The organism is Propionimicrobium sp. PCR01-08-3 (assembly GCF_030286045.1).
GTDB lineage: Bacteria > Actinomycetota > Actinomycetes > Propionibacteriales > Propionibacteriaceae > Brooklawnia.
In genome coordinates this window covers 2,008,778-2,066,448 of the sequence record NZ_CP127390.1, presented here as the reverse complement: position 1 = coordinate 2,066,448, position 57,671 = coordinate 2,008,778, and the positions used below count along the sequence as shown (strand labels likewise).

General features: G+C 60.8%; 51 protein-coding genes and 1 pseudogene (2 of these 52 running past the window's edge). 25 read left to right on the top strand and 27 right to left on the bottom strand.

Annotated features, from left to right (window positions below; genetic code table 11):
- Positions 1-766 carry the 3' portion of a decaprenylphospho-beta-D-erythro-pentofuranosid-2-ulose 2-reductase gene (dprE2, locus tag QQ658_RS09470; RefSeq protein WP_286024616.1) on the top strand. It extends 98 nt beyond the left edge of the window, so the window shows 766 of its 864 coding nt (coding positions 99-864); its start codon lies beyond the left edge, outside the window; the stop codon is at positions 764-766.
- A gap of 3 nt (positions 767-769) precedes the next feature.
- On the opposite strand, the gene QQ658_RS09465 is transcribed toward dprE2, so the two are convergent.
- The 8 genes from QQ658_RS09465 to QQ658_RS09430 all read right to left on the bottom strand — a co-directional run bounded on the left by QQ658_RS09465 (position 770) and on the right by QQ658_RS09430 (position 9,250).
- A complete protein-coding gene (locus QQ658_RS09465; protein WP_286024615.1) occupies positions 770-2,143 on the bottom strand; it encodes a hypothetical protein in 1,374 nt (457 codons plus the stop codon).
- Positions 2,140-3,030: an adenosylcobinamide-GDP ribazoletransferase gene (locus QQ658_RS09460; protein ID WP_286024614.1), complete on the bottom strand. Its 891-nt coding sequence runs from the start codon at positions 3,028-3,030 to the stop codon at positions 2,140-2,142. The genes QQ658_RS09465 and QQ658_RS09460 overlap by 4 nt, the downstream gene beginning before the upstream one ends.
- 215 nt (positions 3,031-3,245) lie before the next feature.
- On the bottom strand, positions 3,246-3,791 hold the full coding sequence (cobU, locus tag QQ658_RS09455) for a bifunctional adenosylcobinamide kinase/adenosylcobinamide-phosphate guanylyltransferase (protein ID WP_286024613.1): 546 nt from the start codon (positions 3,789-3,791) through the stop codon (positions 3,246-3,248).
- Between the two features lie 45 nt (positions 3,792-3,836).
- The gene (locus tag QQ658_RS09450) at positions 3,837-4,913 is read right to left on the bottom strand and encodes a bifunctional glycosyltransferase family 2/GtrA family protein (protein WP_286024612.1); all 1,077 of its coding nucleotides are present in this window, start codon (positions 4,911-4,913) and stop codon (positions 3,837-3,839) included.
- 8 nt (positions 4,914-4,921) lie between these two features.
- On the bottom strand, positions 4,922-5,836 hold the full coding sequence (locus QQ658_RS09445; protein WP_286024611.1) for a phosphodiester glycosidase family protein: 915 nt from the start codon (positions 5,834-5,836) through the stop codon (positions 4,922-4,924).
- Positions 5,833-7,539, bottom strand: a complete 1,707-nt coding sequence (locus QQ658_RS09440; RefSeq protein WP_286024610.1) for a carbohydrate-binding domain-containing protein — start codon at positions 7,537-7,539, stop codon at positions 5,833-5,835. Before QQ658_RS09440 ends, QQ658_RS09445 begins: the two co-directional genes overlap by 4 nt.
- A gap of 191 nt (positions 7,540-7,730) precedes the next feature.
- The gene (locus QQ658_RS09435; RefSeq protein WP_286024609.1) at positions 7,731-8,522 is read right to left on the bottom strand and encodes a VTC domain-containing protein; all 792 of its coding nucleotides are present in this window, start codon (positions 8,520-8,522) and stop codon (positions 7,731-7,733) included.
- Entirely contained in the window at positions 8,522-9,250 is a 729-nt protein-coding gene (locus QQ658_RS09430; RefSeq protein ID WP_286024608.1) for a DUF4956 domain-containing protein, read from the bottom strand. Before QQ658_RS09430 ends, QQ658_RS09435 begins: the two co-directional genes overlap by 1 nt.
- An 88-nt stretch (positions 9,251-9,338) precedes the next feature.
- Between QQ658_RS09430 and QQ658_RS09425 the strand changes: the two genes are divergently transcribed.
- Positions 9,339-9,479 carry a hypothetical protein gene (locus tag QQ658_RS09425; RefSeq protein WP_286024607.1) on the top strand — a complete coding sequence of 47 codons (141 nt, stop codon included), beginning with the start codon at positions 9,339-9,341 and terminating at the stop codon, positions 9,477-9,479.
- Between the two features lie 124 nt (positions 9,480-9,603).
- A pseudogene (locus QQ658_RS09420) lies at positions 9,604-10,005 on the top strand (histidine phosphatase family protein); the annotation flags it as partial.
- A gap of 182 nt (positions 10,006-10,187) precedes the next feature.
- On the opposite strand, the gene QQ658_RS09415 reads toward QQ658_RS09420, so the two are convergent.
- The 3 genes from QQ658_RS09415 to QQ658_RS09405 all read right to left on the bottom strand — a co-directional run bounded on the left by QQ658_RS09415 (position 10,188) and on the right by QQ658_RS09405 (position 14,565).
- Entirely contained in the window at positions 10,188-11,771 is a 1,584-nt protein-coding gene (locus QQ658_RS09415; protein ID WP_286024606.1) for an MFS transporter, read from the bottom strand.
- A 538-nt stretch (positions 11,772-12,309) separates the two neighbouring features.
- Entirely contained in the window at positions 12,310-13,527 is a 1,218-nt protein-coding gene (gene manD / locus QQ658_RS09410) for a D-mannonate dehydratase ManD (protein WP_286024605.1), read from the bottom strand.
- Positions 13,528-13,563: 36 nt separating this feature from the next.
- A complete protein-coding gene (locus tag QQ658_RS09405; RefSeq protein ID WP_286024604.1) occupies positions 13,564-14,565 on the bottom strand; it encodes a 2-hydroxyacid dehydrogenase in 1,002 nt (333 codons plus the stop codon).
- Positions 14,566-14,700: 135 nt separating this feature from the next.
- Between QQ658_RS09405 and QQ658_RS09400 the strand changes: the two genes are divergently transcribed.
- On the top strand, positions 14,701-15,399 hold the full coding sequence (locus tag QQ658_RS09400; protein WP_286024603.1) for a FadR/GntR family transcriptional regulator: 699 nt from the start codon (positions 14,701-14,703) through the stop codon (positions 15,397-15,399).
- Between the two features lie 75 nt (positions 15,400-15,474).
- Here the strand turns inward: QQ658_RS09400 and QQ658_RS09395 are convergent, their stop codons facing one another.
- From QQ658_RS09395 to QQ658_RS09380, 4 genes are all read right to left on the bottom strand, one after another.
- A complete protein-coding gene (locus tag QQ658_RS09395) occupies positions 15,475-16,509 on the bottom strand; it encodes a TRAP transporter substrate-binding protein (protein ID WP_286024602.1) in 1,035 nt (344 codons plus the stop codon).
- A gap of 168 nt (positions 16,510-16,677) precedes the next feature.
- Positions 16,678-17,181 (bottom strand): GNAT family N-acetyltransferase, encoded by a 504-nt coding sequence (locus QQ658_RS09390; RefSeq protein WP_286024601.1) that lies wholly within the window; start codon positions 17,179-17,181, stop codon positions 16,678-16,680.
- The gene (locus tag QQ658_RS09385) at positions 17,182-17,475 is read right to left on the bottom strand and encodes a type II toxin-antitoxin system TacA family antitoxin (protein ID WP_286024600.1); all 294 of its coding nucleotides are present in this window, start codon (positions 17,473-17,475) and stop codon (positions 17,182-17,184) included. It abuts the gene before it with no gap.
- 270 nt (positions 17,476-17,745) lie between these two features.
- Entirely contained in the window at positions 17,746-18,723 is a 978-nt protein-coding gene (locus QQ658_RS09380; protein ID WP_286024599.1) for an aldo/keto reductase, read from the bottom strand.
- Between the two features lie 109 nt (positions 18,724-18,832).
- On the opposite strand from QQ658_RS09380, the gene QQ658_RS09375 reads away from it, so the two are divergent.
- From QQ658_RS09375 to dapA, 7 genes are all read left to right on the top strand, one after another.
- Positions 18,833-19,948, top strand: coding sequence for a four-carbon acid sugar kinase family protein (locus tag QQ658_RS09375; RefSeq protein WP_286024598.1), 1,116 nt, complete (start codon positions 18,833-18,835; stop codon positions 19,946-19,948).
- Positions 19,941-20,945 carry a 4-hydroxythreonine-4-phosphate dehydrogenase PdxA gene (gene pdxA, locus QQ658_RS09370; RefSeq protein ID WP_286024597.1) on the top strand — a complete coding sequence of 335 codons (1,005 nt, stop codon included), beginning with the start codon at positions 19,941-19,943 and terminating at the stop codon, positions 20,943-20,945. Before QQ658_RS09375 ends, pdxA begins: the two co-directional genes overlap by 8 nt.
- A gap of 48 nt (positions 20,946-20,993) precedes the next feature.
- Entirely contained in the window at positions 20,994-21,776 is a 783-nt protein-coding gene (locus QQ658_RS09365; RefSeq protein WP_353057917.1) for a DeoR/GlpR family DNA-binding transcription regulator, read from the top strand.
- Between the two features lie 362 nt (positions 21,777-22,138).
- On the top strand, positions 22,139-23,485 hold the full coding sequence (locus QQ658_RS09360; RefSeq protein WP_286024596.1) for an MFS transporter: 1,347 nt from the start codon (positions 22,139-22,141) through the stop codon (positions 23,483-23,485).
- Positions 23,486-23,513: 28 nt separating this feature from the next.
- A complete protein-coding gene (locus tag QQ658_RS09355; RefSeq protein ID WP_286024595.1) occupies positions 23,514-24,476 on the top strand; it encodes a cyclase family protein in 963 nt (320 codons plus the stop codon).
- Positions 24,477-24,583: 107 nt separating this feature from the next.
- Positions 24,584-25,561 (top strand): phosphoglycerate dehydrogenase, encoded by a 978-nt coding sequence (locus tag QQ658_RS09350; RefSeq protein WP_286024594.1) that lies wholly within the window; start codon positions 24,584-24,586, stop codon positions 25,559-25,561.
- On the top strand, positions 25,561-26,463 hold the full coding sequence (gene dapA / locus QQ658_RS09345) for a 4-hydroxy-tetrahydrodipicolinate synthase (RefSeq protein ID WP_286024593.1): 903 nt from the start codon (positions 25,561-25,563) through the stop codon (positions 26,461-26,463). The genes QQ658_RS09350 and dapA overlap by 1 nt, the downstream gene beginning before the upstream one ends.
- 69 nt (positions 26,464-26,532) lie before the next feature.
- On the opposite strand, the gene glnA is transcribed toward dapA, so the two are convergent.
- Positions 26,533-27,954, bottom strand: a complete 1,422-nt coding sequence (gene glnA, locus QQ658_RS09340; protein ID WP_286024592.1) for a type I glutamate--ammonia ligase — start codon at positions 27,952-27,954, stop codon at positions 26,533-26,535.
- A gap of 119 nt (positions 27,955-28,073) precedes the next feature.
- Positions 28,074-28,829 carry a GntR family transcriptional regulator gene (locus QQ658_RS09335; RefSeq protein WP_286024591.1) on the bottom strand — a complete coding sequence of 252 codons (756 nt, stop codon included), beginning with the start codon at positions 28,827-28,829 and terminating at the stop codon, positions 28,074-28,076.
- A gap of 335 nt (positions 28,830-29,164) precedes the next feature.
- On the opposite strand from QQ658_RS09335, the gene QQ658_RS09330 reads away from it, so the two are divergent.
- Both QQ658_RS09330 and QQ658_RS09325 read left to right on the top strand, forming a co-directional pair.
- Positions 29,165-30,022: a class II fructose-bisphosphate aldolase gene (locus QQ658_RS09330; RefSeq protein ID WP_286024590.1), complete on the top strand. Its 858-nt coding sequence runs from the start codon at positions 29,165-29,167 to the stop codon at positions 30,020-30,022.
- Positions 30,022-30,801, top strand: coding sequence for an HAD-IA family hydrolase (locus QQ658_RS09325; protein ID WP_286024589.1), 780 nt, complete (start codon positions 30,022-30,024; stop codon positions 30,799-30,801). The genes QQ658_RS09330 and QQ658_RS09325 overlap by 1 nt, the downstream gene beginning before the upstream one ends.
- Here the strand turns inward: QQ658_RS09325 and QQ658_RS09320 are convergent.
- Positions 30,798-31,931: a 6-phosphofructokinase gene (locus tag QQ658_RS09320; RefSeq protein WP_286024588.1), complete on the bottom strand. Its 1,134-nt coding sequence runs from the start codon at positions 31,929-31,931 to the stop codon at positions 30,798-30,800. The genes QQ658_RS09325 and QQ658_RS09320 overlap by 4 nt on opposite strands.
- Before the next feature lie 190 nt (positions 31,932-32,121).
- The gene (locus QQ658_RS09315; RefSeq protein WP_286024587.1) at positions 32,122-33,207 is read right to left on the bottom strand and encodes a Gfo/Idh/MocA family protein; all 1,086 of its coding nucleotides are present in this window, start codon (positions 33,205-33,207) and stop codon (positions 32,122-32,124) included.
- A 334-nt stretch (positions 33,208-33,541) separates the two neighbouring features.
- Between QQ658_RS09315 and QQ658_RS09310 the strand changes: the two genes are divergently transcribed.
- On the top strand, positions 33,542-34,216 hold the full coding sequence (locus QQ658_RS09310; protein ID WP_286024586.1) for a GAP family protein: 675 nt from the start codon (positions 33,542-33,544) through the stop codon (positions 34,214-34,216).
- A 158-nt stretch (positions 34,217-34,374) separates the two neighbouring features.
- Here QQ658_RS09310 and QQ658_RS09305 read toward each other — a convergent pair whose 3' ends face one another.
- Entirely contained in the window at positions 34,375-35,628 is a 1,254-nt protein-coding gene (locus QQ658_RS09305; protein ID WP_286024585.1) for an Nramp family divalent metal transporter, read from the bottom strand.
- Between the two features lie 145 nt (positions 35,629-35,773).
- On the opposite strand from QQ658_RS09305, the gene QQ658_RS09300 reads away from it, so the two are divergent.
- Positions 35,774-36,451, top strand: a complete 678-nt coding sequence (locus tag QQ658_RS09300) for a metal-dependent transcriptional regulator (RefSeq protein ID WP_286024584.1) — start codon at positions 35,774-35,776, stop codon at positions 36,449-36,451.
- A gap of 9 nt (positions 36,452-36,460) precedes the next feature.
- Here QQ658_RS09300 and QQ658_RS09295 read toward each other — a convergent pair whose 3' ends face one another.
- Positions 36,461-37,096, bottom strand: coding sequence for a TetR/AcrR family transcriptional regulator (locus tag QQ658_RS09295; protein ID WP_286024583.1), 636 nt, complete (start codon positions 37,094-37,096; stop codon positions 36,461-36,463).
- Between the two features lie 203 nt (positions 37,097-37,299).
- Here QQ658_RS09295 and QQ658_RS09290 point away from each other — a divergent pair, with 203 nt between their 5' ends.
- A complete protein-coding gene (locus QQ658_RS09290; RefSeq protein ID WP_286024582.1) occupies positions 37,300-38,970 on the top strand; it encodes an oleate hydratase in 1,671 nt (556 codons plus the stop codon).
- 94 nt (positions 38,971-39,064) lie between these two features.
- Here the strand turns inward: QQ658_RS09290 and QQ658_RS09285 are convergent, their stop codons facing one another.
- Entirely contained in the window at positions 39,065-40,189 is a 1,125-nt protein-coding gene (locus QQ658_RS09285) for an MFS transporter (RefSeq protein WP_286024581.1), read from the bottom strand.
- A gap of 441 nt (positions 40,190-40,630) precedes the next feature.
- Between QQ658_RS09285 and QQ658_RS09280 the strand changes: the two genes are divergently transcribed.
- The 4 genes from QQ658_RS09280 to QQ658_RS09265 all read left to right on the top strand — a co-directional run bounded on the left by QQ658_RS09280 (position 40,631) and on the right by QQ658_RS09265 (position 49,208).
- Positions 40,631-41,602 (top strand): hypothetical protein, encoded by a 972-nt coding sequence (locus QQ658_RS09280; protein WP_286024580.1) that lies wholly within the window; start codon positions 40,631-40,633, stop codon positions 41,600-41,602.
- Between the two features lie 89 nt (positions 41,603-41,691).
- Positions 41,692-42,585, top strand: coding sequence for an acetylxylan esterase (locus tag QQ658_RS09275; RefSeq protein WP_286024579.1), 894 nt, complete (start codon positions 41,692-41,694; stop codon positions 42,583-42,585).
- Positions 42,586-42,620: 35 nt separating this feature from the next.
- Positions 42,621-45,161, top strand: a complete 2,541-nt coding sequence (locus QQ658_RS09270) for a glycoside hydrolase family 3 protein (protein ID WP_286024578.1) — start codon at positions 42,621-42,623, stop codon at positions 45,159-45,161.
- A gap of 48 nt (positions 45,162-45,209) precedes the next feature.
- Positions 45,210-49,208: a golvesin C-terminal-like domain-containing protein gene (locus tag QQ658_RS09265; protein ID WP_286024577.1), complete on the top strand. Its 3,999-nt coding sequence runs from the start codon at positions 45,210-45,212 to the stop codon at positions 49,206-49,208.
- Between the two features lie 97 nt (positions 49,209-49,305).
- Here the strand turns inward: QQ658_RS09265 and QQ658_RS09260 are convergent, their stop codons facing one another.
- A complete protein-coding gene (locus QQ658_RS09260; protein WP_286024576.1) occupies positions 49,306-50,073 on the bottom strand; it encodes an IclR family transcriptional regulator in 768 nt (255 codons plus the stop codon).
- A gap of 44 nt (positions 50,074-50,117) precedes the next feature.
- A complete protein-coding gene (locus QQ658_RS09255; protein ID WP_286024575.1) occupies positions 50,118-52,412 on the bottom strand; it encodes an FAD-dependent oxidoreductase in 2,295 nt (764 codons plus the stop codon).
- Between the two features lie 135 nt (positions 52,413-52,547).
- Between QQ658_RS09255 and QQ658_RS09250 the strand changes: the two genes are divergently transcribed.
- Genes QQ658_RS09250 through QQ658_RS09235 form a run of 4 tightly spaced genes read left to right on the top strand, consistent with a single transcriptional unit; the run spans position 52,548 to position 56,426 of the window.
- Positions 52,548-53,861 (top strand): ABC transporter substrate-binding protein, encoded by a 1,314-nt coding sequence (locus tag QQ658_RS09250; protein ID WP_286024574.1) that lies wholly within the window; start codon positions 52,548-52,550, stop codon positions 53,859-53,861.
- Positions 53,861-54,811: a carbohydrate ABC transporter permease gene (locus QQ658_RS09245; protein WP_286024573.1), complete on the top strand. Its 951-nt coding sequence runs from the start codon at positions 53,861-53,863 to the stop codon at positions 54,809-54,811. Before QQ658_RS09250 ends, QQ658_RS09245 begins: the two co-directional genes overlap by 1 nt.
- 2 nt (positions 54,812-54,813) lie before the next feature.
- The gene (locus QQ658_RS09240; protein WP_286024572.1) at positions 54,814-55,659 is read left to right on the top strand and encodes a carbohydrate ABC transporter permease; all 846 of its coding nucleotides are present in this window, start codon (positions 54,814-54,816) and stop codon (positions 55,657-55,659) included.
- Positions 55,660-55,703: 44 nt separating this feature from the next.
- Positions 55,704-56,426: a hypothetical protein gene (locus tag QQ658_RS09235; protein ID WP_286024571.1), complete on the top strand. Its 723-nt coding sequence runs from the start codon at positions 55,704-55,706 to the stop codon at positions 56,424-56,426.
- 1 nt (position 56,427) lies between these two features.
- Here QQ658_RS09235 and QQ658_RS09230 read toward each other — a convergent pair whose 3' ends face one another.
- Genes QQ658_RS09230 through QQ658_RS09225 form a run of 3 tightly spaced genes read right to left on the bottom strand, consistent with a single transcriptional unit; the run spans position 56,428 to position 57,068 of the window.
- Complete coding sequence (locus tag QQ658_RS09230; RefSeq protein ID WP_286024570.1) at positions 56,428-56,604, bottom strand: hypothetical protein; 177 nt, start codon at positions 56,602-56,604, stop codon at positions 56,428-56,430.
- Entirely contained in the window at positions 56,534-56,893 is a 360-nt protein-coding gene (locus QQ658_RS15440; protein WP_353057959.1) for a Uma2 family endonuclease, read from the bottom strand. Before QQ658_RS15440 ends, QQ658_RS09230 begins: the two co-directional genes overlap by 71 nt.
- The gene (locus QQ658_RS09225; protein ID WP_286024569.1) at positions 56,868-57,068 is read right to left on the bottom strand and encodes a PDDEXK family nuclease; all 201 of its coding nucleotides are present in this window, start codon (positions 57,066-57,068) and stop codon (positions 56,868-56,870) included. The genes QQ658_RS15440 and QQ658_RS09225 overlap by 26 nt, the downstream gene beginning before the upstream one ends.
- A gap of 341 nt (positions 57,069-57,409) precedes the next feature.
- Here QQ658_RS09225 and QQ658_RS09220 point away from each other — a divergent pair, with 341 nt between their 5' ends.
- Positions 57,410-57,671: the 5' end (the start) of a sodium:solute symporter family protein gene (locus QQ658_RS09220; RefSeq protein ID WP_286024568.1), read on the top strand. It continues 1,259 nt past the right edge of the window; the window shows 262 of its 1,521 coding nt (coding positions 1-262); the start codon lies at positions 57,410-57,412; its stop codon lies beyond the right edge, outside the window.

Genomic DNA, 57,671 nt, shown 5'->3' with positions numbered 1-57,671 from the left:
CTCGAAAGCCCGCCGAGTGCCCCGGCAGGGCAGGGCAGATGCGCATTCGGCCAGGTCTGCGTGCAGGTGTGCTTCTCGTGGCGCACAGGAGGCTCGAACTGGCCATGACACTGTCAACGTTCTGCTCGCGGGGCGCCCGGGTTCGCTTTACCGCAACGACGCGATCACAGCCGTCCGGCGGGCGTGGGCTGATTCGGTGCGGTGGCTGGACTTCGATGCGATGGATCCCGGCGGGCATCCGCGGCTCATGGACGAGGCCTTCGAGCAGCCGGTCGATGTGGCGATCGTCGCCTTCGGCATCTTGGACGACGCACACACTTGGCGTGACCATCAGGCGACGGTGCGGCTCGCGCAGACCAACTATGTCGGGGCGCTGAGTGTCGGTTCGTTATTGGCCGGGCACATGATCGAGCAGGGATTCGGGCAGATCATCGCGCTGAGCTCGGTGGCCGGTGAGCGCACCAGGCGGTCGAACTTCGTCTACGGGTCGTCGAAGGCCGGCATGGATGGCTATTACACCCAACTCGGGGCGGCGCTGAAGCCCACCGGTGTGAAGATGCTGGTGGTGCGTCCGGGCACGGTCAATGGACGCATGACCGCCGGCCGCAAGCCGGTCCCGATGTCGGTGACACCCGAGCAGGTTGCGACCGCGACCGTGCGGGCACTCGAACACGGAAAGCAGTTGATTCGGGTGCCCGCAAGCTTCGGCCCCCTGATGGCGATCTACCGCAATCTTCCGGCAGGAATTGCCAGTCGCTTGTTCTGAATCTCAGCCGGTCGCCGTCGCGTCCCAGGCGTCCACGAAGGAATGGCCCCACTCGGCGTCTTTGTGGTCACCGTGGGTCATCGGCCAGGAAGAGACATCGGCCTTGCCGTCTTGAGTGGAGGTGAACGTCAGCAGACTGGCCTCGGATGCCGCGTTGATCTCAATCCCTGCCAAGCCGGCCCAAGTCTGAGCGCGGATCAGACCAATGATCTGCTGCTGGGCGGTGGCATCGGTGAAGTCATGGTTGCCGACATCGGTCAGGTAGAAGGTCAAATTCGTGTTGTCATTCTCGCGCCCGTCACTGATGCTCATCTCTGGGAAACCGGCCCTCCAGAACTGCTGAAAAATCTGGATCCGAGACGGTAGCTCTTCGAGAGTGCCGCTCGCGCCACCGGTTTTGCTCTGCGATGAGGGGTCGATAGCTAGCTGAGTCTCAGGGCCGATGGGCCAGCCGGACGAATAGCCGGCGAAGCCGTCGAGGGTATCCGCGTCGTCAGCGACTACGGAAAACCAGCTCATATCGGTCGCCGCTTCGCTGACACTCAGCCCGTTTGTTGCCTGGATGGCGTCGGCCAATTCGAGGGCAGCCTGCGGGTCGTCCAGCCCCGTAAGCTGCAGTTCGTTGGGGAAGGTCAGCTCCAATGTGTGGTCGGCGTCTTGCCCGGCCAATTCCTGATTGAGCGCGGCGATGAGGGCCTGCGCCGATTGCTGGTCGGTTACTTGAGCCGAAGCCGTCAGCTCGACGGCAGGGCCGTTCCCACTGAGTCCTATCGACGTAATCGTGCCGTGCGATCGTATTGCGAACGAGATGTCGTTGAGTAGCTTCCGGTGCTCGGAGCTGCCGGCATCAAGAGAGTAGTGAGCGTCCGGAGAGCCGACACTGATTGGGGTGGTCTCTCCGATACCCGCCGATTCGGCGTCCTCGGCCACGCGCAGCGTCCATGCCAAGGCGTCGGTGCTGTCGTTTAGTTCGACATCCAGTCCATTGCGGTCGATGCTGCCGGAATCGATCCCGGAGACCTGAAGTGCGACCGCAGCGAGGCCGCCGCTGAGTCGTCCTGGGTCGACGCCGGGCAAGGGTTTCTGGATCTCCGTGGCAAGTGGCCCCTGCATAATGTGGGCCGCACGAGAAGACAGCATCGGCTGATCGACGATGATCGATTGGATCTGGTCGTAGGCTGCGCCACAGACTTCCGGAGACAGGTCCAGTGCCAATTTCACCTGGTAACCACCCTTGACGAGGGTCACCTGCTGGACGCCCTCGATGCGTTCGAGTTCGCCCTTGGTGCCACCTTGCCAGGGCTTCATGATGACCAGGACGAGGACGATGAGCGCCAATACGACACTGCCGATGACGATCCAGATCCGCTGTTTCACTTGATCAGTACAGCACCGGACAGTGCCAGGGCGCCGGCGACCGACATCACCGCAGTGGTCACCTCAATGATCGCGCCGAACATATCGCCGCTGAGTCCTCTGAAGGTGCCGACGAGCCGCCGCACCCAGATCATGGACGCGCCGAGCGCGATCACAAGGCTCACGATCAGGGCAGCTGCTCCTGCCCAACCGGTCGTCCACCAGCCCAGGGCCGCCGCAATCACAGCAACGAGTAGCACCTGTAGCACGATTTGAAGGACCGGAGTGATCTCGTGGAAGAGAGCGCCGAAGCCGCCCTTCCGCGCCGGTGGCACACCCGGGCGGGAGGCGACCAGGATCGCTGTGCGCCCGGCCACCGGGGCAAGGATCGCCAATGTCAGTAGCTCGTCGGGTGAGGAGGCGGCAGATAGTGCACCGACCTGGGTGAGCAGGACCAAGACGATCGTGGCGACACCCATCGCCCCGGTGTCCGGAGTATGCATGATCTCCATGGCGCGGGCAGCATCGCGTCCGTCTTTACGGCTGCCGAGAGCCGCCAGACCGTCGAAGCAATCCGCCAAGCCATCGAGATGCATGGCGCCGGTGAGCACCTGCCAGATCAGGACGACCAACACGGCGCCGAAAACGTGCGAGCCGGTCAGCCACAACGCGCCCGCGCCGACCAATCCGGCAATCAGGCCGAACAGGGCGCCGAGGCTGGGGAACCAGCGCAGCGCCCGCCGGGTCTCGTCCGTACCGATCTCGGTGAGGGCGGGCATCGGGATGATGCTGAAGAATCCGGCGGCCAGTGCCAGCCCGAATGGTTTCCGGGCGCGGGAATCCACCGGGGGAATGGTCTGAGTCGGAGCACCCGGTATGCCGCTCGCCTCGGACGAGTCCAACGGCATCTCCGATGCCTGTCGTGCGGTCGGTACGCGCTCTACTAGCGACCGGTCGGAAGACGGGGTGATAGTGATTGAGGAGGTCTCATCGGGCATTGGGTCGATCGATGCAGCGGACGACTCGGGCGAAGGAATGGCTGCAGGATGACCCGGCCCTGGTTCAGAGGCATTGGAGGCAGGAGTGGAACCATCTGGACGAAAACCCGGATCGTAGGTGCCGCTCACTTGATCTTCACCGGGATTCCGGCGGTGCAGAACCAAACCTCGTCCACCGCTTGAGCGACCCGCATGTTGAGGATGCCCATTTCGTCGCGGAATCGGCGGCTGCCAGGGTCGGCCGGCACGAGCCCTTGACCGACTTCATTGCTGACAGCGACGAGCGGACGCGTGGCCTTCGCGAAGGCGTCGACGGTATGGTCAACGGCCGATTTCAGTGTCTCATCGCAGCCCGGCTCGTTCGTCCAGATGCCGGCGGCATCCATTTGACAGGTGAGCCAGACCGTGAGGCAATCGATCAGCAGGGGCGTGTCGGTGTCGTTGCGCAGCTCGGCGGCCAGATCCAGCGTCTCGATGGTGTTCCAATACGAGGGCCGGCGCTCGCGGTGCAGCCGGACCCGCTCGACCCATTCCGGATCATCGGCCCGGACCTCGGAGGTGGCCAGATAGTCGACGGGGGTATCGAGCCCTGCCTGCTGCTCTGCGAAGGTCGATTTTCCGGATCGGGCTCCGCCCAGCACCAGCAGGCGTGCAGTTAGCGGTGTACTCACTCGTCCAGCTTGCCAGATACCGCTGCGTCGGCGTCGCCCGGTCAGCTACCGCGCTCCGAACCCTTGCAGCTCGTTGGGCCCTTTAGACTCCTGATTGGCGAGTTTGCGCTTGCCGTGGCGTTTCTGGGCAAAGACCTTGGTCGCCTGGACGACGTAGCTGATCGCCAGCAAGGTGACCTCGGTCAGGATCTTCGCGAAGCTCGCCCCGATGAGCGGGGTGAGCAGCCACATCAGCGCGAGATTTCCGGCCAGAATGACGATCGCCAACCCGGCGTAGCCCGGAAGTGTCTCGCGCACCGGCAGCGGCTTGCTGCCGGCGAAGACATACTGCCTGTTGACGGTGTAATTCACGGTTGCGCTGACCACTCTCGCTCCGACGACCGAGAAGACCAGTGAACCCGTGAGCCATAGCAGAATGGACAACAGTGAGAAGTCGATCAAGAAACCCAGCAGCGAGCTTCCCATGAAACTCAACAGCGGACGATAGATCAGCCAGGAGTCTCGGACCGGACGGAAGTGGCTAGATGAGTTGTCGTCCAGATAGATGGTCTCGACGGGCACCTGCTGCACTTTCAGGCCTTGTCTGCTGGCGAGCAGCAAAGCCCGGAGCTCATACTCGAATCGGTCGCCGCTGACATCGCACAACCACGTCAACATCCGTGCCGGATAGGCCCTGAGGCCGGTCTGAGTATCGCTGATGGCCATACCGGTGGTCGCCCGGAAAAGCAGCTTGGTCACCGAATTGCCGAACCGGGAACGCAAGGGAACCTTGCCGCTGAATTCACGGACGCCCAACACCATGTCGGCGTCGCCGGCCTCCAGCGCGTCGCAGACTCTCGCGATATCTTCGGGTGTGTGCTGCCCGTCGCTATCCGCGCAGACGACCGGCTCGTCCGGGAAATGCCTGGCGATGTGCTCGAAGCCGGTGCGCAGCGCCTGACCCTTGCCCCAGTTGAAATCGTGGTGCAGCACGGTTGCGCCGAGTTTCTCCGCCGCGGTGAACCAATGGGTGTAGCGAGGCCCCGACCCGTCGTCCACCACCACGACCTGCGCGCCTTGAAGCTTCTCCAATAGGTTCAGCAGCTTACGGTCGGGCTCATAGCTGGGAATGAGGATGATCACGATGACTCCTAGTTTCCGGTGGTCCAGATGATGTCGCTGGTGCCGCGCTCCTTGCCCTCTCCTTGCGGGTTGTTGACGAGTTCGTCGTGGTAGATCATTGCGGTCGAGCCACCGCCATCGAGGTTGTAGGCGACCTGGGCTCCGAGGCTGGAGAACAGCTGGGCGAACTCGGACATCGTCACTCCGCGGCTGTAGCCGGCCGAGCGTCCGTCGACGGCCACCAGTAGGTAGTGATTGGGCTCGATCATGCCGATGCCGGTGCGCGGCTGCTCGCCTTGAATCGAGTGGTTGCCGACATTCGTATCGACCTCCACATCGTCGATGCCCTCCTGAATCTGACCCTCGATCACCAGTCCGGGGCCGAATGACCAGGTCTGCCACACTCTGTTGTCCAGGAGTTCCTGCGCACTGGTGGCCGTCTCGTCGTAGACCTTCATCTGGCCGTCGGCATACAGGGCCAACCCGTTGCGGGCTCCCACATCGCGGAAGGCGATGCCGTTGCGGATGACGATGCCCTCGCTGCGGAATCCGTAGTAGTCGCCGTTGATGGCCAGCGTCGCTCCGACTCGCTCGGCTATCACCGACGGTTCTTCGATGATGTTGAGGCCGTAGGTGTCCTCGGCGAAGGCGGTGCGGATCTGCGTGGCATCACCGGTCACCACGTCGGCGATGTAGCCGGTCACCAGATCGTCGCCTTCGCCCGAGATCCAGGTCGTGATGGTGATCACCGGTTCGGCGGACGAAGCGGTTCCGCTCGGAGTGGCCGACGACTCGAGATCGGACACATTGGTGACTTCGGCATGATCGATGACGAATCTGTCCAGCGCCCAGGCGCTGGCGGTCCCGGTCGCCGCGATGGTTGCGAGGCTGCCGATCAGCATGCCTCGGCGGGAGAGTTTGCGTCCGGTCTTGTCGGTACTCATCGTGGGCCCATCTGGCCTGGGGTCTGGTTGCCGCCCATGTCCTGGCCGGGCATGTCCTGGCCGGGCATTGCGCCACCGGTGCCGGCGGATTCCTCGTCCGCGGTCACGGTGCCGGCGTCTGATCCATCGACCTGGACGGTGTACGAGGTGCCCGAAGTCATACCTTCCTGCGAGAAGACCACGTTCTGCACGTCTTTTTCAGCCGTATAGCTGGCCAGCACGGTGTCACCGTCGAGGATCTCGATCGTCTGACCGGCACTCAGGGATTGGCTGACCATCACCCAGCCCTGCTCGCTGTCCGTCGTGGGTGCGACGGCCATTCCCGAGCTGCCGGCAGCGGTCAACGAGCCACCCGAGATGCCGAACGAGGTGGTGTCGAGCGCACCGTTTCCGTCATTGGTGGGGCCATGGACGACCACAGTTCCACCGTTCATCGTGACGGTGCCGTTGGAGTCGATGCCATCGCCCTCCGCATTGACGGTCAGCTCTCCGCCGGCGATGATCAGCTCGGATCCGTCGCTGGCCTCATTCATACCGCCGCCCATGCCGCCACCGCCTGCGCCTCCACCGGCATCGGTCGGCATGTCGGAAGGCATTCCGCTCGGGGCGGCCCCTCCGTCCGGTGGCGACATCGGGCCCCCATCGGAAGGCATTCCACTCGGCGCATCCGGTCCACCTTGGGGCATCGCGCCACCGTCCTGAGCACCGGTATCGTCGCCTGTTTGGGCAGACTCGTCGGCGGTGCTCTGCGTGGCATTCAGTCCATCGTCGCTGGACGTAACGTTCGAGGTACCGCCGGCGAGGACGATGTTCGCGCCCTCCAGCCCCTCGTAAGAGCTGGCGATCGTCAGCTCTCCTCCGGAAACCAGCAAGTCTCCCTCGGCGTGCGCGCCGTCGTCGCCGGCATTGACGGTGACCGACCCGCCGCTGACGTAGACGTAGCCCACGGTGTCATCGTCCTCGTTGGTTGATTTCAGGCCGTCCTGGTCGGCGGCGACATTGAGCGTGCCGCCCTCGACGATCAGATAGTCCTTGCCGCGGATGCCATCGTCTGTGGCGTCCACGGTGATATTGCCGGCCAAGATGACCAGGCCGCCCTTGCTGGCGATGCCGTCGATATCGGCCTGGGTGGCGCTCACTGCGAGGCTTCCGCTGCCACCGATCGTCAGATCGGCCATCGAGAAGATCGCCGCATCGGGTGCATCGGAGTCGGTTTCGGCATCGCTGTGCGTGGAGGTGTCGGTGATGGTGTTGGTCGACCCCTCGGCCAAGATGATCACGGCTTCGTCCGCCTCGGTGACGATGATCGGCGAGGTTACCGAGGAAGTCATCGTCACGTTGTCGAGCACCAGCTTGACCTTGCCCTGTGCTGTCGAGTTGATCGTGACGGAGTGGTCGGTCAGAGTTCCGGAGAGAATATAGGTGCCGGGCTCGGTGATGCTCACGTCTTCGTCCGCCAAGGTGATGGTGGTCGCTTCGGACGCGTCGTAGTCTCCGTCGTTCGAGTCGGCGTGCGACTCCACGTTGTCGGCGAGCACGTCAGCGTATTTCGTGTACTCGGTGTTCGACCCGACATCTTCGGCCGAGGTACCCGCCCCGCTGCCAGCGCCGGTCAATGACGCATCCGACGAGCTGCAGCCGGCCAGGGTGGCCCCCGCCACGGCGAGGGCCACGATACTTGTGACGATTTTGGGGTGCTTCATGCTTCTCTCGTTTCTGGAGTCGTAAGTTCGATTGAGGGTCATGCGCGGTGCTGATGGGCCATCGGCGCTAGGCCTAAAAGCGTTCGCTGATTGGGCTATGTCAAGTGAGGTGACGAACAAGAGGTGGACTGCGGATCAGACGCCTCACTCCGGGGACGCAGGGACTGTCCTATTGGGTCTGCGGCGCTGTCCTATTGGGCCCGTGAGCTGAGCAGTGGCTCGACGCCGGAACCCATGCGTCCCGCGAATTCGCGACGAATGATGCGGTTCCACTTGAAGGCGGGCAGTTGCGGATTGAGGAGGGCGAGCCCGACGCCGAACTTGCTCATTTGTTGGGGCCGGTGACCGATCGACCACAGCAGCCGATCGGAGGGCGCGGGCCTGGGTGATCCCTTGGTTTCGACGATTGCGTAGTCGTCCAGGGTCAGGGCGGCGGAGTCGTCCGGCATCATGAATTGGAGACCGACGTCGACCGTCATTCGGGAAAGTTCCCCGTTGGCCGAACGAATCTGCAGCGTTCTGCGCGAGTAGTTGGTGGTGAGAGCCGGTCGCATGGTGGCTACCGGCGTGCCGGGGATATTGCGGAACGACAAGGTGTCGGCGATCCAGTGCCGGTTGGACGAGCTGATCGTCTCGGACGAGCCGGCGAGCGGAACCCGGTCCTTGACCGTGGTCTTGCGCGGCCCGCGAGTCTTCACCTCGAGCCAGTGGTCGCCGCTGGAGAGGTAGTCGCGGGTGCGCACTTTAAAGCGGCGGCGGCGTCCGGTTCCGGCATCTGCGTAGCTGCGCAGGTCAGGGGTGTCGTAATAGACCGAGTGATAGCCGAACCAGGTAAGCCCATTGATTTCCAAGATTCGCGAGCAGTATTCGAGGCTTCTGAAGAAGGCGGGCAGCTCTGAGGTTGGCATCAGGTACTTGCGATCAACCCTGGTGAGCATGTTGCTCTGGGCATTGAGTTCGTCAAGGGAGATGGTTTGCCTCATCACAGATTCCCCCTGCCGGTAGAGCGCAGCGCCGGCTCGAAGGGGCCCTGGTAGGTGCCTTGCTGGTAAGGATCGTGGTGATCGATGGCCGTCTCGATCGGTGTGTGCCCACCGATGGATTGCTGCTGGTCGGCCGCTTGGCCGGCACGCTGCTGGTACTGCTGGCGACTCGCGGCCTTCCCGTGATGGTTGGCGGGGCGGAAGCGGGCCTGGACCATCGTGGAGTCGTTGATCATGTCGATCCGGCGAATGGAAACATCGGTTACCGTGCCGTTGACGAGCTGCTCGACCCGGGCCTTGAGGTCGTCAGGATCGGTGATGGCCTTGTCGATGATCATTTCGGTACTCTGGCTGCCGGCCGTGACACGAGGATGATCGCCGATGGCGATTGCTGTCAGGACGAGAGCCATCAGCCCGATGCTCCAGATCAGAGTCGGGCCGCTCAGACCGCCGAGCAGGCCGAGGCTGAGTGAGGCGAAGTAGTACGCGATCTCGCGGTGGCTCAACTCCTCGGAGCGCAGCCGGATGATCGAGAGGACGCCGAACAGTCCCAGGCCCAGGCCGGCGGCGACCAGGCCGACCGACATCGCGGTGGCGACGGCCAGCACACCTATATTGGTGACCAGAAAACTCGAGACCAGTTCTCGCCGCCCTTTGCGAGGCACATAGAAGCACAACATCAACACGGCGATCGCGACGATGTCGGCGAGCATCAGGTACGGATTCATAGTGGACACCTTCCGGGTCTTTTCGGCTTGTGTCCCTATTCATTCGTGTGCGGCTGGGGCTATACCCAGATGGACTTGTGTGCTTGCTGTGAGTGCGCAGGTCGGAGTGGATGCCGAGCCGTATGCGGGACTCGGCGGCAGGTTCCAGGACGAGATGGACGCCGGTCCGCAGGTGGGGTTACCGACCTGGACGTCGATCTGCGACTTGGCTGCCGTCTTGGACACCTAGAAGTATTTGGCTACCGATTTAGATCCTGGCTACCGTTATATCGGCAGCGAAGAGCTATTTCGGTAGCCATGTGCGGAACGGTGACCGAAGCGGCATACGAAGATGTGCACCGAGGGATATTGATATGCGGCTATTGATCGTCCGGCATGGGGAGTCGATCGCGAACCGCGATCACCTGGTAACGGGGCAGTCGCTCAGTGTGCCGCTGACCGATCGGGGGCGGGAGCAGGCAGCGTGCACTGCGGCGCGGATACATGGGCTCGTGGGCGATCGTGTCGTCCAGATCTTCAGTTCGGACGCCTTGCGAGCCCTCTCCACCGCAGAGATCATTGCCGCCGGCCTGTCATCCCGGCCGGATGTGAGACAGACGCCGCTTCTTCGCGAGCAGTATCTGGGTGATCTGGAGGGACGCCCGGTCCGCGAGTTGAGGGCGCTGCCGGTGCCCGACGGGCTCGACATATCGGAGGTCGCCTGGGGTGGGGGAGAGACCATCGCCCAGGTTCATCAACGGATGCAGCGGCTCATCGCATGGCTACGGCCGCAGATCACGGCATCGAGAACATCGAGAGGTCCGGGCGAGGCTGCCTTCCGGCCGAACCTTGAGGTGTCCGAAACCGCGATGCCCGCAGACCGGCAGGCCAACCGGTTGAAGGCGGCGTCGTCGACCGGCGATGGGCAATCCAGCGGCAGCGTCATCGTCCTGGTCGGTCACGGCGACGCACTGTGCGTGTTGCAAGCGGTGCTTGCCGGACGAGACCACCGCCACGTCGATTGGGACCACGATTCATTGCGCAATGGTGAGGTTCGAGAAGCCGATTGTGGACCGTTGTTCGCAGATCGTCGAACACGGATCCGCAAATGAATTGCCCGGGACCGATGATGGCCCCGGGCAATCCTGTTTACGGCGACAGTTCGCTGATCGTCCGATCCGAGGTGTGCGGTGGTCGCGCTCAGCCTGCGGCTACGGCTTCCTCGCTGACATCTTCGGCGTCCACATAGCCCCACATCTCGGGAAGGATGAACTTCGCCGACAGGAAGCCCACGATCGACAAAATGCCGACGAATGCGGTTGCCCAGGTATTCGGTGATGACCGGGAAGACGAACGCACCGAAGAACGACGCGGCCTTGACGAACACATATCCGAAACCGGATGCGGTGGCCCTGAACCGCGATGGTGCTGCCATCGAAACGATGGTCATGCCGTTCGATGCGTCCCAGTAGTGGCCCCACATCAAGATGCAGGCCCCGATCACGAGCAGACTGCCCCAGGCGATCGGTGGGGTCTGGCTGAGGGCCTCATAAGGAGCGATCTTGCCGAGCGAGAACGCGCCGATCATCAATCCGATGAACGCCAATCCGAAGCCCCACATCGATAGGCCTTTGTGGCCGATCCTCGGCAGCATCATCGGCGCGACGAATCCGGAGACGGTGGCCAGGCAGAAGACCAGGGCCGTAACGAGGTTCGAGCCGATGATGTTTCCGGCGCCTGCCACGCCCGCGACGGTCAGAATGAACGGCAGATAGAAAGCCCAAGCCGTGAACTCGGCGCCCTGGCAGGCATTCGAGATCCAGCCAAAGATAGAGGCGCGCTTTTTGATCGGGTCCTTCCAGATCACGCTCAAGAAGTCATGCAGCTTGGGCTTCTCAATGACAACGTCTTCGTTCGGCAACATGTCGAGATCATCGTCGAAGAGCACCTTGCTGGTTGCCTTGGCCTTGACGAATTTGCCTCGTTGAATGAGCGACAGCGGTGTCTCGGGAAGATCGAGCCGCATGATCAGCAAGATGATCGCCGGAACGCAACCCAGCCCGAGAGCGACACGCCACAGGATCTCATCGCTGAAGATACTTGTTGCATACAAGACGGTGATGACGATGATCGCAAAGACTTCGCCCAGACCGAACATGCCTTGCCAACGGGACCCCATCTGTTCGCGTGCACCCTTGGACATGGATTCCATGATGTAGGCGTAGCCATTGGAGATATCGGACCCCAGTGGGATGCCGATCAGCAACCTGATCACGATCAAGTCGATGATGTTCTGTGAGAATGCCTGGGCGATCGACAGGACGATGAACAGCGCCATTGTGAGCAGGAAGACCTTCTTGCGTCCGAGGCGATCGGCGACGACACCACCAAGGAGAGCACCTATGAGTGCTCCGCCCTGGACAGCCGCGGCCACCAGCGACAATTCCACGGCGTTGGGGTTGTATTCGGCTTTGATGAACACGAGGACGAATGAGATCGCATAGAGATCCCACGCCTCGATCAGGATCGTGGAGATCATCATCCAGCCGCCTTTTCGGCTGGACACCGTCCCGGGCTTGTTGAGTAAGACTTGGGTTGCTCGGTCTGATAAGCGACGGATCGTGTCTTGATCCATTGTTCCCTCCTTCGGGCTAATCAGGCATGCCAGATCAGTCGCACGAGGTGGAGGAGGCATCTGAGGGGTGTCTCGCGCCTTGGCTGCCGGTTCGGCAGTTTGTGCGCAGACGCTCCAGGGACTGCACACGAAGACCACAAGCATTGCCGGACGCCGATGTTTCGCCGCTGACCGGAAGACCGCTTGGCAGGTGACCGAGCGATGCTGGTGGCACTTCCGAAAGAACGCTAGGCCGTGAACCGACGCGGCGTCCAATGGTCATATTAAAGTTGAGACAAGTTGTTCTGGGCCACTCGTTGCGCTAGCTGAGCGACGGACCGCCAGGGTTTCCGATGACCCGTTCGCGTAGGCGCATTTGGGTGCCGCGGCGAGACTGCGCACAGGCGACGTCTGCCATGGAATGCCCTTGGGGTCCGAACTCGTCTTGTGTCGAAGAAGCGCGTGCTCACCAGTTGGTGATGGCGCCGTCCAAGGTGCGGGCGACCGGTAGATATGCCTGATCGTAGGGTTGCTCGCGGGCCGCATCCTCGTCGATCTCGACTCCGAGCCCGGGAGCATCGCTTGCCGTCAGATAACCGTCGACCAGCCGATAGCCGGGGGAGAAGACCGTCCCGACCTGCTCCGGGTAGCCCATGTATTCCTGCATGCCGAAAGCAGGGGAGGCCATGCCCAGCTGTACAGACGCGGCCATGGTCAGCGGGGAGACATCGGAGGGGCCATGGGGGGCGCCTTTGACCTGGTAGAGATCGGCGAGATCGAAGATCTTGCGGACGTGCGAGATGCCGCCGGCATGCATCACGCAGGTGCGAACATAGTCGATCCGCTGGTTGATGATCAGATCTTTACAATCCCAGATCGTGTTGTGCACCTCGCCGACGGCCAGCGGCGTCGTGGTGTGCTCCCGGATCAGATCGAAAGCTTCCTGGTTTTCGGTCGGGGTGAGATCCTCCAGCCAGAACAGGTGCAATGGCTCCAGCTCTTTGCCGAGCCGGGCGGCCTGAATGGGTGTCAGCCGGTGGTGCGCGTCGTGCAGCAGCTCGACTTCGTCGCCGATGTGGGCCCGAACCTCGGCCAGCGCCTTGGGCGCATGCCGTAGGTAGGCGGACGAATCCCACTCTTCTTCGAGCGGACGCAGATCCCGCTTGGCGGGCTCGTAGCGCTTGATACCGCGGGTGACGCCATAGACGGTCGAGAGCCCCGGTACACCGGACTGTGCGCGTACGGCACGGAGCCCGCGCCCGAGCACCTCGTCCACCGATTCGAGAAGTTCGGAGGTTTCCCATCCGGTCGCGTGGGTGTAGGCGAGCACTCGGTCACGTACCTTGCCGCCCAGCAACTGATAGACGGGCTGGTTCAGCGACTTTCCCTTGATGTCCCACAGTGCGAGGTCGATGGCCCCGATCGCTGCCATGTTGATGGGGCCGCGCCGCCAGTAGACGCCCCGGTACAGGTACTGCCAGGTGTCCTCAATGCGGTCGGCGTCGCGTCCAACGAGGATGGGCGCCAAATGGTCGCGCAGGTAGGACGCCACGGCGAGCTCGCGTCCGTTCACCGTTGCATCACCCCAGCCGACAACCCCGTCCTCGGTGGTGATCTTGAGCAGCACGTAGTTGCGTGCCGGACTCGTGACGATGACATCGACCTTGCTTATCAGGTTGGTCATTGCTGCCTTTCTGGGAGTGGAACCTTTGGTATTTGATCAGGACTGTACGTAAACGACGCGGTCGATCGGCTTTCCTTCGATCTGGTTGCGAATGTTCTGCGCAATGTCGTGGACACGACCGGTAAATGTCGCACTGGTCACACCGGAAATATGAGGAGTCATCAACACGTTCGGCAGCGTCCAGAAGGGCTTGTCGGCAGGCATCGCATGGCCGGACGAATCGGGATACCTGTACCAGACGTCGATCGCAGCGCCGCCGATAGCGCCATCACGCAGTGCTTCGTAGAAGGCAGTCTCGTCCACCAATGGACCACGCCCGACATTTACTACTATTGCGTCCCTACCGAGCCTGACCAATTCTGAAGCGCCGATAATGCCACGGGTGGAGTCGTTCAGCGGCATACAGATGACGAAGACATCGCTTTCGTCCAGCAGCTGATTGAGGTCGGATTCCGTGCCGAGCCACTCGAGACCGTCCGGCACTCCCGACGAGGCCGTGTGCTTTATCGCGCGGCCCGTCGCACCAAAGGAACGAAAAGCCTGCCAGACAGCTTTGCCGATATGGCCGTATCCGAGGATGCCGACGTTGGTGCCCGACAGAGCCGGGGGCTGCGATATCGACGAGTCGTAGACCGAAGACGCCCAATCACCAGAAGCCAACGCGCGAGATTGCCGGAGAATACCTCGTCGCATCATGATTGCTGCGGCTATCACATACTCGGCGATTGAGGATTCATGGTTAAAGGTGTTTGCAACCGTGCATCCTGAAGGAAGCTGCGTCAGTTCGATGCCGTCGAAACCTGCGCCGCCCACAAGGACCAGCTGAAGCCTCTTGGCATGAGGGGCCATCTCGGCGGTGAACTTGGCCCCGATATAGCAAGTCGCGTACTCCAGCGACGTCAGAGCTTTGGTGCTTGTGGCATTGGTAACCCAATGACACGTAGCTTGATCGCCGATAAGCGATTCCAGCTCGTCTTTATGCTCTACAAGATTCGGATCGCACACCAGGACGTTTATGGGAGAGGCGATGCTGACCATAGTTCTCCTTGTATCTTTGAATGGATACGTCGGACTCCCAGGGTCCGTCGTCGCACGTGGTCTTAAGCTACACCTTAGTCACATCTTTAGCAATAAATACTATCTATATAGTCAACTGATACGGATGGGGATGGCATGCCGTCGGGCAATGTGTTTCACACGGTTCTTCAGCAAGTGGCAATGGAGATCGTGGACGGTCGGCTGGAGGCTGGCGCTCGATTGACATTGTCCGATGTTGAGGAGAAGTTCGGTATTTCTCGGACGTTGGCTCGCGATGTGGTGAAGGCCCTTGAGTCGGTTGGCCTATTGGTCGCAAAACGTCGGGCCGGCATTCAGGTACTTCCCAAGAGCCAGTGGAGCGTGCTGGATGCGCAAGTGATCGAGTGGCGCTTGGAGAGTGATGAAAAACTCGCCCAAATCACTTCACTGACGGAGCTGCGTCGTGGCATCGAGCCAATGGCGGCGGGATTGGCGTCTCAGAGGCGTAGCGATGAACAAGCAGACCAGCTCGTCGCGCTCGCGGACGACCTCAAGGCCCTTGGCGAGCGGGGCCTCGGGCGCTCAGACAAGTATTTGCAGACCGACATCGAGTTTCACAGTTTGCTCTTGGAGGCGTCGGGAAACGAGATGTTGATCGCAATGCGGGGCATGATTGTCGAGGTGCTGCGGGGAAGATCAATCCACGGCCTGATGCCGGTCACGCCTGAACCTGGGGCCCTACTGGACCATTCGCGGATTGCGAAGGCAATCGCCGAGCGCGACGATGTAGTTGCCGAGACTGTGTCACGCCGTCAGATGGACGGTCTGCAGACGGAGCTGTCGTCGTCCGGATAGGACACGATTATCGGGTTCGAGCCGGCTAGCGCTGTCAGCTGAATCGAACCCAATAGTCATGCGGTCTTGCCTGAGTCAGGCAGCGGCGGCCTCGTTGGCGTTTTCGACCATCGCGTATAGCTCCTGGCGCAGATCGTTGGCTGCCACCGATTCGTCGATCAACGGCTTCACGTTCTCTTTGAAGGCGTCAACGTCCACGTCATCGTTGAATTCTACGGCGCTGCCCTCAGCATCGGCAATCGAGGTTGTAACGAACTCGGCGAATAGGTCATTGGCGGTCTGTTGAGCTTGTGGCACCAGGTTGAGCAGAGCTTGGCGGTCTTCGTCACTCATCGCGTCGAGTGCGCTCGTGCTGACGATCAGGTAATCGGGAATCAGCAAGTGGCGGGTATAGGAGTAGTACTTCGCCACCTCGGCATGTTTGAGCGAAGCAAAGACGGTTTCGTTGTTCTCGGAACCATCGAGGACTCCTGTCTGCAGTGCGGAGTAGATCTCTCCAGTATCGAGTGGCGACGCAACCGCTCCCATCAGCTCGATCATTTTCACCTGAGATTCGGACTGCTGGACCCTGATCTTTAGACCATTGAGGTCGGCTGGTTCTCGGATCGGACGGACGCTGTTGTAGATATTTCGAACTCCGGCGTGAACTCCGGTTAAGACTGTCATGTTCTTGCTGTCCTCGAGAGAGGTGTATAACTCCTGCAGCTTGTCAGGTTGGGCCAACACTGCCTCTTGAGCCTCGACGGAATCGAATACGTACGGCAAGTTGAAGACGATGAAATCCTGGTTGAAATTCTCCAAAGTACCGCTGCTTGCCCAAATCATCTCGATAGTGCCGTCAGAGACATTTGTAATGGCTTGAGTCTGACTGCCGAGTTGCTCATTCGCGTAAGGCTTTATCGTGTACCGGCCATCGGTTGCATCGTCCAGCAGCTCGCCGAGCTGCTCGGCGGCCTTGAATTGCGGATGATCCTCTGTCTGATTGAACGCAAGCTTCCAGATGGTTGTTGCGCCGCCTCCGTTGGATGCATCACCGGATCCACCGCAAGCGGTAATACCCAAACAGATGAGACCGATGGTCGCAGCTAATCCCGCTTTGGACAACTTCATGTGGGGGAACCTCCTTGTTTTGCAGATGACTCGCGTCGGGCATCATCAGTGAGCCCGCGACGATTAGTAGTACGTTACATCATAAGTACTATGTAAGATAGCTCAGCGGTCGTCAATGCTGATTCGATCTGTCCTCAGGGGCAAGAAAGCTCGTCCAGCAGTCGTCCCTCACTTCTGGAGCGACAGCCGTGCGTCCGCCAGCAGCAGGTACAGATGAAGAGGGTCTGTTGGAGAAGGCCGGAAGTCGAACCTCTCGTAGAACGCTGCAATGTGTTCATTCAATGCGTGAACCAGCAGTACCCGCACACCTATCCATTCGGCTGCGGCAAGCGTAGAGAGAATGGCATCACGCAAGAGGGCCGCTCCGAGACCACTGCCGTGTGCCTCGCGATCGACGGCGAGTCGGCCCAGCAATACTGCCGGTACAGGACTTGGAGCGTTGCGACGCACTCGGCGAGGCAGGTCGGCATGACCGATTGCGATTGCAGACAAGGTGTAATAGCCGAGGACCGTGGTGTCGTGAGTGTCACAGCAGACGTAGCACCGCGCGAGGTCGGTCACGTGATTGGCCAAAGCTCGATTCGTGAGATACGCGTCGAGGGCTGGCTCGCCGCAGTGAAAATCGGAAAGATCGTCGCTCGTTTTGATCGGACGTGGTGGTAGCGACGGCATTTACTGCTCATCCCACGGCGGCGTGCGGCTCAGCAACGCAGCAAGTTCAGGAAGTCGTTGCGCCGGTCGATCGAGAATCGCCGTGAACTCCTCCCAAGCAGCATCGTCGAGCAAGAAGACGCGCCGATCGGCGAGCGTGTCCTCGGCTTTGTTGATGGCGGCCGATAGTACAAACTCGGTCAGTGAAAGGCCGGAAGCCGCTGCTGCATTGCGGATCAGGGCGTCCTGCTCGTCAGTGAGACGGACGGCAAGTCGCGCGGTCTTGTGGCCGGTTGTCTCCGTCGAAGTGGTCATACATCGAGTGTATGCCTGATGTTGCAACAAATAGGAACTGCTTGTGCTGCGAGCTTCTCGGAGAAGCAGCCAATACGGCCGGGTCGGTGCCTTTGGCAATGGTGTTGGTCGGGGCCGCGTCTGGTGAGACATTTCATGTGCTGCCCGCACGGCTGGAATGTCGGAGGAACGGCTGGGGTAGGTGGCCGGTGGTGTGTGAGCAAGGGGAAGCGTGAGGACCCCGGACCGAACCCGTGCGTTGTCCGGAGCCCTCACACGTTGCTATGTGGGCTAGCGGTTGTAGGCAGGCATTGATCCTTTGAGGGGATCGGTTTGTTCGGTGACTGCTGTCATGAGGTCTTCGGGGAGCGGTCCCTTCGCGATTGAAGCGATATTGGATGTGACATGTTCTACCTTGTCGCCGCCGAGTAGCAGGGCGCCGACGCCGGGCTGTGAGATCATCCAGCGCATTCCGAGCTCAGGTAGGGGCATACCCGCCTCGTCTGCAAGCTTCGCGATGCTGGTGATGGCGCCGAGAACCTCTGGCGTCCAGTAACGCTTCTTGTACATGTCTGCGAGAACGGAGCCCGAGAACCGGCTGGGCGCGGCATCTTCGGCCGGAGGTGCCACGAGCAGGCCACCGGCCAACGGGTTGTAGCACATCGTGACGATGTCGTGTACCTGAGCGAATTCAAACCACTCGTCCTCGAGACGACGCGCGACCAGGTTGTATACGTTCTGGCCGATGATCGGGCGGGGTACTCCGAGTTTAACGGTGAGCTGTTCGATATCGGCGACTTGCCAGGCGGCAAAGTTGGAGACGCCAAGGGATTTGAACTTGCCCTCTTTGTAGAGATCGGCGAGTGCGGCGATTGTGTCGGCGGTAGGCGTTTGCCTGTCTGGTTGATGCAGGTAAAAGATGTCCAGGTAGTCAACTCCTAATCGCCTGAGCGATCCTTCCATGCACGCCCGGACGGACGACGGCGCGAGCGGCGGGTTGCCTTGATCATCTGGGTGCGGCATTCCTGCCTTGCTGGCCAGCACGATCTCGTCCCGGTGCTTTGCCACCAGCGGTGCGATGATGCCCTCAGTGGTGCCCTTGGCGTATCCATTTGCACAGTCGACGCCGGTGATGCCGGCTTCCAGAGCGGCTTCGAAAATGGCCTCGGCGGTGCCGGCATCGGCTGTGTCACCGAATGACATCGTGCCGAGCACGAGCCGCGATAGCGGGACGGCCACATCGTCAATGACAATTGGTTGAGACTCCATTGTTCCTCCTTGTTGTCCATCATGGCAGATGTTGCGCGTTATGCGCAAGAAGTAGCGCAGAACGCGCAGTTTGTGCGATAATGGAGGCATGCCAGAAAGAGCTGGCCTTGTGATCATCGCGGATGACCTCTCGGGCGCATGTGAGACGGCGGCAGTATTCGGTAGCCTGCCGGTGCTGCTGCCTGGCTTTGATGGGGTGGTCCCGGCCGACTATGTGACGAATCTTGGAACAAGGGAGCTGCCTGCGGGCGTGCACCGCACCCAGCTCCAAAAAGCGCTGGCGGCATGCGTTGCGGGCGGAACCTTATTTGTGAAGATCGATTCGTTGCTTCGAGGGCATCTCAAGATGACCCTCACTGAAATCGTGGAGCTTGGCCGGCCGGTGCTGTTTTCGCCCGCGCTGCCGGAGTTGGACAGGCATGTCCGCGAGGGAACGCTTTTCGTCGGCGGCATGCGGCTTGATCAGACCGGTCTGTGGGAGCGGGAACCGCGACCGGCTCCGGCCTGTCTCGCCGACCTGTTGACAGATCTGCCGCACGTCATCACCACAGTGGACAGGTTGGACGAGGTTCTTCGGCCCGGCATTGTGGCCATCGTCGATCTGGAGTCGGCAGAGCAGGCCGCGGTTGCTGCACGCATCGCGGCGCAACATGATGCAGTGTTGGCGGGAGCGTCCGCGCTGGCCAGTGGTTTGGCAACGACGATTCCGCCGTTCGAACCCGCTCTTGATGACCTTGGCCCTGCACGAAAGATTGTCGTTGCTGTCGGCAGCGCTTCGGCGGCGGCCGTTCGCCAGCTCGAGGTATTGACAGAAGCGCTCGGTGCATCCGCGGTTCTCATCACGGAGGAGGGGCCGGCCGACGGCTTGGATCCCTCAACTGGCCTGGCCGTGCTTGCGTTCTCGCACGGCGGAGAATTGTTTCCGGACGCTGGTTCGCTGCTGCTTACCCGCATGAGTGAAGCCGTCGAAAAGCTGGCCGCTCATCAGGATGTGGATATCGTGGTGATTGGCGGGGAGACGGCTGGTGCGGTGTTGCCACGGCTTGGAATTTCGCGGCTTGATGTACTCCGTGAGGTGCATCCGGGAGCTGTCGTCTCTGTAGCCGGGCGCCGACTGGTGGCTACCCGTCCTGGCTCATTCGGCGACGACACGTCCCTTTTACAGATCGTGCAGGCGATAAGAGAAATCAGAAACCCAACCCGAGAGGAACCCTCCGATGAATGAGTCAGCTAGCCTTCCCGTCGTTGCCATCACGATGGGTGATGGTGCTGGTGTCGGTCCCGAGATCACGGCCGTTGCAGCGGCCAATGACGAGATCCGCAGCCTGTGTACGCCCATCGTGATAGGCGATGCCAAACGCTTGGAGACCGCCTGTCGCGTCATGAACGTACCTGCGCCGGTCACGCGTGTGGAAAGCGTTGAGCAGGCCAAGCAACTCGTGGGAGCGATCCCGGTCATCGACCTGGGCTTGTTACCCGAGGATTTGGCCTGGGGTCAGCTCAGTGCAGTCGCAGGTGACGCCGCCTTCCAGTACATCAAGGTGGCTGCCGACCTTGCCGTGGCCGGAAAAGTCGATGCCATCTGCACTGCTCCCCTCAACAAAGAAGCGCTGCACATGGGTGGGCACAACTACCCGGGCCATACAGAGATGCTTGCCGACCTGACCGGCACGCCCGAAGTATCCATGATGCTCACCGCGCCGAACCTGCGGGTGATCCATGTGACGACTCACATCGGGTTGATTGATGCAGTGGCGAAGATCGAACCCGCGCTGGTCAGCCGTGTTATCCGCCGCGGCAATGAGGCGCTTGTGCGCGCAGGTATCGAACGTCCCCACATCGGTGTCTGCGCGATCAATCCACACGCCGGTGAGGGCGGATTGTTCGGCTACGGTGAAGAAGAATCAAAGATCGCGCCGGCCATCGAGTCTGCCCGGGCAGACGGCCTGGATGTCGACGGGCCCCTTCCCGCTGACACTGCCTTCTATTTGGCAGGCCGCGGGGATTACGACCTGATCGTTGCCATGTATCACGACCAAGGTCACGGCCCCGTGAAGGTACTCGGTATCGAGGACGGCGTGAACATCACTGTGGGTCTGCCCGTCATCCGGACATCGGTCGATCATGGAACAGCGTTCGATATCGCAGGAAAGGGCATCGTGCGTCCTGAAAGCATGTTGGAGGCAATGCGCCAGGCCGTAGCCCTGGCCAGCCGTGAATGAGGCTCATTTACTCGTTAGAGTGGGCGCAGTTGATCGGAAGGTGCGCCCATGAAAGCGTCTCAACGCCGGGAGGAAATACTCAAGGTCGCGGGGTCCAATGAGGGGCCCGCGAGCGTCGAGAATCTGGCTTCACGCTTCGGCGTGACAGCTTCGACGATCCGGCGAGACCTGGCCAGACTGAGCGCAGAGGGAAGTCTCGCACGAACCTTCGGTGGCGCGATGGTAGTGCGCGAACGCGAACAGCCTCTACGCGAGCGATCCCGAGAGCACCACGCGGCGAAGTCGGCAATCGGACGATGGGCAGCCTCCACGGTGCGTGACGGAGACGCCGTGCTATTGGATGCCGGAACAACGACGGCAGAAGTCGCGCGCGCCCTCACCATACGAACCAGACTGAGTGTGGCCACCACAGGATTGACACCACTGGCGGCGATTTCGGGAGTCGAAGGGATCGACGTGGTCTGCCTCGGCGGACGGCTTCGGGAAATCAGCCAGGGGTTCGTGGGCCCCCTCACGGAGGCCGCGCTCGAATCAATGACCTTTGATTCAGTGTTCTTCGGGGCAGACGGTGTAACCGCAGAGCGTGGGGTTTGCGAGGCAACGCTCGAGCAGACACGGCTCAAAGAACTGATGTGGCGATCCAGTCGGGAGACCTATGTCGTGGCCCATGCAGCGAAGATCGGACACGCGCCCTTCCACGCCTGGATGAGGATGCCCAAGGACTGGACACTGATCACAGACGATCAGGTCAGTGACAGCCAACTCGCGCCATTCCACGAGCGCAACATCGCCGTCGTCGTAGTCAACGAAGACGGCATGCAAGTGCGCTGATCGCGAGGCTTGCCATCTGATGGTCGAGTGTGGGTACATGTTGGCCCGCATGAGCCTGAAATTGGCAGAGCCAGCTCCGACGTGTGGGCACGAGGTTGGTGAACATCTTGGCGGAGACCTGCGCAAAGAATGCGTGAATCACGCAATCAGGAAATTGTCTAGGGGCGCTCTTGCGCGAACCGCGCAAGTGGGGGCATACTGAATGCACGACGCGCGCAATTTGGATTGCTGTGACTGCCGAACGCCGATGCTGGCGGGTCTGTAGGTGTGTGGTCCATCTGTAGCGGTCCGAACTCGGGAGTCGATGAAGTTAACGTTCGGCTCTTTTGCCAAGTAGATCTCACAGATACAAGGAATCGATGATGAGTTCCTCGAACCCCTCAACCAACCGTCAGGGAGCGCCGGAGGCGCTTCGACGATCCGGTAAGAGTCATGTCCGTTGGGTGGTCTTGGTGGTCCTGTCTTTGGGGATTGCCTTCAACTATATTGACAGGACTGCTCTGAGTGTGGCTATGCCAGCGATTGCAGAACACTTCAACCTGAGTGATGAGACTCAGGGGGTTTTGCTCTCGTCGTTCTACTGGAGTTATGTCCTCTTCATGATCCCCGCAGGCTGGCTCGTCGACAAATATGGCGCGAAAGTCGTCTTTGGGCTGGGCAGTCTGGTCTGGGGAGGAGCCACCATAGCTCTCGGCCTGGTCAATAGTGTTGGAGCCCTATTCGGTCTTCGGTGGGCAATGGGTGCGAGTGAAGCGCCTTCGTACCCCGCCGCATCAAGCGCGGTCAGGGACTGGTTCCCCAAGGGTGAACGCAGTTTCGCTTCGGGCACGTATAACAACGGATCGAAGGTTGGCGCCACACTGGCTGTTCCGTTGGTCGCGATCATTATTGCCCACTTCGGGTGGCGGGGTGCATTTGTAATCTGTGGTGCGCTTGCCGCTGGCTTCGGAGTTTTCTGGTTGTGGTATTACCGCCATCCAGAGGAGCACGTGAAGTTGTCGCAGTCCGAGTATGAGCACATTCAGGAAGAGCAAGAGGAGAACACAACAACTGAGAAGGTCAAACTGACATCACTGCTTGGAAATCGAACTGTTCAAGCGATGTGCGTCGGCTTCTTCGCGGTGAACTTTGTTTCTTACTTTTTCTTCACCTGGTTCCCGACGTATCTCATTAACACCTTCCATATGACGATACTCAAGTTCGGATTCGTCGGCATGCTGCCGGGTATCGCGGCTATCGTGGGAGGATTCATTGGTGGTGCTTGGTCCGATCGTTTGTATCGATCCGGTAAATCCGTCACATTTGCGCGGAAGGTTCCCCTCGTTGTTGGCCTCTTGGGCAGTTCGGTCATCGCACTTGCTGTCTTCACCACCAACGTGTGGGTGGCTCTTACGCTTCTCTGCCTTGCGAATGCCTGTGCAACAGGAGCAGGATCCGTCTTGTGGGCGCTTCCTACGGATGTCGCACCCACCCGTTCAACTGTGGGAACAATTGGCGGAATACAAAATGGTTTCGCCAATATAGCAGGGATTATTTCACCGATCGTCATTGGAATTATTATCGGGCGAACAAACTCCTTCGTGGCACCGCTTCTCGTTGCCGGTGCCGTGGCGATAATTGGGGCTCTTGCATACGCAGTTTGGCTTCCGAAGGTTGAGCCAATCAAGATCAAAACGTCACTATCTGCTAGCTCGCCAATTGCTGAGTGAATGTAATTAGACGTGAAAGGAAATGTAAATGCCTAACGATTCAGACCTCACCATGTCAGAACTCCTCAAGGATGCCCCAAAGAACTGGGGCCGCTGGGGAGAGGATGATGAATTCGGTGCTTTGAACTTCCTCGACGCGTCCGAGGCGCTTAGAGGCGTCGCGTCCGCGCACTCGGGCAAGGTTTTCACTCTCCAGACGCCCGTCGGCACAGACAAGGGAGATCCTGTCACTTTGAGCCGGCACGGCGCCATCAGACGCCAGACGGTCGACGTCAACTCATTCCGAACCGGAGATCGTGACATAAATCCTGGGGGCTCAAAGTGGGCAGATGACTACTTCGAAATGTTCTGCCAAGGAACCTCTCAGTATGACGGGCTAGGCCATGTTTGGTACGACGAGCAGATCTACAATGGCTATTCGGCCGAAACTACGGCAGGCGGATTGTCGAAAGCCAGCGTAGCGCCCGTCGGCCGACATGGAATCGTTGGCCGTGGCGTACTTCTGGACATGGCCCGTTATCGAGACAAGGAGTACTTGGACCGCTTCGAGACTTTTGGCCTCGACGACCTTCTTGAATGCGCCAAAGAGCAAGGCGTTCAGATAGAAAAGCACGACATTATCTTGATAAGGACGGGCTGGATTCCCAGCTACTTCCATCGCGATCCCGAAGAATATTTTCATCCATTCTCAGAACCGGGACTAGTGTACAGTAAGGAATTGGTCGAGTGGTTCCATGATATGGAGATTCCCAATTTGGTTACTGATACTATGGGGAATGAAATAACTTTCGATCCAAATAACGGGTTCAAATTGTTGCTTCATGCTGCTCTTATGCGAAATTTGGGAGTGACGATGTGTGAGCTCGTAATGATGGACGAGCTTGGTGATGACTGTGCAAAGGATGGGCAGTATACGTTCTTGTATGCGGCGGCCCCGATCGTTATCGAAAAGGCATCCGGCTCACCAGTGAATCCGATTGTTGTGAAGTGATCTGGAGAAGGCGAGGTAAGCGTATCGTGAGCCGCATACAGGTGACTGTCCCCGCGCTGTCGGTTTACTCATTACTGAGCGCACTCGGAATTGAGATTGGTTAAGTCATGGCAGAAGTTCTCGTATTATCGGCCAGTTTCGGTCAATGGTCGACTAGGCCTGGTGAGTTACTCAAAGAGGCAGGAATAGATGTCCGTTATCCGGTGGCGAAATCCTCGCTAACGTCGGAGCAGTTGCAGGCCGAGATTGGCGACGCAGACGCGATGATCGTTGCGTTGGATGATGTTGACGCCGCCGCTATCTCGGCGGGGCGGAACCTTAAGGTGATTGCCAAGCATGGCGTGGGTGTCGACAACATAGATGTGGACGCCGCGGCGCGCGCAGGGGTGGTAGTCGTAAATGCGCCTGGTGCAAACAGTTCCGCGGTTGCAGATCTGGTGTTCGGATTGATGCTTGCCGTGCAACGTCACATCATTGATGCGCACGAGTCGCTCGTCGAAGGCAGATGGGATAAGTTCCATGGGCCCGAATTGGCCGGAAAATCGCTCGGTATCTGTGGCTTTGGGCGAATCGGAAGGGAAGTGGCGGAACGAGCACGTGGCTTCTCTCTGGATTGCTTGGCGTACGACCCGTACCTTCCGGATCAGGTCTTCGATGAGAATGGTGTGAAGCGGGTAACGGCGATCGAAGATTTGGTTGAGCAATCGGACATCGTCACTTTGCATCTGCCAGGAGGGGATGGACGACCGCTCATCGATGAAGCGATGATCGATCGGATGAGACCCGGAGCGGTCCTTCTGAATGCTGCACGCGGAGATCTTGTGGACGAAGCGGCCGTCTCACAAGCGCTGATTTCGGGCAGACTGGGCGGATACGGCGCGGACGCATTCGCTCATGAGCCTCCGGTTGATAGCCCGCTCCTGACTTCGCCGAATGTTGTATTGACGCCGCACATCGGTGCCTTCACAGATCGAGCGAACGAACTCATGGGTGTGGCTGTCGTCCAAGACATTGTTGCTGTGCTGGAGGGGCGGCCGCCGCTGCATCCAGTTATTTCCGATAACACCGAGCCAAGGAACAAGTGATGGAGACTAGTGAGATCCGCGGAATCATCCCCGCGATGGTGACCGCGTTCAATAATGACGAGTCTATAAACGAGCAGGAGATTCGGGTACATACTCGCCGCATGCTCGATGCCGGAGCCCATGGCTTGTTCCCGGGTGGAACCAACGGTGAGTTCTACGCGCTGACCGCTGACGAACGGCTGCAAGTTCTGGAGATCGTACTCGACGAGGCCGACGGAAAAATACCTGTGTATGCAGGGACAGGAGCAGTCACGACACGTGAAGCGATCGAATTGTCGATCAAGGCCGAAGCAGCCGGTGCAAGTGCGCTCTCGGTCATCACTCCCTACTTCGCGGCGGCATCGCAATCAGAATTGGTGACCCATTTCACCCGTGTGGCAGAGGCTGTCTCGATTCCCGTGATCTTGTATAACATTCCCGCCCGAACGGGGAACAGCATCGCACCAGCAACCCTGGGTGAACTCTCGAAGGTTCCGAACATTGTCGGAGTGAAGGATTCTTCCGGGAATTTTGACAACCTGCTGCAATACCTCGCGCAAGTTCCCTCTGACAAGGACTTCGCTGTTCTTTGCGGAAACGACTCTTTGATTCTGTGGGCGTTGATGGCAGGGGCAAGCGGTGCAATCACCGGGGTTGCGAACGTCTATCCGGAGACAATGGTCGGAATTTATGAGGCATGGGAATCGGGCGATCAAGGAAAGGCACGTGCACTGCAAGATTCGATACGTGCATTCCGCTCGGTATTCAGGCACGGGAATCCGAATACCGTGGTCAAACTGGCGACGAACCTTCTTGGTCGTCCTGTCGGGCCATGTCGAGCACCATTTTCAACGTTGCCGAGCGCCGGCGAGGCAGAGTTGCGCGACGTGTTGAAAGCAGACACAGCTCGCGGCATGCGCTGAACCGGGCAGTGAACAGTTGGGCCGGCACCTTCGAAAGGGTGCCGGCCCAAGCCGTTGTGTTTCAAATGATCAGATCTGGTAATACAGGTCGAACTCGTAGGGGTGCGGACGCTGACGCAGGGCGTCCAACTCGTCGCGCTTCAGGCCGATCCAGGTGTCGATCAGGTCGGGAGTGAAGACATCTCCGGCGAGCAGGAAGTCCTGGTCAGCCTCAAGCGCCTCAAGGGTCTCTTCGAGAGAGCCGGGAACCTGCTGCACCTGGGAGTGCTCTTCCGGAGGCAGCTCGTAAAGGTCTTTGTCGACCGGGGCCGGCGGCTCGATGCGATTCTGGATGCCGTCAATGCCTGCCAGCAGCAAGGCTGCGAACGCCAGGTACGGATTGGCAGACGGATCGGGGCAGCGGAACTCGATGCGCTTGGCCTTCGGATTCGATCCGGTGATCGGAATGCGGATACAGGCCGACCGGTTACGGGCCGAGTAGACCAGGTTGACCGGTGCCTCGAAGCCGGGCACCAGCCGGTGGAAGCTGTTGACCGTCGGGTTGGTGAACGACAGCAGCGCCGGGGCGTGCTTCAGCAGACCGCCGATGTACCAACGGGCGACGTCGGCCAACTGCGCATAGCCGTTCTCGTCGTAGAACAATGGCTTGCCGTCATTCCAGATCGACTGGTGGCAGTGCATGCCCGAGCCGTTATCGCCGAAAACCGGCTTCGGCATGAAGGTCGCGGACTTGCCGTTTTGGTAAGCCGTGTTCTTGACCAGGTACTTGAACTTCATGACGTTGTCTGCGCTGGTCAGCAACTCATCGAAACGCCAGTTGATCTCGGCCTGACCGGCGGCACCGACCTCGTGGTGGGCGCGCTCGATGATCAGGCCGGAGTTCTCACAGTACTGGACGATCTCGTCGCGCAGGTCGCCGTAGTGATCGGCGGGAGCCACGGGGAAGTAGCCGCCCTTGGTCTTCACCTTGTATCCGAGGTTGCCGCGCTCTTCTTCGCGGGCACTGTTCCAGCCGGCAGACTCTGCGTCCACCGAATAGAACGAGCTGTGACCGTTGGTCTCGTAACGTACATCATCGAAGACGTAGAACTCGGCCTCGGGGGCGAAGTATGCGGTATCGCCGATGCCGGTCGTCGCCAGGTAGGCCTGAGCCTTCTTCGCGATGTTGCGCGGGTCGCGGCTGTAAGGCTCCTTGGTCAACGGGTCATGGACGAAGAAGTTGACGATGAGGGTCTTCTTCTTGCGGAAGGGATCCACGTATGCGGAGGTGGGATCGGGCATCAGCGCCATGTCGGATTCGTTGATGGTCTGGAAGCCGGTCACCGAGGAGCCATCGAAGGCCAGCCCCTCCTCGAAGACTTCGGGCCCGAACGAACCTACCGGCACAGTGAAGTGCTGCATCACTCCTGGCAGGTCGCAGAAGCGAACGTCGACATTTTCGACGTTCTCGTCCTTGATGTACGCCAAGAGATCATCGGCGCCTTGGAACATAAGGTCTCCTTCAGTTGAACGACCGGCGTGTCCGGCCCGCTGAACCTTTGAACGCGTTCACGCTACCCAGTCAATCTAGCGGAGGTGTTGCGCCGATGTTTCGGGAATGTAACGTCTGGCTACAGATCGAAGCTGAAGCTGAGCTGCACTTTGTCGCCGCGGAACAGCACCCTGGAGTATTCGTACGGGCGCCCGGACGCGTCGAGAATGGTGTCTTCCAGCGAGAGCACCGGATCGCCTCTGCTCAACTTGAGACGTTTCGCGACCTCCGCGCTCGCTGAAACCGACTCGAGTCGTTCGTCCACATGGTTCATCGACAATCCGTAGTGATCAGCGAGAACCACGCACAACTGGTTCGAGGCGAGGTCATGCTCGTTGAGTGTTGGCGCCAATTCGAGGGGGACGAAGGAGTAGTGCAGAGAAATCGGCACGCCATCAGCGCTGCGGACCCGCTCGACGGCGAAGACCTGTTCGGCGTCGTCAAGGTGCAGATGTTCTCGCACCGACGGACTGGGAACCGTCGGAGCATTGGTGATCAGGCGTGTCGTGGTGTGGAATCCGAGGCTTTCCAACTGTTCGCGGACGCCCCGGTAGGCGGGGGATTGGGTCTCGATCTTCTTCTCGGCAACGAACGTGCCCTTGCCTGCGACCCGGACGAGCAACCCGTCTTCGACAAGCCTGGTGAGCACTCCACGAACCGTCATTCGTGAGACGCCGAGGGTGCGGTTCAGTTCGTTTTCGGACGGGATACGAGCCCCCGGTGACCACTGGCCGCTCGAGATCTGCTGGCGGAAGATGGATTCGAGCTGCGCATAGAGCGGGGTAGCGGAGTCGCGGGAGAGCTCTGCGGCTGATGGCTCAATGCTGGTCGTCACTATCGGTCTCCATGCGTGCTGGCTCCAGGATCGCTGCGAGCATGCAGACCAGATCGCATCTTTATGTCTCGTCTGCGTGGGCTTTCAACGGCATACACGATACCCGGCATAATCGTGACGCCGCGTGAGTCCGATCGGGAGCGAGCGGCCCGTCGACACGCTGGATAATCACGATCCATACTTGTATAGTCAGGTATAGGAGCTTCGGTCAGCGGGATCGGAATCTCCTCATAAAGACGCGACGAAGAACCAACGCATTGCGAGACGCGCAAAGGGCGACCCGGAGCGTCCTAAGCCGAGTACAACCTTGGGAATTTCAGGAAGGGGACGTGACAATGAAGTCAACATCGACTCTCGCCATGGTGAAGGCAGCCCAGAGGGACGGCTACGCGGTTCCTGCCTTCAATGTGGTGGACAACTTAAGCCTCACCGCGATCGTCGCGGCGGCCAATCAGGCGAAGTCTCCGGTGATCCTGCAGGCATCGGTCAAAACCGTGAAATCGGTCGGCGTGGGCCTGCTGACCGCGATGTATCAAGCAGCGATAGCCGACTCTGCGGTGCCGGTCGCGCTGCACTTGGATCACTGCCCTGATCGGCGAGTCATCGACGATGTCGTCGAGGCCGGATGGTCATCGGTGCTCTTCGACGCTTCGGATCGCGACTTGACGAAGGCCATTCAGGAATCCCGCGAGGTGGCCGAATCGGCACACGCTCGTGGCCTCGACGTCGAATCGGAGATCGAGAACATCGTCGGCGCCGAAGACGGAGTCGGGTCAGACGTCATCGCGCACGCGTATGATCCGGCGACAGTGGTGAAAGCGGCAGGCACAAGCGGAATCGACCTGATCGCCCCGCAATTGGGCACGGCGCACGGCGTCTATCACGGGCGTCCGAAACTGCTTCCGGAGCGGGTGCGCGAATTCCGTGCTCTCACGGATAAACCGATCGTCCTGCATGGTGGATCAGGTCTCACCGAACAAGAATTCAAGTCGTTCATCGAGGCGGGGGTGTCGAAGATAAACATCTCTACCGAGCTCAAGATGACTTACATGAAATCGGCATTGACATCGCTGCAAGACGCCGAACGGGATCAGAAGTGGGATCCTCCGACGTTCTTCGCCGATGTGGACGAGAATATCGGCGCGATGGCAGCGCATTTCTTCGAGATCTTCGGATCTGCCGGGAGGGCATGATGTCCGAAGGGCTGTTGATCTTCGATTGCGATGGGGTGCTCGCCGACACCGAGCGAGATGGTCACCTGGTCGCGTTCAACCAGATGTTCGACGAACTCGGCATTCCGCTGCACTGGTCGGACGACGAGTATGCGAAGCTCGTGCATATCGGCGGCGGCAAAGAACGCCTGGCCAGTGTCGTAACCCCGGACGTCCGAGAGCGACTGCGGCTCCCCGCGGACGACGAAGAATTGCGGCAGGTGCTGGCGCGGTGGCACCAGGTCAAGACACGGCGTTACAAGGAATTGGTGGCGAGCGGCGCACTGCCCGGTCGTCCAGGAGTCAAACGGTTGATCGCAGAAGCCCTGCGGGCCGGATGGAAGGTCGCCGTCGCGTCCACGTCGGCCCATGAGTCAGTGGTTGCGGTGCTGCAGCAAGTTGTGGGCGCCGACTTGGCCGAGCAGGTGCACGTCTATGCCGGAGATATCGTCCCGCATAAGAAGCCCGCGTCCGACATCTATCGCTATGCGCTGGATACCCTGGAGTTCGAGCCGCAAGATGCTGTGGTGATTGAGGACAGCGGCATCGGCTGCCAGGCGGCGACAGCAGCCGACATCGCCACGATCGTCACCGTCTCCTCGTACACGAAAGACGATGACTTCACTGGCGCGAGTCTCGTGCTATCCGATCTGGGTGAGCCCGGACGCCCGGTGACGGTGCTAGCGAATTCGGCAAGGGTGCCTGTCCCTGAGTTCGTGAATGTCGCTACCTTGGACGCGGTCCGGGAACAACGCAGCTAGGCGTCACCGAGGCTGGTGCCCACTGCGCGGGCCGCCTTTACCCAGGGGTGATCCGAAGGGACGTATTTCACCTTGCCGGCGACCTCTTTGAGAGGGATTGTTCCGGTCTCGGTACCTTTCGCGGTCACCATGATGCCGAACTGTCCTGCGTCCACGAGCTCGGCACCCTTGGTGCCGAGCCGGGTGGCCAACAGACGATCTTGAGCACATGGGGTGCCACCTCGCTGCACATATCCGAGGATGGTGACCCGGGACTCCAGACCGGTGGCATCTTCCAACTGGGTTGCCAGCTTAAGGGTGTTATCACGCATCGAACGTTCCAGGTCGCGTTTGGCCTTCTTCGCTGCGGCCTTCGTCTCGGGACTGGAGGCTTCATTGACGAGTGCCTGGGCTCCGGACATCGCCATCGAGTCGGTTTGATTGCGCGCGCCCTCTGCGACGGCTATCACCGAGAAGTTGAGTCCCTCCTTGCGTCGCTGTTCGACGGCCTTGACTATCACATCGACGTGATAGGGCACTTCAGGGAGCAGGATGATGTCGGCACCGCCGGCGATGCCTGAGCCGAGTGCCAGCCAGCCGGCACGATGACCCATGATCTCGGCCAGGATGATGCGGTGGTGAGAGTGCGCTGTCGAATGCAGCCGGTCAATCGCGTCGGTGGCGATCTCCAACGCCGTGGAGAAACCGAACGAGTCGTCGGTGCCGACGATGTCATTGTCGATGGTCTTCGGCAGATGAAGAACGTTGAGGCCCGCCTTGGAAAGCTTGTATGCATTGCGTGCAGTGCCCCCGCCGCCAAGCGTCACGAGCGCATCGAGTCCGAGCTTTTCGTAGTTCTGGACGATGGTCGGCACCATGTCGCGAGTCTCGCCGTCGACGATCATGCGGTCAACCTTGTCGCGGCTCGTGCCGAGGATCGTGCCGCCCACGGTGAGGATGCCTGACAGTGCTCGACCATCCAGCGGCACGTGGCGATTCTCCGCCAGCCCACGAACGCCGTCGTTGAAGCCGATCAGTTCCATGCCATGCTGACGGATGGCGGCCTTGCCGAAGCCGCGGATCGCCGCGTTGAGGCCAGGGCAGTCTCCACCGGCGGTGAGGATTCCGATCTTCTTCTGCTTCGTGGGCATGCTTCCTCCTGTGTCGCTTGCGCCATCTTGTCACGTTTGACGCAGGCTTCGTAGGGTATCCGGGTCATCCATCTGGCCGGGTCAACAGATCACAGAAGTGACTGCGGCAGCCGGACATGGAAACATCTCGCCGCCTTCCGTGAACCGGTGGACTCATGTGTCCTGCGTCAGCGCGGCCGGACAACGCACATCACTCGTGAATCGGCAGCTTGACCGGCAGGCCAGATTTGGTGCTGCGGTAGATCGCCTGGATCAGCTCGACCGTGCGGCGGCCGGCCAGCCCGTCGACGGCAGGTTCGCGTCCGGTGGCGACGGCGTCCAAGAAGTCCGCGATCTGCAAGGAGTGGTAGTAGGTATTGGTGTCGACGGTGAAGAACGATTCCTCGTCGTGTTTGCGGTACTCGGCCTGCTTCTCCTCTTCGCCGGCGACGGACCACAGGTCGTTGTACGGTGCTTCGGTGATCTCGGTCATACCCGCGATGAACATGGCGCCGCCGTCGGTTTGGACGCCGACCGACGCTCCGTTGCTACCGTGGACGTGCACCTTGCCATAGAGCGCCGGGTCTTGGCTGTTGGAGACCAGGATCGTGCCGAGACCACCGTTCTTGAACTTGACCGTCGCGACGGCGGTGTCGTCCACCTCGATGTAGGGGTGGTTGAAGTTCTTCCAGACGCCGTAGACCTCCTCGGCCTCGCCCATGTACCACAGCAGCAGGTCGAGCTGGTGGGGTGCCTGGTTCACCAGCACTCCGCCGCCCTCGCCGTCCCAGGTGCCACGCCAGGCGTCCGACTCGTAATAGGCCTGGTCGCGCCAGCCCAGCATGGTGACCTGACCGAGGATCGGTGTGCCGATCTTGCCGTCATCGATGGCCTTGCGGATGCGCCGGCTGGGCTCATAGTAGCGGCGCTGGACGATGGTGCCGACCTTTCGTCCGTTTTGCTCGGCCGCATCGAGAATCGCTTCGCAATCGGCGAGCGAGGACGCCAACGGCTTCTCGATCAGCACGTGCGCGCCATTTTCAAGGGCGGGAATCGCGACCGCGGCATGCGCGGGATGCGGCGTGCAGACGCATACCACATCGACGTTCTGCTCGCGCACCATCTGGGCGACATCGGTATAGGCCTTCACTCCGTACTGATCGGCGAATGGCTGAACGTGGGTGGGATTGCGTCCGGCAACTGCGACGAAGTCGGAGTGCTCCAGGTCTTGCAGCACTTTCGCGTGATAGTGCCCTACTTTTCCGCCTCCGATGACAGCGGTCCTCAACGTCGCCATATGCATCCCTCACTAGGGTCTTCTTCTGCCCTTCACCGGTGATCGTCACGGGAAGACCAGCAGGAACTTCCTATATGACCCTAGCAGTATGGGCACGCTCATGAACCGGCCCTTGAGGCATATCACGAGGCGCGAAGTAACTCCAGACGACCTGAAGGCGTCATGCAGCGAACCTTTCGGAGGGTCCGTAGCGTGGACCGGTGACGATTGCGTCCCGTAAGCCGGTCTGACGAGTAGACCAGTTGATTGGCTGCGCCTTCAGTGAGGCCGGTCGTTGCTATCGTGGATGCACTTCTCCTGGGAAGACGACGAACGAGCCGATCTGAAGGAGACGATGACGATGCCCATCACGACGGTGCTGGCCGTGCTCGGGCTGGCGGTTCTCGACATGCTCAGTCCGGCCTTGATCGCGGTCACGTTGTATCTGTTGCTCGCGCGTCCACGCCGAATGGGCTTGCTTCTGATCGTCTACCTCGTGACAGTGGCGGTTAGCTATTTCCTTCTCGGGGTGGTGCTGATGCTCGGGCTGGGGGCGCTGGTCCCGGCCATCGATCCGACCGTGGGTGCCTGGATTCAAGGGACGATCGGCGTCGGGCTGTTCATCGCGAGTTGGTTCATTCCCACCAAACCGCGTGAGGGACGCAGCCCTGAGCATCCACGATCTTTCACCGTGAGATCCATGGTGATCTTGGGGCTGGACACCTGGCTTTTCGAGTTCTACACGGCCGTGCCGTACTTCGGTGCCATCGCGATCATGACGTCGGCCGGACTGCCTGCGGCATCGTGGCTGATACTGCTCGGGGCGTATGTGATCGTGATGGTGCTGCCGGGGATCGTGCTTTTCATTGCTTGGGCACTGTTGCGTTCGCGCATGACCGAGCGTTTCGAACGCTGGCAACGCAAGATCGAGACGAGCACAGGTTCGGCGCTGAGCTGGATCATCGGCATCGCGGGCGTGCTGATCTTCTTGGACGCGCTGCCCAGCGATCTGGCAGTGGTGTTCGGCTGATCCCGCCATCGGCGGAACGCGGAGTATCAGGCTTGTCCGGTGAACGTCAGGTAGATCAGCCCAAGATTGAGCGCAACGATCGCGGCGACGAGAATCACCGTGGTGATGTGCAGGAGAGCTTGTCGCCGAAGCCGCCGATGAGGAACCGGACCCAGGTCTCAGCCTTGCCCGGTGAACGTCAGATACAGCAGGGCAAGATTGAGCGCGATGATCGCAATGACCACGATCGCGGTGGTGACGCGTAACGGGACCTTGTTGACGAAGCCGCCCATCAGTGACTTGTTGCCGGTGAGCTTGGCCAGCGGAATCAGCGCGAATGGGATACCGATCGACAAAAACACCTGGCTCAATACCAGGGCCCAGGTGGGATTGATGCCTGCGGCCAGAATGACAAGCGCCGGAATGATTGTGATGGCTCTGCGGGCCAGTACCGGAATGCGTATGTGAAGCAGCCCGGCCATGATCGACGCGCCCGCATAACAACCCGCAGATGTGGACGCAAGCCCGGATGCCAGCAACCCGATGCCGAAGATGACCCCGACCACCGGACCCAGAGCAGCCTGAATGGCGGCATGGGCACCTTCGATGGTCTCCGTGCCGGGTACGCCGGGCAGCGAGGCCGCGGCCAGCAGCAACATGGCGATATTCACGCCACCGGCCACGAACAGCGCGAGCAGAACGTCGACGCGGGTCGCCCGCAACAGATCGCGCACGCGTCCGGAATCTTTGGAGACCCCGTGACGATCCTTGACCAGCGACGAATGCAGATAGATGGCGTGCGGCATCACGGTGGCGCCCAGCATGCTGGCGGCCAGCAAGACCGTTTGGGACCCCTGGAACCTCGGCACCAAACCGGCGGCAGCCTCACCCCAATCGACGTGGCTGAAGAACAGACCACCGACGAACCCGATGGTGATGATGACCAGCAGACCCATCATGACGAATTCGAAGGGACGCTGACCGTTACGCGATTGCACGGCGAGCAACCCCATGGAGACCACACCGATCATGATTCCGCCTGGCAGCAACGGAATCCCGAACAGAATCCATAGCGCGATCGCTCCGCCGATCACCTCGGCGAGGTCGGTCGCTGCGGCGACGAGCTCGGCCTGCGCCCAGTACAGCAAGCGCCCCACGCGGGGCAGCCGGTCGCCCAAAAGTTGCGGCAGGCTGCGTCCGGTTGCCAGCCCCAGCTTGGCGGACAGATATTGCACGATGACGGCCATGATGTTGGCCGCAACCAGGACCCACACCAGCAGATAGCCGTATTGGGCGCCCGCAGACAGATTCGCAGCGACATTTCCCGGATCGACGTAGGCGATGGCGGCGACGAAGGCGGGCCCGAGAAGTGAGGCGAGGTGTCGCTTGGGGTGCACCGCAGGCCCGCCCGGCGTCACCTGGGTTGTGGTCATGGATGCGCCTCCCGTCATGCCTTCATCCTTTGATCAGGCTAATACCAAAAGTTCGGCACGCCAAACTTTGTTGTTTCGGTATTTCAATCGCTCAGACTCAGGTGTGCTGTGACGCAAAAGCTGGAGCAGTACGTACTATCGAGGCATGTCGGTTTCTGCTCTGTCTGCCAGCACCCAGAACTATCTCAAGGTGATCTGGGGCCTGCAGGAGTGGACCGACGGCCCGGTGACAACGACCGATATTGCCGAAAAGATGCAGCTCAAAGTGTCCACAGTCTCCGATGGGGTACGCAAACTGGCCGATCAGGGCCTGGTGAAGCACGCTCGGTATGGCGATGTCGAATTGACCCCCGAAGGGCGTGCCCACGCACTTGCCATGGTTCGCAGGCACCGGCTGATCGAGACCTTCCTCGTTCAGGTACTGCACTACCGCTGGGATCAGGTGCACGACGAGGCAGAGCAAATGGAGCATGCGGTATCCGACATGATGATCGAGCGTCTCGACGAACTGCTCGAGCATCCGGTTCGCGACCCGCACGGTGATCCGATTCCGGCGCCCGATGGTGCGGTTCATCAGCTGGATGCTTTCCCGATGGGGGAGGCTCCGCATCGCGCGCCCGCCAAGATTGAACGCATCTCGGATGACGATCCCGAGTTTCTCAAGTACCTCGCAGATCACCGGATCGGCGTGGGTACCGAATTGGAGATTCAAGAAGGCGCGCCGTTCTCCGGTGGCATCGAAATTCGGTCGAAAGGAAGCTCCGGACCGGTTGTTCTGGGCCGTGAGGCGAGCAACGCGATCTGGGTGTCGCTGCTTCGCTGATCCGCTGCCTCAGGCTTGTCGATTCTCGATCAGAGCTTCCACCAGGTAGTTCACCGATGTCCGGATCTGGTTCGGCAGATCATCGACCTGAGCCCGCCCGGCGCCGACCTTGACAATGTCGAGATAGAGCACGGCATAAATGGTGTGTGCGATGTCCTCAAGCTTGGTGGCCAGATTGCGTGGAGTCGCATTGTGCAGGCGTAGCACTTCGAGGATCGCCTGCTCTACCTGAGACACGCTGTCCGTGGCTTGTTTGCGGCGCTCCTCGCTGCCGAACAGAGCTTCGCGTTCATAAGCGATCATGTTCTCCGGGTGAGCCATAGAGGCCTCGGCCAGCGGGTGCAAGATGGCGAGAACCGACTCCTGGATCGTTCGGCCTTCGGCTGCCTCAGAAAGCCCCGCCTCGATGCCGTCGCTGAACCGCTGATTCATCACACTCACCAGGAGTTCTGCCTTCGAGCCCGCATATCTGAACAAGGTGCCGACCCCGACATCGGCGGCTGAAGCGATTTCGGCGGTGGTGACGGCGCTATAGCCCTTCTCGGCAAATAATTCGGTGGCGGCCGCAAGGATTCGCCCGCGCTTGTCGATTTTCTTGCGCTCGCGCAGCGACGGTTTGGCGGCGGTTGGCCGTCGGTCGTCCATCGTCGTCACCTCACACCGTGGTAGTAGCTCTGCCTGATCAATTCCCGTGATGGAAACTCTAGCATTACGGACCACGCTCCAAATGGAGTATGATCCGTTTTGTGGCCGGATCGATCCGGAGGCGGCGCGCAGGCGCTGCCCGACAGATTCGGTAACGCTGCGAAAGACGCGGCGTGCGCGATGCGTAAGACAAGGGGGAAGACATGACTAGCAAGGCGTACATGATCGGCACCGGGATCGGGAACTTGGCTGCCGCGTGCTATTTGATTCGTGATGGAGGATGGGAAGGTTCCCAGATCACCATGCTTGGGCTCGACACCCACGGTGCCAATGATGGTGCTGCGGCCAAGGATTTCGAGGATGAATACGGCCACGAACCGCTGAGTAATTCCGAAGGGTTCTTGAACCGCGGTGGACGGATGCTCAATGAGGAAACCTACGAGAATTTCTGGGATCTGATGTCGAGCGTCCCATCGCTTGATCAGCCGGGTAAGTCGATCACCGAGGAGATCCTCGACTTCGACCACGCCCACCCGACCAAGGACATCGGCCGATTGATCGATTCGACCGGTCTGCGCACGAGTGGGCCCAATGGGTATCGGCACATGCAATTCACCAACAAGCAGCGGTACCTGCTGACCAAGCTGATGATGATGCCGGAGTCGCGCGAAAGTGAACTCGACAATATTTCGATTCGCGATTGGTTCGCCGAGACGCCTGACTTCTTCACCACTAATTTCTGGTGGATGTGGCAAACTACGTTCGCATTCAAGGATGTTTCGTCGGTCGCGGAACTGCGTCGCTACATGAACAGGATGATCCTCGAGTTCTCGCGTATCAACACCTTGGAGGGCGTGACCAGGACTCCTTACAACCAATATGAGTCAGTGATTCTGCCGCTGCGAGCATTCTTGAAAGACAAGGGCGTGACCTTCATCAACAATCGGAAGGTCACCGAGTTCACCTTCGCTGATACCCCGATGCGCGACGAGATCATCGTGACCGGCCTGAAGTACGAAGAGGTCGACAACGGTAATGCCGAAGGCGTCATTGAGATCGGGACCGACGACCTGGTCTTCGACACCAATGGTTCGATCACCGATTCCACGTCCATCGGCGATATGGACACCGCGATCGTCGAGGATGAACGGTACGCGCCGTCCGCGCAATTGTGGAAACAAGCCGCGGGGCGGTTCTACAACCTCGGAAACCCGGACAAGTTCTTCAACGACCGTACGCAGTCAGAATGGACGAGCTTCACCATCACTACCTCGGATCATCGCCTCATCAACGAGGTCTCCAGGCTGACCAGGCAATTGCCCGGCAATGCCTTGAACACCTTCGTGGAATCGGGCCCGCTGATTTCGTTGGTTGTTCATCATCAGCCGCATTACCACGCACAAACCCCTGAGCAGGGTGTCTTCTGGGGCTATGCGCTGTATCCGCGTCGCCACGGTGACTTCATCGACAAGCCGTTCATCGAAATGACCGGACGGGAAATGCTGCTCGAGACCCTGGGGCATCTGGGACGCATTGATGACTCGGCCGACCCGATCTCGAACCACACCGACGAATTGATGGATACCGTCATCAACGTGGTGCCGGCGCACATGCCTTACGCATCGGCGCTGTTCAATCGGCGCAGCACGCTTGATCGTCCGAAGGTCGTACCGGATGGCTCGAAGAACCTGGCATTCATCAGCCAGTTCGCCGAAATGCCGTTCGACATGGTGTTCACCGAGCAGTACTCGGTGCGCTGCGCCCAGGTTGGTGTCTACCAGTTGCTCGGCTTGGACAAGCCGCTCACCAAGATGCACCACTATGAGAAGGACCCGAAGGTGCTGGCCAAGGCCGCGCACGTGATGTTCCGCTGAGGTAATGATCTGCGGATGAGCCAGGTAGTCCCGGGTGCAGTTACGTTCCGTCTGGGGAACAAACTGCACCCGGAAACGAGGTGACAGGATGAAGTCAGTCCTTGGGGGAGAGCCATACCCATCCGGCTGCCACAACGGCGAGTACTCCGACCATGCTGACTACACCCGGCCAGGAAAAATGGACCCAGGCGATTCCGCCCAGATAGCCAAAGACGCTCGATCCCGTGTAGTACCAAAGGTTGTACAGCGAGGTGGATTGGGCTCGGTGAGTCTCGGCGCGTACACCCGACCATCCGGACGCGACAGAATGTGCGCCGAAGAATCCACCGGTCAGCACCACGAGGCCGATGACCACCCACGCCATGGACGTTGCCAGCGTGATCAGCAAGCCCGTGATCATCACCCCGATCGCACCAAGCAGCACCTTCTGTCGTCCGATTCGCATGATGAGATCACCCGCAATCCGGGAGGTGATGGTGCCGGCGAGGTAGGCGAGGAACAGCAAGCTGGCGCGGCCGACCGGAATGAGGAAAGGCGGCGCCTCCAGGCGGAAGGTCAGGTAGTTGTAGGTTGCGACGAACCCGCCCATGAGCAGGAATCCCTGTCCGTAAAGCACCAGCAGCCGAGGGTTCGCCATGTGGGACAACGCCGCCTGGCTAACCTCGCGAACAGAAGCCTTTCGCGGCTGAAATCCGCGCGGGGGCGGTGTGATCGCAAAGAAGACGATAGTTGCGAACGCTGCTAGAACGGCCGCAGAGAAAACTCCGAACCGCCAGTTCGTCGCGTCGGCGATGGGTGCGGCAACCAACCGTCCGATCAGTCCACCGATCGTGGTGCCGGCAACGTAGGTGCCTGCGGCCACAGCGGCGTGCATGGGAGAGACCTCTTCGCTGAGGTAGGCGACCGCGATCCCCGGGATTCCGCCGAGCGCCACGCCTTCCAGAATCCGGATGACGATGAGCAACTCGAACCACGGGCACCAAGGCATTGCCAATCCCAGGAGTGTCGCCGCCACCAAGGCGAAGCGCATCGCTTGTACCCGACCGATGCGGTCCGCGATCAGCGACCACGGCACCACCGAGACGGCCAGCCCCGCGGTGGCGGCAGAAATCGACAAGCTCGCGCGGGAGGCGTCGATCCCGAGGTCGACCGCGATCAAGGGCAGCACGCCTTGTGGGGCATAGAGCTGAGCGAAAGTGGCAAGGCCTGCACCGAGCAATGCAATCAGGATGCGGCGATACTCGCGTGTTCCCCTGCGGTGCCCGGACCATCCGGGACCGGGGTCAATTCCTTCGGAGTCTGTCCCAGACGTTTGTCTTTGCCCCTATCCGACGCGCCGGTCCGTGTAACCATTCACGCTAGATTCTGGCACGTTGTGTCGGTCAGATTTCAACGTTTCACCAGCGGGCATGGCGTCCACCTTCCTTCACACTCTCGCTAAGCGCTTGCAGACTTGCGCTAGATGCAACTAGGATCGCAGTGGGTCGAAGCTGAGCCGTGAATTGGAGGCAGCATTGATGAGCGACTAGCTGCCGGACGAGTTCTGGCAATGTGGCTGTGATCGCCAAAGGCGCCTTCGTCATTGATCTGCGGACTGAGTTGCCGAATCCGATCACTTCATTTCACAACAGGAGAAGATATGTCTTTCCCGAGAAGGGTCATGGCCATAGTCGGAGCCGTCGCGCTTGCCGGTGGGGTCAGCCTGGTCGGCATAACACCGGCATATGCTGACGAATCGGGCCCCATCACCGGCGCGCCGACCTCGGGGAAGGCCGCGGAGCGGAACCCTGACTCGGGGATCGGCCCCAAGGCCAGGGAGGCGAGGATCGCACTTGCCGACGGCACCGGCCCGATCATCTCCGCATCGCTATCCGGGTGCTCTGTCGAGGATGGATTCAGCACCATCGAGGCCCGCGTCTATGACACGGACCTGGATATGTACTACGACGGCGGCGGGATCGTAGATGCACCGGCTAGCGGTGCTATCACGCTGACTGCGGTGGCTTCTCTGCCGAACCACTACTACATCGACGCCATCTGCTACGGAACCGATGAAGAGTCGGAGTCCGACGATGCATCGGTCTATATGGATGGCACATTCCAGGTCGAACGCGCGCTTCTCAAGCTGGCGGGTGGCGAGGCCGACGGAACCTGGCAAGCTGGCGAGGCAACCGCCATCAGCAGTGTCTCGGTTGCGGTCGATCCCGAAGTCGTGCCGCAACCGGATCCCTCTTTCAGTCACGCCTTCACTCCGAACGCATCTGTGACGATTTCGGTTACTACCCCCGAAGGCACCGCGACTGAGGTCGGCACCTTCAAGGCGGACGAGAACGGTGACCTGAACGTGTCGACAGCACTGCCATTTACCGTAGCTGGGACCTACCAGATCACTGCAACCGGTCTTCGTGGCGAACAGCGGGTGGTGCTGTACAACGAGTACTCCCAGGCTGCTCCTGAGTCTCCGGCACCTACTCCGGAGCCCTCGGAATCGGCGTCTGCGGCTCCCGCTCCGGATAAACCCTCGGCTCTGCCCAAGACCGGTTCCGAAGGCGTGGATGTGGGCTCAATCGCTCTCGGGGCAGGATTGGTCGCAGTTGTCGGTACAGCAGTTCTGCGTTCGCATAAGCACTGATCCTCCGGGCAATCTGAATCGTGACCCATGTGTATGGACGAGAGCCAGTTGCCGGGCACTGATGACAGCATGTGGAGGAGAGTTGAGGGATGATTTCAGACGAAGTGCTACGCGGGCCCGAAGAATTCGACGAATTCTGGATGAACCTTCACGACCAAGCGCTGCTTGTCGATCCTGAACCCTTTCGTATCGCCCGCGACGGCGCGCTGAATGAGTGGGTGCATAGTGAAGTCTGCTTCACCAGCGTGGACGGGGTCAATCTCGGCGCCGAACTGCTGGAGCCCGAAAGTGGCGTCGACCGGGTGATCGTCGGCATGCCGGGCTACGGCGGTGTGAAGAAACCGTTCGATCCGCCGTTTCTTGCGCCAGGGGTTGCTGAGCTTACGGTAAATGCGCGTGGCTTGCCCAAACTCAGCCAAATGAACGGCATCCCGGATACCCCTGATGAGCATGTGCTGCACGGCATAGAATCCCGCGATGACTATGTGATCGGTAAGTGTGTCCAAGACCTGTGGGTCGGGATCACAGCAGCCCGGGCGCTATTCCCCGATGCGCACCGAATCGACCTGCGCGGAGGCAGTTTCGGCGGTGGGATGGTCATATTCGCCCTGCCATGGGATGACCGCATCACTGCGGCGGCGGTGCACGTCCCCACTTTCGGCAATCAGCCGGCTCGGCTGATCACGCCGTGTATCGGCAGTGGTGAGGCCGTGCGGTTGTATGCGATCAAGCATCCCGAAGTGACCGATGTCCTCCGTTATTTTGACGCGGCAACCGCTGCGGCCCGCATCACAGTGCCGGTGATCGTCGGTGCCGCACTCGTCGACCCCATGGTGCCGCCCGTCGGCCAACACGCGATCTACGAGGCGCTGGCCGGCCCGCGCCTGCTCGTCGAAACAGCGGGCGGCCACCACGACTATCCCGCCATGGACCTGTGCGACAACGCATTCACCGCCGCCAGCCGCGCGTGGCTCCAACTCTGACAACCGACCCGATGCCAAAGGAGAAACTCCGCACCATGACCGAACGGTATCCCGCCTCGAGTGAGGCTGCTCGCTCCCTGGTCGCGCGCATGTCCCTGGACGACAAGCTGGTGCTCATCACCGGCGCCGACTACCGTGACGACCCCGATGGCAATACCTATGCCGCGGGTTTCGTCCGCGGTTTGCCTCATCTGGGCATCCCTGCGCTGCGGCTGGCGGACGGGCCATCCGGCATCGCCACCCGCGAAACCTCCACGGGCATGACCTCGACCATGGGAGTCGCTGCGAGCTGGAGCACCGACCTCGCCCGCGAGAACGGTGTCGTCATCGGCCGCGATGCTCGTGCGCTCGGCCAGGATGTCACTCTTCAGCCGTTCATCAACATCGACCGCGATGTCACGATCGGACGCACCTGGAACACTCTCGGTGAGGATCCGTTGTTGGCCGGGGCCATCGGTGCAGCGCAGATCGAAGGGATTCAAAGCCAGCACGTGATGGCGCAGGCCAAGCACTTCATCGGATACGACGGTGCCGGTGGCAACGTCGTCATTGACGAGCAGACCCTGCATGAGGTCTATCTGAAACCCTTCGAGGACGCAGTGTGTGCAGGGGTGTCGTCGGTCATGGCCGCATACAACGAGATCAACGGTGAAGCTGCTTGTGGAAGCCGTGCGACCATGACCGGTATGCTCCGCGAGCAACTCGGATTCGAAGGGTTCATTACCTCGGATTGGGGCGGCAATCACTCCACGGCCGCCCTCGCTGCAGGCCTCGACCAGGAGATGCCGGGTGCCGGATATGTGGGACAGCACCCACAATTCTTCGGTGCCGATCAGATCAAGGAGGCGATCGCGAACGGCGATGTCAGCGAAGCCGACGTCGACCGGGCCGTCACGGCGATTCTCACCCAATACCACCGCTTCGGCCTGCTTGACGGTGTCAACCGGCACGTCGTCACCGAAGAACAGATCGAGGCAAACGCCGATGTTGTGCGGCGCACCGCCACTGCGGCCGCAGTCTTGTTGAAGAATGACGATGCTGTATTGCCGCTGAGCGCTGGCGACCTTGATGGCCTCGTGCTTATCGGGCCTGGCGCGGGGCGGACGATCGCCACCGGCGGCGCAGGTGAGAGTTCAACCGGCAGGTTCGACAGGTGGATCGGGGTGGCCGACATCTTGCGTGATCGCTTCCCCAAGGCCCGGATCGGCTATCAGCCGGGCATCGATCTTGAAGGCGAGACGGTGCCCGCGACCGCGCTCAGCGCCAACGGAGCGCCGGGGCTGATCCGTGTGGCCGAAGGCATCACCGACGAGACGATCCGATTCACCGTCGAGCATGGCACAGCGCTGGCTCCGGGCAGCCAGGTGACCTGGACGGGAACCATCACCACAGCCGAATCCGGCGACTACCGGATCGGCGTCGGGCAGTTGGGCGCCACAGCCGCCGTCGAGATCGACGACACGACAGTGATCGCCGATCAGCGCTTCTATGGCGGATCGCCGCGCTTCGGCGACATCAAGGCGGGTGACTCCGGCGTCTGCGCAACCAGTGACGGCCTCGACAACCGAACCGAAACCGTTCACTTGGAGGCAGGTGCCCATCCGATCCGGATCGCGGTCAACCCGGACGAATCAGGGCGGCCCGTGCAGGTGCATCTGCGCTGGGTGACTCCGGCCGCTCGCGAGGTCTCGCGGCAGGCGGCCATCGAAGCGGCCCGCACACCCGGCCCGGTGGTGGTTTTCGCCTATGCCGAGAAGCACGGCAACGTGTCGTCCCCGCTGCCCGAAGGCCAAGATGATCTGATCGCCCAGATCGCCGCGGTCAATCCGCGAACCATCGTCGTCCTGCAGCACAACAACCCGGTGATGATGCCCTGGCTCGACGACGTACGGGCGGTGTTGTGCGGTTGGTTCCCAGGCGATGAGGGCGGCTGGGCCTTCGCCGACCTGCTCACCGGCATCGCGAATCCGGGCGGCCATCTGCCGTTCACCTGGCCGGCGGCGATCGAGCAAGGCGTTGCCAGCGATCGCGCGCACCCGGAACGGTCGAGCAGGGGAGTGCTGCCGGGCACCGACATCGCCCTCGACACCTTCGACGACGGGCCCGACGTATCCGAAAGCGAAACCCGCTACACCGAGGGCGTCAACGTCGGCTACCGCTGGTATGACAAGCAGAGATACATGCCGCTGTTCGCATTCGGTCATGGTCTGTCGTATACCGGGTTCGCTTTCGACGATCTCGCCATCTCTGCGGCCGCCGACGGGTCGCTCGAGCTGCGGGTCCGCGTCACCAACACCGGTGACCTGCCCGGTGATGTCGTCGTCCAGGCGTACCTGGGTGCACCGCCCGCGCAGGACGAAAATGTGATGTTCGCGCACAAGACACTCGCGGCCTTCACCCGGGTCGGGCTGAACTCGGGCGAATCGCGAACAGTCGTCCTGCACATCGCCCGTCGCGAACTCAGCTACTGGTCACCCACTCGCCACGAGTGGACCCTTGCCCGGGGCGAGCGCCACGTCTTCGTCGGCGATTCATCGGCCGATCTGCACCTGCACCAAGCGATCAGCATCGGCTGATCGATTTCGGTTCACACGTCCATCCATCCACACATCGAAGGTTCAAAGATGACCACAGAGACCCATGACACCAACTCGCCGCGCCTGAAGAGAAGGACGATGCTGCAATCGCTGCTGGTGGCCGGCGTACTTCCGCCGATCGCAAGCGCGGCCATCGGCGCTGACATACCCGCCTCGGCAGCGCCCGAGACATCGGCCGGCGGCTATCCGGACGCATTGCGCAGGTTGGACAAGCCCAACCTGCAGCTCAAGCAGATCGCACAATTGACCGGCCCAAATCACCGCATGACCTTCTATCAGGCGACCTGGGATGGCGGGGCAACGGTCGTCCGTGATCTCGAGGTGGCGTACAACGGTGGGTGGCTACTGCTGACCGACCCCGAACACCGTTTCGATGAGCAGTGGGCCGTGTTCACGGGCACTCTGCCCTCGGGCAGTGCACCCGAACTGTACGGACCGCTGGCGGTGAGCTGGCTGGGATTCACCTCATACCGCAAGATCGGTAAGAAGGCCATCGAGCTGATCACCGGTACCGACGATGTGGGTCTCACAGTCCGCTGGCAGCTGGAGGGAGATAATCCCGAGGCACACTACGTGCTCACGGCGAAGAACGACGGCGACTACCTCGTCGGATACCAAAGCCAGGACACCAAATCGATCGACGATCTGGACGAAGTGCTCTGCGGCACTTACCAGCATGCGCTCACCGTGCGCGAGGGCTCGGCCCCGCTCGGCGCGTGGGAATTGTTTGCGCCGATGTCGTTGACCCAATACAACGCCAACGATGTGGCGGTCACCACCGGCGTATTCCTGCCGGCCGATGTCGCCGAGTTCGTGCACGAGCGTCAGTTGATGTCCGACCAGCAGCCCTACGGAATGAGCCTGCGCAACGACTCCTTGGACGTCGTGCCCTGCATGTACTCGCCGCAGCCCGGATTACGGACGGCGATGAAAGATGGCGACCGCCGAGGGTTTGCGTTCGGCATCGCCGCCCGGGTGGACACTCTCTACGGCACCTATGCCGAGTTGTGCCGGGACGAATACGGGCTCACCGCCTACCGTGAGAATGTCTATGACCGGTCGCTGACCGATGCCATCCACGCGATGATCGACCTTATCGAGATCGAGCCGGAAGGTGACGATTCGGTCGACTACATTCCTTCGTTCTCGGGCTGGTGGAATCGCGCGAAAGGGTTCGTCGACGTCGAGAACGAAAACGCGGTGCGAACCGCGGCGAGCGGGGTGCTGCTCTCGGCCAGCTATCTCACCGACACCGGCGACGGCGCGTTGTATGAGCGCCGGGCCCGGCCGCTGATCGAATATCAGCTGTCGCGCAAGGGCATCGGCCACACGCCGATCATCGGATATCCGGTGTACACCGACAAGACCCAGTACCGGATCGGCCGGATCCCCACCGACTCGGTGAACCTCACCTCGCTCTACCAACTCACGCACGGCCGCAACGCGGCACTCGAAAGGCTGGCCGTGCGGGCCAACAGGGATGGCGTGGTCGGGCAGAGCCGGGCGCCGTTCGCCAACGCCCTGGCCACCTATCGCATCACCGGCGACCCTGCCTACCTTGCCGAGGCCAAGCTGCTCGGATCCCGATACGTACGCGATGAGATTCTCACGCCCTATCGCGGCAACGGGCAGCCACCCACCGGATTCGCCTACAGCTTCTCCAAGTACTGGGTCGACCTGCTCGAACTCTTCGAGGTCACCGGAGAACAGGAATACCTGGACGGCGCATATCGCGAGGTGCAGCGATTCATCACACAGACCGAGGTCAGGCCGATACCCAACAATCAGGTCACGGTGCCGATCGGGCACGTGGTCACCCAGCAGTACGACTGGAAATCGCGCAGCGCATTGCCCGACTACCCCGTGGATTCGGTGTCGGAAGAAACAGTTCCGGCGTGGTACGTGTCGACCACCGGCCTCACCTTCGAGGCGTTGTCATCGCTCATGCTCGGCACCAGCGACGTGACAGATCCGGGTGGCGGATATGTCTTCAATCCGTGCTGGGCCGGAGCACTGCTGAGGCTGGCCCAGCACACCGGCGACCCGTTGATCGCAGATGTCGCACACAACATGGTGATCGGACGATTCACCACCTATCCCGGCTATTACAGCCGCCAGTTCCAGGTGGCTCAGATGAAACCGGACTTCGCGACCAGCGGGCCCCCACAGATCACCGGGTATTACTTCCATCACGCGCCCGCCCAGTTGGGACTCGCGATGGATTACCTGTTCAGTGAGAGCTACTACCGAAGTGGCGGGGCCATCGATTTCCCACACGTGTTCGAGGCGGACTTTGCCTACTTCAAGTTCTTCGACTACGGGCACGCACCGGGCACCTTCTTCGGCGAGGACGGGGTCTGGCCGTACCTGCCGGCCGGATTGATCGCCGTCGATAATCCGCAGATCAACTGGCTGGGAGCAACGGGCAACGGCTCGCTCTACATCAGCCTCACCAACTCCGCCGTCAGTGACCAGCACGTCAATGTTGAATTGGCGAGCGAGGTCTCAGGGCTGGATCGGTCGGCGCGTGAGGTCGAAGTGATCGCGGCGGACGGCAGCCGTTTCACCGACACCGCCCACAACGGCAAACTCGGCGTCAAGGTGCCGGGTCACGGGCTGGTTGCGCTGATCGTGCGCAACGTGGACGTGAACAGGCCCGCGCTTCCGTTCGACGACATCGCCGACCGGGGCACGGACAGCTTCTCGGAGGTCGACACCGATCCGGGCAGTGACTACGGGCTGGTCAGAGGACTGCTGCTGGTGCGCCCGGACAGCCGCGGCTACGACGCCTACATCCAGATCGACACCGAGCAGCAGGCGAGCCTGAACTATCGGATCGGCGACCAGGAGATGCAGCAGGCGGCTGCGAAGCAGTACCCCTTCGAATGGACGATTCCTGTCGATAATCTCACTCAAACCTTCAGCTACACCGTCACCTTCGGCGAGACCACCACGGACGAGGTGACGCTGCGGCTGCCGGGCCGGATCAGCGGGCAGAACCCCGGGGTCGCGGGCGACGTGATCGCACAGGCCACCAGCACGCCCGGCGACGAGGTGCCGTTGACCTTCGAGGTGCGCAATGCGAGCGACGCGGCGATCTCGGGCACGGTGAGCGTGACCGTTCCGGCCGGATGGGCTGTGGCAGGTGACGGGCTGCAGATCTCGGTGGGCGCCGAGGACTCGGCACGGGTCGAGACCTCGGCGACTGTTCCGGCAGATGCAGAACTGGGCGAGGTCGAGGTCACTGCGACCCTGGAGATACCCGATAGCGAGCCGGTTGTGCTTCGTCCGGCGCTTGTTCAGATCATGAACCCGCGGCGAATGGTCTCGCTGGTCACCGATACCGCGGTCGTGAGCGGCCCGGGCGCCACCGCGAATCTCACCACCGTGGTCATCAACACCGGCGTGGTGCCGCTGCAGGGCACGCTGGCGCTCTACGGAACACCAGGTTGGACGATCGCCAACCAGTCGGTGAATGTGACCATTCCGCCGCGCTCGGATCTGGCTCAAACCTGGACGATCACCGCGGGACCCAACGTGGCTCTGGGCACCGCCCACAGGTTCGAGGCCAGACTGGATCAGACCCTGCGCAAGGGCGTGATGGTCCGGGTGGCGGACGAAGGAATCATCGCCAGCACCCAATCGCCGTGGCCGGGCTATGTCGAGGCCAGCAACTGGTACCCGAGCGGGCTGGCCGGATGGAACGGAACCAGCACCCGCTACTCCGCGGAAGACTCCGTGGGCGCCACCGCCACCTGGACGGTGACCCTGCCGGATGCCGGACTGTACCGGGTGTCGGTCTGGTACCCGACCAATCCCGACACCACCACATCAGCCGCCTACATCGTCGAACACCAGGGTGGCAGCAGCGAGGTGATAGTCGATCAGACCCAGAACGCCGCCGAGTGGTTCTCGCTCGGCGAGTACCGCTATGACGCCAACTCCCAAGGTGTCGTGCGACTCGAGGTACGCAGCGAGATTTACCACCGCGCCAGCGCCGCTCAGTTCATCCGCGTCGGCGACTGACAGCTACGCGAAGTGCCCCTCAGTGATCCAACCAATCGCTGAGGGGCACTTTCGTCGGCGGGAGAATCAAAGATCCGCCCATTGAACGACGCGGAAATTAGCCGCTGAGGTGACCCAGATTGACGCTGATCCGGTCGGCGGTTTCCAGCAGTTGCTCTTCGATGCTGTGCGGAAGATCTCCGGTCATGATGGACACTCGCCCCGACACGGACACGGCCGCGACGACCTTGCCATCACGGCCGCGGATCGGGGAAGCGAGACAATACCGGCCGAGCGCCATCTCCTGATCCTCGACGCAGTAGCCGGTATCAAGAATCTGCCTCAACTGGCTGGTCAACTCGGCGTGGCTGGAAACCGTGTGGTTGGTATAGACAGGAAGGTCGGGGCCGAGCAGCTCAACGCGTTCTTTTTCGGAGGTGTCGAGCAACAGACATTTTCCGACCCCGGATGCATGCAGCGGAATCGAGAAGCCGACCATGGATTGGTTCTTGGGGGAGAGCGCGCCTTCGAAGTGACACAGGTACATGCACTCGGCCCCGGCCCGCATCGCAACATTGGCGTTGAGCCGGGTCGCCTGCGCGAGCGATTGGCACAGCATCCGCGACTCGCGGAACACGGTGTTCTGATTCAGCTCCTGAGAGGCAAGGGTGAGGATCTTGTCGCCGAGCACCCACATGCGGTCACTGACCTTGTTGACCAGCCCCAGCTCCTGCAGCGTTGCCAGTTGGCGGGTCGCGGTGGATAGCCCCAGGCCTGCGGCCTCGGCGATTTCTGATGCGCGAAGTCCCTCGCCCGGCGCCGCCCCGATAACGTCGAGGATGGCGATCGCCCGTCCAACCCCTTGATGCACTTGTGAATCAGACACCGGTCTCCTCGTGATCCCGGGATAATGAGTCCCGTCCGTTGCCGTCATCCTACCCAGGGCCTGCTTTCGCGTCCGCTGGGAGTCGGATGTGCCTTGACGGCGCAGATACTGACGTAGGGGGCGCCACCGGTCTTGGTGGTGACGATGCGCAGCGCATTGATGACCACGGGTTCGACGTCGTGGATGGCGTGCCGGTGCCTGTTCTTTGTGACGTCGGCGAGCACGGTCCACTCGTCGGGCCCATGGCCGGGCAGATGTGCCTCTATCAGGTAGTCGGTGCTTAGTGTTGGCATCACCGGATGCGGGGTGCGATGGTGATGCAGATTGATCAGGTCGATATCCACATCATCGTTGAACACCACCCGGATCGAGGCGATCTCGCGGGGGGTGGGCAGATCAAGACGCAGCCATTCATCGCCGGGTGTGCCGTTGCTGGCGAGTCGGGACGACCACATGTGCGGGCCACCGAAGGGACGCTGGTAGCAGTCGGTCACCTTGCTGGGCAGATAGGCCCCGGTTTCCGGACGAACCCGCAGTACCGGGGCATGTCCGCGGTCGCCGCGTGCCACCCAGGTGGTCAGCAGATCGTCCGGTTCATCGGGGATGAGCGGTTCGAACTGTGCATCTTGGGCGGTCTTGCGGCGCAGCATCATGACGCCGTAGGGCAGTTGTGTGGAAAGTGAAAGTGAGATGGCCGGCTGGGCCCGCAGGACGATCACCACATTGCCCGGCTGGTCCGGGGAATAACCCAGATCGACTGATATCCACTGCTGTTCGCCTTGCGGCACCGGCACGGTACGCGACGAGACCAGTTCGACCGGCACATAGTTCTGTGGCCGGCCGGTCTCCCACACCTCGACGGTCAGGTCCGCAGCGTCGGTGGCGTCGAGCAGCAGATCTATGGTGTCGAGCCGGGGGTCGACGGGCAGCACGATCCCGATATCGGTGGTCAGTGCAAAGGCTCCTGAATTGTCGTTCGGTGTATCGAGGACGCGCTGGCACGACGATGCGCTCGCCACGGCGTCACGGAGCACGTCGTCCGGGTCGTCAAGCTCGACACCGATGAGGGCGGCGTCCTGGCGGAGCAGGGTTTGCTGAAGGGTGTGCGCGTGGGCACCGAGGGACCGGTTATCCTCACCGCTTTCGGCCATCAGGGCAGCGGCGGTGCCGATGGCCTCGCCCTCGATCGCGCAGGTCGCCATGACCCGCATCGACCCCTCGGCGATGTGCGAGGCCGAGATATCTCGTCCGGCCATCAGCAGGTTGGGTATGTCGTGGGAATAGAGCGAGCGGAACGGAATCTGGTACGGGCCATTGGCATAGCGCTGCCGGGCAGCGGGGTCTTCGGCATACATTCCCTCAACCGGGTGCAGGTCGATCGACCATCCGCCGTAGGCGACCGCGTCGTCGAACCTCACCTGGTTCATCAGGTCATTTTGGGTGATGACATGATCACCGAGCAGCCTGCGGTATTCGCGGCGGCCCGGAATACTCCCTACCCATTCGAGGGTGAGGTTGTCGGCATCGAATTCTCCGGAGTTCTTGATGTAATCCCAGATACCGTAGATCACGCCCAGCAATTCGTCATGAATACGGTCGGCGTCTTTGACGATATCGAGTTGGCCGCCCCATTCGATCCACCAGTACGAGCAACCATTGTCGCCGGTGCGGATGATGCGATTGCGGGGGATCGGGGTGGTGGAGATGTCCTTGGTGATGTTGGGGGGTATGAACTTGACCGGCTCGCCTGCGTCCTTGGTGTAGAAGAACATGGACGATCCCAGGAACGCCCCATCGCTTTCTAGCGGTGCCCACTGTTCACTGAAGTCGTTGCGGCCCTCGCGGCCGACCATGGTGGTGGCGCCTGCGAGCGCCCCGATCAGTCCGTCACCGGTGCAATCCGCGAAAACCGGTGCCTCGAACTTCGTCCACGTCTCATTGAGCATGCCCCAGCCCGACACACTCGTGATGTGTCCGGCGTCGTCTTTCTCGATCTCATGGACGACAGTGTTCAGGTGCAAGGTGATATTCGGCTCGGCGCGCACCGCATCGAGGACGACCTGATCCCAAAGATACGGGTTGCCCTCGGGATTGCGGTACTGATTCTCCACGAAGAGCTCACCCATGATTCCGGTTTCCCGGGAGTAGCGTTGGGTGCCATGTGCCGTTGCTCCGACGATCCATACCCGTATTTCGCTCGATGAGTTGCCGCCCAGTACAGGCCGGTTATTGATGAGCGAAACGCGCGCGCCGAGACGCGCCGCAGCGATCGCCGCGCACACCCCGGCGAGACCGCCCCCGACCACGACGAAATCCGACTGCTCAACTTCTACTTGCACAACGACCTCGCGACTTCCCTGTCTGTGGCTACCTTGTCGCACTACTCTACCGCACAGTGGTTGACTACCACCACTGGCAGCAAGTAGATTTGCGCTACGCGGGTAATAAGCCACTCAAGGACGAGGAAAGACAATATGGACAAGCGGTTGAAACGAGCATTTGCGGGCATTGCCGCAGGGGCGCTCGCCGTGACATTGGCGGGATGCTCAGGCGGGACCTCCGATGCACCTGTGTCGATTGATCCCGACACCCCGGTCGAGTTGACCCTGGGCGGCTGGGGCGGTGAGCCGGTTTCGAACTTCCAGATGCTCGCAGACGCATTCAGCGAAGAGCACCCGAATGTGACCGTCAGTTTGAAGGAGTACTCCGCCACCGACTACGACACTCAGCTGACCGCCGATATGAGTGCCGGTGCAGCCCCCGATGTCTTCGCGTTGAAGGCGTTCAACAGCTATTACTTCTACGCTACGAACGGCCAGCTGCTCGACGTGAGCGATGTGGCCCAGACCTTCGACGGTGACGAGGATGTCGATCTCGGCGACGTGGTGATCGACGACACCGCCTATGCCATGCCTTACCGGCAGGATAAGTGGGTGCTCTATTACAACAAGGCCTTGCTTGAGCAGGCCGGGGTTGCCGCCCCAGACGGTTCATGGACGTGGGATGACTTCGTCGAAAACTCGAAGACCGTCACCGAAAAGGTGGGTGGCGACGTGAAGGGCACCTACCTGCACACCTGGAACAACGTCGTTCAGGGCCCGGCGATGGCTCAGACCGACGGCGCGACGGATCAGTACCTCGCCGGTGATTTCTCGTATCTGAAGCCGTACTACGAACGTGATCTGGAGCTGCAGGACGCGGGTGCAACCATCGACTACTCGACCGCGCAGTCTCAGACCCTGAACTACTGGTCGCTGTTCGGTTCGCAGAAGGTCGCGTTGCTGCCGATGGGTTCGTTCTACACCTCGATGCTGGTGGCCGATCAGGCGTCGGGCACCGCCGAGGACTTCGAGTGGGGTATCGCGCCGATGCCTGCCGCCGACAAGGACTCCGTCGGAGATGACATCACCAACGGCGGACCGACCGTTTTCGCGGCGAATGCCAACATTGATCCGAAGAAGGAAGCAGCCGCGAAAGCGTTCCTCGAGTTCGCGACCGGTCCCGAGGGCGCACTGGTCACGATTGAATCGGGTTACGTTCCGGCCTACCACTCGTCCGATGTGGTGGATGCATATTTCGATCGTGATGGCATGCCGACCGATGATCTGTCGAAGTCGACCATGGAGACCTCGAAGGCCAACCTCGAGGCACCTCTGGGTGAGACCACTGCCGATATTCAGACCATCCTCAAGGACCTGGATTCGGCGATCAGGACGGGGTCGATGTCCATCGATGACGCCATCGCCGAGGCAGAGAGCACCGTCAAGAATGATGGGCTAGCGAAGTAATGACATCCGATGTGGCGCCGGCAACGCAGAGTACGCGTGAGCCGGCGCCGCGCCGGGAACTACCGGCGCGGCGCCGCAACAGCTTGAAGCTGCGCAGGACGCTGACGGGATGGAGCTTCATCCTGCCGGGTTTCCTCGCCTTCGCGACCTTGACGCTGGTCCCGGTGCTGACCATGTTCTACGTTTCGTTCTCTGATTGGAACGTTTTCGGTAGCCCGAAATGGACCGGCCTGGACAATTACCAGCGGCTGCTGGGTGACAAGACATTTCATGCATCGCTTTGGCACACCATCTATTACACGATCGTGCACATGCCGCTGACCGTCGTGCTTTCTCTTTTGCTTGCGGTTTTGCTGAATCAGAAACTCAAAGGCGTGGCCTTTTTCCGTTCGGCGGCATTCTTTCCGTACTTCACCTCGATCGTCGCGGTCGCCCAGGTGTGGAATATGTTGTTCAGCCCGCAGTTCGGCCCGATCAACACCTTCCTCCGATTCATCGGAATCGACAACCCTCCGGGCTGGGTCGGCAGTAGCGACTGGGTTATGCCTGCGGTCATCATCGTCGGCACGTGGCGGCAGGTCGGCTACTACATGTTGCTCTTCCTCGCCGGATTACAAACCATTCCGCGAGAACGATATGAGGCCGCAATGGTCGACGGAGCAGTCGGCTGGCAGCGATTCTGGTTCATCACCTTGCCGAGTCTGCGCCCGACCATGTTCCTCGTCACCGTCATGTGCACCATCGGATCCTTCAAGATTCTCGACCTGACCTTGGTCATGACCAACGGTGGGCCCGGTACGTCCTCCCTCGTACTGTCGCAATACATCTACCGGATGGGTTTCGAACGCCACGACTTCGGCTATGCATCGGCCGTCGCAGTGGTGCTGTTTGCTATTTGCACGACGGTGACACTCATCCAGTTCTTGTATAACCGTGCGAAGGAGGATTGACCATGGCTTCCGTCGTCGCGAAAACACCTCTGCACTGGGTGAAGCGCGGACTTCTCTATCTGGGGCTGGCCGCGGGAGCGGTTGCGTTGCTCTTGCCGTTCTTTTGGATGTTCACCAGTTCGTTCAAACGTAACAATGAGATCTTCACGTCGCCGATCACCTGGTTCCCGGAGCAGTGGCAATGGCACAACTACGTGGATATCTGGGCCAAGAGTGACATGCTCACCTGGATCGGGAACACCTTGATCATCGCGGTCAGTGTGACCGTGCTGGAAATCGTCAGTGCCACCTTCGTCGCCTACGGTTTCAGCCGGATCAAGTTCCCCGGCCGGGACGCACTGTTCATGCTCTACCTTGCGACCATCGCAGTGCCGTGGCAGTCGTACATGATTCCGCAGTTCAAAATGCTGTCAGCTTGGGGTCTGTCCGACAGTCGGCTGGCACTCATCTTGATGCAGTCATTCAGCGCTTTCGGCGTGTTCTTGATGAAGCAGTTCTACGACACCATTCCCGAAGAATTAAGTGAGGCTGCACGCATTGACGGTCTGAGTGAATACGGCATCTATGCGCGCATCATGCTGCCGCTGTCGCTGCCGTCGATCGCATCATTGGGCATTATTATGTTCACCAACGCGTGGAACGATTACATGGGTCCGCTGATCTATCTGAGGTCGCCCGATCTATGGACGATCCAGATCGGTCTCAAGACGTTCGTCGGCGAGTTCACCACCGACTATGCGATCATCATGACCGGGTCTGTGCTGTCGGTGCTCCCGATTCTGCTGATCTTCATCTTCGGGCAGCGCTACTTCGTTGAGGGCATAGCCTCGACGGGAGTCAAGGGATGAGCGAAACCACGGGGCCGAAGCCTGTGACCGGAGTTTCGTCTTCGATGTGGTTGCAGATCGGCGACTTCGTCTTTGCGGCGATTCGACTGAATCTTGCGGCTGTCATCGCTTGCCTGCCGCTGGTGGCGATCTTGGTGCTGGCGATTGAGCCGGTGCGGGCATTCCCTACCCTGATCGTCGCGGCGTGGCTTTCGTCTCCTGGGCTTGCCGCCTGCTTCGCCGCTTTCCGTGACGCGCCAGGGTTTTCTGCAGGCCCCGGATGCCACGAAGACTTGTCGGGATCAACGGCCGGAGCCGCGCGATTCTGGGCCTCCGGCGATGTGTCGATTGCCCGACCTTTCGCGCGTGCCTACCGACGGCTCTTTGCGCGAAGCCTCTCGGTATCTGCGCTGCCCGCCGGTCTTGCCTTGCTGTTGGCGGTTGATGCGGCCTGGCTCGCCTCGACGGATACGCTGCATGCGCTCGTACCGGCAATGATTGTCGCTATCTCAATCTGCATGCTCGACTGGGTCATCGGTCTGGTCTTTGTCACGGAGTTGGCAATGGGCTCATGGTGGCAGATCGTGAAAGCTGCGGCGGTATGCGCGGTTCGTAAATGGTATCTCTCGATCGTTACCTTGGTGGTGCTCGCGCTGCTTGCTGCCGGGGTCGTTCATTCGCCCCTGCCCGTACTGGCTATCGCGGCATCGCTCGCGCTCTATTTGGTGTGGGCGAACTGCCGCTGGAGCGCTTTGCCGGTGCTCCGGGCCACCATCGAGAGGCGTTGACTCAGCCCAGCTGCTCGGCCGACTCCAGCCAGCGTTCTTCGACCTCGGACGATTCGGCTTGGACGGACATCAGCGTGTTCAATCCACGAGAGACGCAGGTGCGAAGTTCACCGGCAAAGAAGCCGGACGGAGAAGGTCTCGTGGGCCGCTGCACGGGCGACTTCGCGGTAGACGCCATTGTGCAAAGCCAGCGCCGTGACCGATGGTTCATCGGGATCAACGAGCCAATAGTGCGGGCATCCGGCGCGCTGCAGGCGTTCCCTCTTCAACATGAGGTCGACACCCCGCGTGGAGGGGATAGCACTTCCGCTGCGAGGAGCGGAGCAGTGGGGAGGCCGCGTTCTGTGTGGTTGGTCACTGGTCGGTGCCACGATCAGATCGGGTTGGATGACTGTGTCGTTGGCGAGGACGACATCGAACGGGGCGAACAACACCTCGACGTCATCCGGCGCGGCGGCATGAAGAATCAGGTGCAGACGCGCTGATGCCCGTTGATGAAAGATGACGAGGTGACGGGCTCACGATCAGCACCCCGTCGATGAGTTCGTAGCGGCGGCCATCGTCATCGGGCATCGCTTCCAGATCGGCGCGTGTGAGTGCCCTGCCGTACGGCAGGAAGCTGGACACGTCGACCGTTGTCATATGACCCATGTTAATCGGCCCCTCGTTCTTGTCCCGATTCAATCACCGGCTTCACCGGCATAGCAGGAGGAACGTCACACCTGTTGATAACTGTCTCGTGCTCGTCGCAGGCAGCTCGCTGCGCTCACCGCCAACATGACCGTATGACAGTTACGAAAAGCATGGTGCAGTCATCGGACTTCCGTTCGGCTCCGCCACGTTACTTGTATGTGACATCTTTTCTGGACGCGAATCTAGCTCTTGTCATGCAAACGTTTGCATGACAGGCTCCGGAATATCCCCTCGTGGGAGTTATCTGCATCACAACTGGTGGACATCTCCGGAATAGCAGAGGAGCAGAGATGGACTTTTTGGACTGGGCAGTTGTCGCCGCCTATTTTCTCGTGATGATCTGGATTGGCTGGTGGTCCAAACGCCGGGTCAATGACGCCGCGGACTTCTATGTAGCCGGAGGAAAGATCCCCTGGTGGCTTACCGGAATCTCGCATCACATGTCGGGATATTCGGCGGCCGTGTTCGTGGGTTACGCCGCATTGGCCTACACCGTAGGATTCGCTGTTTATGTGTGGTGGGCGCTCGGTATTACCATCGCGTGCACGATCG

Coding starts and splice junctions, on each gene's coding strand:
- glnA (WP_286024592.1), bottom strand. CDS start 27,954: ATGTTCCAAGGCGCCGATGATCTCTTGGCGTACATCAAGGACGAGAAC.
- QQ658_RS09225 (WP_286024569.1), bottom strand. CDS start 57,068: ATGACAACGGTCGACGTGTCCAGCTTCCTGCCGTACGGCAGGGCACTC.
- dapA (WP_286024593.1), top strand. CDS start 25,561: ATGGAGACTAGTGAGATCCGCGGAATCATCCCCGCGATGGTGACCGCG.
- QQ658_RS09310 (WP_286024586.1), top strand. CDS start 33,542: ATGACGATGCCCATCACGACGGTGCTGGCCGTGCTCGGGCTGGCGGTT.
- QQ658_RS09430 (WP_286024608.1), bottom strand. CDS start 9,250: ATGAATCCGTACCTGATGCTCGCCGACATCGTCGCGATCGCCGTGTTG.
- QQ658_RS09300 (WP_286024584.1), top strand. CDS start 35,774: ATGTCGGTTTCTGCTCTGTCTGCCAGCACCCAGAACTATCTCAAGGTG.
- QQ658_RS09275 (WP_286024579.1), top strand. CDS start 41,692: ATGATTTCAGACGAAGTGCTACGCGGGCCCGAAGAATTCGACGAATTC.
- QQ658_RS09365 (WP_353057917.1), top strand. CDS start 20,994: ATGAAAGCGTCTCAACGCCGGGAGGAAATACTCAAGGTCGCGGGGTCC.
- QQ658_RS09265 (WP_286024577.1), top strand. CDS start 45,210: ATGACCACAGAGACCCATGACACCAACTCGCCGCGCCTGAAGAGAAGG.
- manD (WP_286024605.1), bottom strand. CDS start 13,527: ATGACCAACCTGATAAGCAAGGTCGATGTCATCGTCACGAGTCCGGCA.
- QQ658_RS09245 (WP_286024573.1), top strand. CDS start 53,861: ATGACATCCGATGTGGCGCCGGCAACGCAGAGTACGCGTGAGCCGGCG.
- QQ658_RS09405 (WP_286024604.1), bottom strand. CDS start 14,565: ATGGTCAGCATCGCCTCTCCCATAAACGTCCTGGTGTGCGATCCGAAT.
- QQ658_RS09390 (WP_286024601.1), bottom strand. CDS start 17,181: ATGCCGTCGCTACCACCACGTCCGATCAAAACGAGCGACGATCTTTCC.
- QQ658_RS09315 (WP_286024587.1), bottom strand. CDS start 33,207: ATGGCGACGTTGAGGACCGCTGTCATCGGAGGCGGAAAAGTAGGGCAC.
- QQ658_RS09440 (WP_286024610.1), bottom strand. CDS start 7,539: ATGAAGCACCCCAAAATCGTCACAAGTATCGTGGCCCTCGCCGTGGCG.
- pdxA (WP_286024597.1), top strand. CDS start 19,941: ATGAATGAGTCAGCTAGCCTTCCCGTCGTTGCCATCACGATGGGTGAT.
- QQ658_RS09320 (WP_286024588.1), bottom strand. CDS start 31,931: ATGCCCACGAAGCAGAAGAAGATCGGAATCCTCACCGCCGGTGGAGAC.
- QQ658_RS09360 (WP_286024596.1), top strand. CDS start 22,139: ATGAGTTCCTCGAACCCCTCAACCAACCGTCAGGGAGCGCCGGAGGCG.
- QQ658_RS09270 (WP_286024578.1), top strand. CDS start 42,621: ATGACCGAACGGTATCCCGCCTCGAGTGAGGCTGCTCGCTCCCTGGTC.
- QQ658_RS09305 (WP_286024585.1), bottom strand. CDS start 35,628: ATGACCACAACCCAGGTGACGCCGGGCGGGCCTGCGGTGCACCCCAAG.
- QQ658_RS09240 (WP_286024572.1), top strand. CDS start 54,814: ATGGCTTCCGTCGTCGCGAAAACACCTCTGCACTGGGTGAAGCGCGGA.
- QQ658_RS09350 (WP_286024594.1), top strand. CDS start 24,584: ATGGCAGAAGTTCTCGTATTATCGGCCAGTTTCGGTCAATGGTCGACT.
- QQ658_RS09415 (WP_286024606.1), bottom strand. CDS start 11,771: ATGATGATCTCCACGATCCTGATCGAGGCGTGGGATCTCTATGCGATC.
- QQ658_RS09330 (WP_286024590.1), top strand. CDS start 29,165: ATGAAGTCAACATCGACTCTCGCCATGGTGAAGGCAGCCCAGAGGGAC.
- QQ658_RS09460 (WP_286024614.1), bottom strand. CDS start 3,030: ATGCCGTTGGACTCGTCCGAGGCGAGCGGCATACCGGGTGCTCCGACT.
- QQ658_RS09385 (WP_286024600.1), bottom strand. CDS start 17,475: ATGACCACTTCGACGGAGACAACCGGCCACAAGACCGCGCGACTTGCC.
- QQ658_RS09325 (WP_286024589.1), top strand. CDS start 30,022: ATGTCCGAAGGGCTGTTGATCTTCGATTGCGATGGGGTGCTCGCCGAC.
- QQ658_RS09230 (WP_286024570.1), bottom strand. CDS start 56,604: ATGGCGTCTACCGCGAAGTCGCCCGTGCAGCGGCCCACGAGACCTTCT.
- QQ658_RS09250 (WP_286024574.1), top strand. CDS start 52,548: ATGGACAAGCGGTTGAAACGAGCATTTGCGGGCATTGCCGCAGGGGCG.
- QQ658_RS09235 (WP_286024571.1), top strand. CDS start 55,704: ATGTGGTTGCAGATCGGCGACTTCGTCTTTGCGGCGATTCGACTGAAT.
- QQ658_RS09435 (WP_286024609.1), bottom strand. CDS start 8,522: ATGAGGCAAACCATCTCCCTTGACGAACTCAATGCCCAGAGCAACATG.
- QQ658_RS09290 (WP_286024582.1), top strand. CDS start 37,300: ATGACTAGCAAGGCGTACATGATCGGCACCGGGATCGGGAACTTGGCT.
- QQ658_RS09400 (WP_286024603.1), top strand. CDS start 14,701: ATGCCGTCGGGCAATGTGTTTCACACGGTTCTTCAGCAAGTGGCAATG.
- QQ658_RS09395 (WP_286024602.1), bottom strand. CDS start 16,509: ATGAAGTTGTCCAAAGCGGGATTAGCTGCGACCATCGGTCTCATCTGT.
- QQ658_RS09295 (WP_286024583.1), bottom strand. CDS start 37,096: ATGGACGACCGACGGCCAACCGCCGCCAAACCGTCGCTGCGCGAGCGC.
- QQ658_RS09380 (WP_286024599.1), bottom strand. CDS start 18,723: ATGGAGTCTCAACCAATTGTCATTGACGATGTGGCCGTCCCGCTATCG.
- QQ658_RS09355 (WP_286024595.1), top strand. CDS start 23,514: ATGCCTAACGATTCAGACCTCACCATGTCAGAACTCCTCAAGGATGCC.
- QQ658_RS09445 (WP_286024611.1), bottom strand. CDS start 5,836: ATGAGTACCGACAAGACCGGACGCAAACTCTCCCGCCGAGGCATGCTG.
- QQ658_RS09280 (WP_286024580.1), top strand. CDS start 40,631: ATGGCCATAGTCGGAGCCGTCGCGCTTGCCGGTGGGGTCAGCCTGGTC.